The organism is Chishuiella sp. (genome assembly GCF_032109125.1).
Taxonomy (GTDB): Bacteria; Bacteroidota; Bacteroidia; order Flavobacteriales; family Weeksellaceae; genus Empedobacter.
The window spans coordinates 1-57,671 of record NZ_DAMCLZ010000016.1; the positions used below are offsets into that span (position 1 = coordinate 1).

At 28.5% G+C, this 57,671-nt stretch carries 46 protein-coding genes (1 of these 46 running past the window's edge); 18 read left to right on the top strand and 28 right to left on the bottom strand.

Annotated features, from left to right (window positions below):
* Nucleotides 1-147: 147 nt before the first annotated feature.
* Together RT575_RS13680 and RT575_RS13685 are read right to left on the bottom strand one after the other, a co-directional pair.
* Nucleotides 148-2,412 carry an aconitate hydratase gene (locus RT575_RS13680; protein WP_313581574.1) on the bottom strand — a complete coding sequence of 755 codons (2,265 nt, stop codon included), beginning with the start codon at nucleotides 2,410-2,412 and terminating at the stop codon, nucleotides 148-150.
* A gap of 201 nt (nucleotides 2,413-2,613) precedes the next feature.
* Entirely contained in the window at nucleotides 2,614-5,376 is a 2,763-nt protein-coding gene (locus RT575_RS13685; protein WP_313581576.1) for a bifunctional aconitate hydratase 2/2-methylisocitrate dehydratase, read from the bottom strand.
* 537 nt (nucleotides 5,377-5,913) lie between these two features.
* On the opposite strand from RT575_RS13685, the gene argH reads away from it, so the two are divergent.
* Nucleotides 5,914-7,215 (top strand): argininosuccinate lyase, encoded by a 1,302-nt coding sequence (argH, locus tag RT575_RS13690; RefSeq protein WP_313581578.1) that lies wholly within the window; start codon nucleotides 5,914-5,916, stop codon nucleotides 7,213-7,215.
* Nucleotides 7,216-7,284: 69 nt separating this feature from the next.
* Here argH and RT575_RS13695 read toward each other — a convergent pair whose 3' ends face one another.
* Both RT575_RS13695 and RT575_RS13700 read right to left on the bottom strand, forming a co-directional pair.
* Nucleotides 7,285-9,147 carry a lysophospholipid acyltransferase family protein gene (locus tag RT575_RS13695; protein WP_313581580.1) on the bottom strand — a complete coding sequence of 621 codons (1,863 nt, stop codon included), beginning with the start codon at nucleotides 9,145-9,147 and terminating at the stop codon, nucleotides 7,285-7,287.
* Nucleotides 9,148-10,389 carry an aspartate kinase gene (locus tag RT575_RS13700; RefSeq protein ID WP_313581582.1) on the bottom strand — a complete coding sequence of 414 codons (1,242 nt, stop codon included), beginning with the start codon at nucleotides 10,387-10,389 and terminating at the stop codon, nucleotides 9,148-9,150.
* Between the two features lie 186 nt (nucleotides 10,390-10,575).
* On the opposite strand from RT575_RS13700, the gene fbp reads away from it, so the two are divergent.
* A complete protein-coding gene (gene fbp, locus RT575_RS13705; RefSeq protein WP_313581584.1) occupies nucleotides 10,576-11,586 on the top strand; it encodes a class 1 fructose-bisphosphatase in 1,011 nt (336 codons plus the stop codon).
* Between the two features lie 51 nt (nucleotides 11,587-11,637).
* On the opposite strand, the gene nth is transcribed toward fbp, so the two are convergent.
* On the bottom strand, nucleotides 11,638-12,258 hold the full coding sequence (gene nth / locus RT575_RS13710; protein ID WP_313383988.1) for an endonuclease III: 621 nt from the start codon (nucleotides 12,256-12,258) through the stop codon (nucleotides 11,638-11,640).
* Nucleotides 12,259-12,439: 181 nt separating this feature from the next.
* Here nth and bcp point away from each other — a divergent pair, with 181 nt between their 5' ends.
* Nucleotides 12,440-12,889 carry a thioredoxin-dependent thiol peroxidase gene (gene bcp / locus RT575_RS13715; RefSeq protein ID WP_313581585.1) on the top strand — a complete coding sequence of 150 codons (450 nt, stop codon included), beginning with the start codon at nucleotides 12,440-12,442 and terminating at the stop codon, nucleotides 12,887-12,889.
* Between the two features lie 9 nt (nucleotides 12,890-12,898).
* Nucleotides 12,899-13,960, top strand: a complete 1,062-nt coding sequence (gene recA, locus RT575_RS13720) for a recombinase RecA (RefSeq protein WP_313581587.1) — start codon at nucleotides 12,899-12,901, stop codon at nucleotides 13,958-13,960.
* Between the two features lie 187 nt (nucleotides 13,961-14,147).
* Here recA and thrC read toward each other — a convergent pair whose 3' ends face one another.
* Genes thrC through thrA form a run of 3 tightly spaced genes read right to left on the bottom strand, consistent with a single transcriptional unit; the run spans nucleotide 14,148 to nucleotide 18,911 of the window.
* Nucleotides 14,148-15,458 (bottom strand): threonine synthase, encoded by a 1,311-nt coding sequence (gene thrC, locus RT575_RS13725; protein ID WP_313581589.1) that lies wholly within the window; start codon nucleotides 15,456-15,458, stop codon nucleotides 14,148-14,150.
* A gap of 3 nt (nucleotides 15,459-15,461) precedes the next feature.
* Entirely contained in the window at nucleotides 15,462-16,448 is a 987-nt protein-coding gene (locus tag RT575_RS13730; RefSeq protein ID WP_313581591.1) for a homoserine kinase, read from the bottom strand.
* A gap of 9 nt (nucleotides 16,449-16,457) precedes the next feature.
* A complete protein-coding gene (gene thrA, locus RT575_RS13735) occupies nucleotides 16,458-18,911 on the bottom strand; it encodes a bifunctional aspartate kinase/homoserine dehydrogenase I (RefSeq protein ID WP_313581593.1) in 2,454 nt (817 codons plus the stop codon).
* A 451-nt stretch (nucleotides 18,912-19,362) separates the two neighbouring features.
* Here thrA and RT575_RS13740 point away from each other — a divergent pair, with 451 nt between their 5' ends.
* Together RT575_RS13740 and RT575_RS13745 are read left to right on the top strand one after the other, a co-directional pair.
* Nucleotides 19,363-19,689, top strand: coding sequence for a nucleotide pyrophosphohydrolase (locus RT575_RS13740; RefSeq protein WP_019974825.1), 327 nt, complete (start codon nucleotides 19,363-19,365; stop codon nucleotides 19,687-19,689).
* 5 nt (nucleotides 19,690-19,694) lie between these two features.
* Nucleotides 19,695-20,924 carry a 3-phosphoshikimate 1-carboxyvinyltransferase gene (locus RT575_RS13745; protein ID WP_313581595.1) on the top strand — a complete coding sequence of 410 codons (1,230 nt, stop codon included), beginning with the start codon at nucleotides 19,695-19,697 and terminating at the stop codon, nucleotides 20,922-20,924.
* A 27-nt stretch (nucleotides 20,925-20,951) separates the two neighbouring features.
* Here RT575_RS13745 and RT575_RS13750 read toward each other — a convergent pair whose 3' ends face one another.
* Nucleotides 20,952-22,346 carry a hypothetical protein gene (locus RT575_RS13750; protein WP_313581596.1) on the bottom strand — a complete coding sequence of 465 codons (1,395 nt, stop codon included), beginning with the start codon at nucleotides 22,344-22,346 and terminating at the stop codon, nucleotides 20,952-20,954.
* Nucleotides 22,347-22,429: 83 nt separating this feature from the next.
* Here RT575_RS13750 and RT575_RS13755 point away from each other — a divergent pair, with 83 nt between their 5' ends.
* A complete protein-coding gene (locus tag RT575_RS13755; RefSeq protein WP_313581598.1) occupies nucleotides 22,430-22,624 on the top strand; it encodes a DUF6896 domain-containing protein in 195 nt (64 codons plus the stop codon).
* A gap of 339 nt (nucleotides 22,625-22,963) precedes the next feature.
* Complete coding sequence (locus RT575_RS13760; protein ID WP_313581600.1) at nucleotides 22,964-23,467, top strand: hypothetical protein; 504 nt, start codon at nucleotides 22,964-22,966, stop codon at nucleotides 23,465-23,467.
* Between the two features lie 106 nt (nucleotides 23,468-23,573).
* Here RT575_RS13760 and RT575_RS13765 read toward each other — a convergent pair whose 3' ends face one another.
* From RT575_RS13765 to RT575_RS13790, 6 genes are all read right to left on the bottom strand, one after another.
* Entirely contained in the window at nucleotides 23,574-28,412 is a 4,839-nt protein-coding gene (locus RT575_RS13765; protein WP_313581602.1) for a DNA repair ATPase, read from the bottom strand.
* A 190-nt stretch (nucleotides 28,413-28,602) separates the two neighbouring features.
* Entirely contained in the window at nucleotides 28,603-30,687 is a 2,085-nt protein-coding gene (locus RT575_RS13770) for a flotillin family protein (protein WP_313581604.1), read from the bottom strand.
* Nucleotides 30,688-30,706: 19 nt separating this feature from the next.
* The gene (locus RT575_RS13775) at nucleotides 30,707-31,399 is read right to left on the bottom strand and encodes a hypothetical protein (protein ID WP_313581606.1); all 693 of its coding nucleotides are present in this window, start codon (nucleotides 31,397-31,399) and stop codon (nucleotides 30,707-30,709) included.
* Between the two features lie 22 nt (nucleotides 31,400-31,421).
* Nucleotides 31,422-31,616: a DUF4177 domain-containing protein gene (locus tag RT575_RS13780; RefSeq protein WP_313581608.1), complete on the bottom strand. Its 195-nt coding sequence runs from the start codon at nucleotides 31,614-31,616 to the stop codon at nucleotides 31,422-31,424.
* Complete coding sequence (locus tag RT575_RS13785) at nucleotides 31,600-32,304, bottom strand: PspA/IM30 family protein (protein ID WP_313581610.1); 705 nt, start codon at nucleotides 32,302-32,304, stop codon at nucleotides 31,600-31,602. Before RT575_RS13785 ends, RT575_RS13780 begins: the two co-directional genes overlap by 17 nt.
* A gap of 11 nt (nucleotides 32,305-32,315) precedes the next feature.
* Nucleotides 32,316-32,708: a molecular chaperone Tir gene (locus RT575_RS13790; protein ID WP_313581612.1), complete on the bottom strand. Its 393-nt coding sequence runs from the start codon at nucleotides 32,706-32,708 to the stop codon at nucleotides 32,316-32,318.
* Between the two features lie 92 nt (nucleotides 32,709-32,800).
* Here RT575_RS13790 and RT575_RS13795 point away from each other — a divergent pair, with 92 nt between their 5' ends.
* From RT575_RS13795 to RT575_RS13810, 4 genes are all read left to right on the top strand, one after another.
* A complete protein-coding gene (locus RT575_RS13795; protein WP_313383321.1) occupies nucleotides 32,801-33,460 on the top strand; it encodes a helix-turn-helix transcriptional regulator in 660 nt (219 codons plus the stop codon).
* A 190-nt stretch (nucleotides 33,461-33,650) separates the two neighbouring features.
* A complete protein-coding gene (locus RT575_RS13800) occupies nucleotides 33,651-35,135 on the top strand; it encodes a peptide MFS transporter (RefSeq protein ID WP_313581614.1) in 1,485 nt (494 codons plus the stop codon).
* A 36-nt stretch (nucleotides 35,136-35,171) separates the two neighbouring features.
* Entirely contained in the window at nucleotides 35,172-37,256 is a 2,085-nt protein-coding gene (locus tag RT575_RS13805; RefSeq protein ID WP_313581616.1) for a peptide MFS transporter, read from the top strand.
* A gap of 14 nt (nucleotides 37,257-37,270) precedes the next feature.
* Nucleotides 37,271-37,714 (top strand): thioredoxin family protein, encoded by a 444-nt coding sequence (locus RT575_RS13810; RefSeq protein ID WP_313383318.1) that lies wholly within the window; start codon nucleotides 37,271-37,273, stop codon nucleotides 37,712-37,714.
* 58 nt (nucleotides 37,715-37,772) lie between these two features.
* Here the strand turns inward: RT575_RS13810 and RT575_RS13815 are convergent, their stop codons facing one another.
* A complete protein-coding gene (locus RT575_RS13815; RefSeq protein WP_313581618.1) occupies nucleotides 37,773-39,746 on the bottom strand; it encodes a ComEC/Rec2 family competence protein in 1,974 nt (657 codons plus the stop codon).
* Between the two features lie 52 nt (nucleotides 39,747-39,798).
* Here RT575_RS13815 and RT575_RS13820 point away from each other — a divergent pair, with 52 nt between their 5' ends.
* Complete coding sequence (locus RT575_RS13820) at nucleotides 39,799-40,170, top strand: DUF488 family protein (protein WP_313581620.1); 372 nt, start codon at nucleotides 39,799-39,801, stop codon at nucleotides 40,168-40,170.
* A gap of 2 nt (nucleotides 40,171-40,172) precedes the next feature.
* Here RT575_RS13820 and RT575_RS13825 read toward each other — a convergent pair whose 3' ends face one another.
* From RT575_RS13825 to lpxB, 4 genes are all read right to left on the bottom strand, one after another.
* The gene (locus RT575_RS13825; RefSeq protein ID WP_313581622.1) at nucleotides 40,173-41,534 is read right to left on the bottom strand and encodes a hypothetical protein; all 1,362 of its coding nucleotides are present in this window, start codon (nucleotides 41,532-41,534) and stop codon (nucleotides 40,173-40,175) included.
* Entirely contained in the window at nucleotides 41,521-42,078 is a 558-nt protein-coding gene (locus RT575_RS13830) for a sigma-70 family RNA polymerase sigma factor (RefSeq protein WP_313581624.1), read from the bottom strand. Before RT575_RS13830 ends, RT575_RS13825 begins: the two co-directional genes overlap by 14 nt.
* A gap of 12 nt (nucleotides 42,079-42,090) precedes the next feature.
* Nucleotides 42,091-42,537, bottom strand: a complete 447-nt coding sequence (locus RT575_RS13835) for a hypothetical protein (RefSeq protein ID WP_313383310.1) — start codon at nucleotides 42,535-42,537, stop codon at nucleotides 42,091-42,093.
* Nucleotides 42,538-42,662: 125 nt separating this feature from the next.
* Complete coding sequence (gene lpxB, locus RT575_RS13840) at nucleotides 42,663-43,775, bottom strand: lipid-A-disaccharide synthase (RefSeq protein ID WP_313581627.1); 1,113 nt, start codon at nucleotides 43,773-43,775, stop codon at nucleotides 42,663-42,665.
* Nucleotides 43,776-43,877: 102 nt separating this feature from the next.
* Between lpxB and RT575_RS13845 the strand changes: the two genes are divergently transcribed.
* A complete protein-coding gene (locus RT575_RS13845) occupies nucleotides 43,878-44,387 on the top strand; it encodes a DUF2480 family protein (RefSeq protein WP_313383307.1) in 510 nt (169 codons plus the stop codon).
* A gap of 70 nt (nucleotides 44,388-44,457) precedes the next feature.
* Here the strand turns inward: RT575_RS13845 and RT575_RS13850 are convergent, their stop codons facing one another.
* The 5 genes from RT575_RS13850 to RT575_RS13870 form a co-directional block, all read right to left on the bottom strand.
* On the bottom strand, nucleotides 44,458-44,940 hold the full coding sequence (locus RT575_RS13850) for an inorganic diphosphatase (RefSeq protein WP_313375220.1): 483 nt from the start codon (nucleotides 44,938-44,940) through the stop codon (nucleotides 44,458-44,460).
* A gap of 39 nt (nucleotides 44,941-44,979) precedes the next feature.
* The gene (locus tag RT575_RS13855; protein WP_313581630.1) at nucleotides 44,980-47,520 is read right to left on the bottom strand and encodes a DUF5686 family protein; all 2,541 of its coding nucleotides are present in this window, start codon (nucleotides 47,518-47,520) and stop codon (nucleotides 44,980-44,982) included.
* Nucleotides 47,521-47,607: 87 nt separating this feature from the next.
* The gene (locus RT575_RS13860; protein WP_313383304.1) at nucleotides 47,608-48,585 is read right to left on the bottom strand and encodes a pyruvate dehydrogenase complex E1 component subunit beta; all 978 of its coding nucleotides are present in this window, start codon (nucleotides 48,583-48,585) and stop codon (nucleotides 47,608-47,610) included.
* 143 nt (nucleotides 48,586-48,728) lie between these two features.
* Nucleotides 48,729-49,337, bottom strand: coding sequence for a hypothetical protein (locus RT575_RS13865; protein ID WP_313581632.1), 609 nt, complete (start codon nucleotides 49,335-49,337; stop codon nucleotides 48,729-48,731).
* Nucleotides 49,338-49,413: 76 nt separating this feature from the next.
* Nucleotides 49,414-50,565 carry a cystathionine gamma-synthase gene (locus RT575_RS13870; protein WP_313581633.1) on the bottom strand — a complete coding sequence of 384 codons (1,152 nt, stop codon included), beginning with the start codon at nucleotides 50,563-50,565 and terminating at the stop codon, nucleotides 49,414-49,416.
* 238 nt (nucleotides 50,566-50,803) lie between these two features.
* Here RT575_RS13870 and RT575_RS13875 point away from each other — a divergent pair, with 238 nt between their 5' ends.
* The 3 genes from RT575_RS13875 to dtd all read left to right on the top strand — a co-directional run bounded on the left by RT575_RS13875 (nucleotide 50,804) and on the right by dtd (nucleotide 55,604).
* Nucleotides 50,804-53,569, top strand: a complete 2,766-nt coding sequence (locus RT575_RS13875; protein WP_313581635.1) for a SusC/RagA family TonB-linked outer membrane protein — start codon at nucleotides 50,804-50,806, stop codon at nucleotides 53,567-53,569.
* 10 nt (nucleotides 53,570-53,579) lie between these two features.
* Complete coding sequence (locus tag RT575_RS13880; RefSeq protein ID WP_313581637.1) at nucleotides 53,580-54,998, top strand: RagB/SusD family nutrient uptake outer membrane protein; 1,419 nt, start codon at nucleotides 53,580-53,582, stop codon at nucleotides 54,996-54,998.
* Between the two features lie 156 nt (nucleotides 54,999-55,154).
* Nucleotides 55,155-55,604: a D-aminoacyl-tRNA deacylase gene (dtd, locus tag RT575_RS13885; protein ID WP_313383296.1), complete on the top strand. Its 450-nt coding sequence runs from the start codon at nucleotides 55,155-55,157 to the stop codon at nucleotides 55,602-55,604.
* On the opposite strand, the gene RT575_RS13890 is transcribed toward dtd, so the two are convergent.
* Nucleotides 55,605-56,186, bottom strand: a complete 582-nt coding sequence (locus tag RT575_RS13890) for a hypothetical protein (protein ID WP_313581640.1) — start codon at nucleotides 56,184-56,186, stop codon at nucleotides 55,605-55,607.
* A 29-nt stretch (nucleotides 56,187-56,215) separates the two neighbouring features.
* A complete protein-coding gene (locus tag RT575_RS13895) occupies nucleotides 56,216-56,674 on the bottom strand; it encodes a hypothetical protein (protein WP_313581642.1) in 459 nt (152 codons plus the stop codon).
* 47 nt (nucleotides 56,675-56,721) lie between these two features.
* Between RT575_RS13895 and RT575_RS13900 the strand changes: the two genes are divergently transcribed.
* Nucleotides 56,722-57,468: an alpha/beta fold hydrolase gene (locus RT575_RS13900; protein ID WP_313581644.1), complete on the top strand. Its 747-nt coding sequence runs from the start codon at nucleotides 56,722-56,724 to the stop codon at nucleotides 57,466-57,468.
* On the opposite strand, the gene RT575_RS13905 is transcribed toward RT575_RS13900, so the two are convergent.
* Nucleotides 57,465-57,671: the final stretch of a nucleoside deaminase gene (locus RT575_RS13905; RefSeq protein WP_313581646.1), read on the bottom strand. Its footprint extends 234 nt past the window's final position; only the last 207 of its 441 coding nucleotides appear in the window; its start codon lies beyond the right edge, outside the window; its stop codon occupies nucleotides 57,465-57,467. The two genes, RT575_RS13900 and RT575_RS13905, sit on opposite strands and share 4 nt — an antisense overlap.

Consider the following 57,671-nt stretch of genomic DNA (forward strand, 5'->3'; position numbering starts at 1 on the left):
GGACATCAGGTTTTCATCCTGGAAAGAGGGGTTCGATTCCCCTAGGGACTACAAAAAAAGCATCTAATAAATTTATTAGATGCTTTTTTTATGAGATTAAGTTTAATAAAAAACTAGTAAATATTTACTAGTTTTTTATTATATCTATTAAGCTTCTTGTGCTTTAATTAAATTTAATGCAGATCCAGCTTTAAACCATTCTATTTGTTGAGCATTATACGTATGATTAGCAAAAATCAAATCTTTAGATCCATCAGAATGTACTAATTCAATAGACAAAGGTTTTTCTGGAGCAAAGTTTATTAAATCAATAAAATTAAACGTATCATCTTCTTGTACTTTATCATAATCTGCTTTATCAGCAAATGTTAGAGCTAACATACCTTGTTTCTTTAAATTAGTTTCATGAATACGTGCAAAAGAACGAACTAAAACAGCTACAACACCTAAATGACGTGGTTGCATTGCTGCATGTTCTCGAGATGAACCTTCTCCATAATTTTCATCACCTACAATAATAGAAGGAACTCCTGCCGCTTTATATGCTCTAGCAGTATCTGGAACTGGTCCATATTCTCCAGTTAACTGATTTTTTACTTTATTTACTTCTTGATTAAATGCATTAACAGCACCAATTAAAGTATTATTAGATATATTATCTAAATGTCCTCTAAAACGCAACCATGGCCCTGCCATAGATATATGATCTGTTGTACATTTACCAAATGCTTTTATTAAGAGTTTAATTCCTGTTATATTTTTTCCATTCCAAGGTTTAAAGCTTTCTAATAATTGCAAACGTTCTGAATTAGGATTAACTATAACTTCTACATTAGAGCCATCCTCTATTGGTGCTTGGTAACCATTATCTTCATAAGCATAACCTTTAGTAGGTAATTCTTCTCCTTTTGGAGCATCTAATAAAACCTCTTCTCCATTTTTATTAATTAACTTATCCGTTAATGGATTAAAATCTAAGCGTCCTGCAATAGCAATTGCTGCAACCATTTCTGGTGATGTTACGAAAGCATATGTATTTGGATTACCATCTGCACGCTTCTTAAAATTTCTATTAAAGGAATGCACAATTGTATTCTTCTCTTCTTTATCTGCTCCTTCTCTATCCCATTGCCCAATACATGGACCACAAGCATTCGTAAAGATAACTGCATTTAAATCTTCAAAAGTTTTTAATAAACCATCTCGGTCTGCTGTATATCTAACAACTTCTGAACCTGGATTTATTCCAAATGATGCTTTTGTTACAAGTCCTTTATCAATAGCTTGCTGAGCAATTGATGCTGCTCTAGATAAATCTTCATATGAAGAATTTGTACAAGAACCTATTAAGCCCCATTCTACATCCATTGGCCAACCATTAACTGCTGCAGTTTCTTTCATCTTTGATACTGGCGTCATTAAATCTGGTGTAAAAGGACCATTTAAACGTGGTTCTAATTCTGATAAATTAATTTCAATTAATTCATCATAATAGTTTTCTGGATTTGCATAAACTTCATTATCCGAACGTAAATACTCTTTATACTTATTCGCTTCATCAGCAACATCATTACGGTTTGTTGCTCTAAGATATCGCTCAGAAGCATCATCATAAGCAAAAATAGAAGTTGTAGCACCTATTTCAGCTCCCATATTACAAATTGTACCTTTACCTGTTGCGGATAAAGATTCTGCTCCTTCTCCAAAGTATTCTACAATAGCACCAGTACCTCCTTTTACAGTTAATAAGCCTGCAACTTCTAAAATAACATCCTTAGGAGCAGACCAACCTGATAATTTACCAGTTAACTTTACTCCTATCAATTTAGGCATTTTTAATTCCCAAGCCATTCCTGCCATTACATCAACTGCATCAGCTCCACCGACACCTATAGCAACCATTCCCAAACCTCCTGCATTTGGAGTATGAGAATCAGTACCAATCATCATTCCTCCTGGAAATGCATAATTCTCTAAAACAACTTGATGAATAATACCAGCTCCTGGTCTCCAAAAACCAATTCCATATTTATTTGAAACAGATTCTAAAAAATTAAAAACTTCAGATGATTTACTAATTGCTTCTTGTAAGTCAGTCTTAGCACCAACCTTAGCTTGAATTAAGTGATCACAATGAACAGTAGAAGGAACTGCTGTTTTTTGTTTACCAGCTTGCATAAATTGTAGTAATGCCATTTGCGCTGTTGCATCTTGCATTGCTACTCTATCTGGAGCAAAATCTACATAAGATTCACCTCTTTTATATGCTTCTGTTGGTTTACCTTCAAATAAATGCGCATATAAAATTTTTTCTGAATAAGTCAATGGTCTTTTTACAATAGATTTTGCTGCGTCTACACGCTCTTTCATTCTATTATAAACACCTTTTATCATATCTATATCAAATGCCATAATATTGTATTTTTAATTATAATTTTACTATTAAATCAATAAACAATTTACGGATTTTTTATGTTAGGTTTTTCTTAAACTATGTCAAAAGTCATAATTTAAAACGATTCTATGTAACTTATTTCTAATACTATAAATAAAAAAACCGAGATAATCATTTTGATTATCTCGGTTAAAATATATTAAAATTTAAACCTATTCTTATTTAGTTGAAATAGGAGTAAATTTTGTTAAATTAATACCTTCTACAGCTGCTTTGTACTCTTCAATACTTGGTATTCTTCCTAAAATAGCAGAAAGAACAACAACTGGAGTTGACGCTAATAAAGATTCACCTTTTTTACGATCAGAATCTTCTACAACACGACCTTGGAAAAGACGAGTTGAAGTAGCCATAACTGTATCTCCTTTTGCAGCCTTTTCTTGGTTCCCCATACAAAGGTTACAACCAGGACGCTCTAAGTACATGATGTTTTCATATTCTGTACGAGCAGTACTTTTTGGTAATAAATCACTAAATTCAAATCCTGAATATTTTTGTAATAAATCCCAATCACCTTCAGCTTTTAACTCATCAATGATGTTATAAGTTGGAGCAGCAACAACTAATGGTGCATTAAATTTAACCTCTCCTTGTTGTTTCTCTACGTTTTTCAACATTTGAGAAACAATTTTAAGGTCATCTTTATGTACCATACAAGATCCTACGAATCCTAAATCTACTTTTTTATCACCTCCGTAGAAAGATAATTCTCTAATAGTATCGTGTGTATATCTTTTAGAAACATCATCATTGTTTACATCTGGATCAGCAATCATTGGTTGATCAATAATATCAAGATCAATAACAACTTCAGCATAATATTTAGCATTTGCATCTGGAGCTAAAGCAGGTTTTTCTCCTGATTGAATTTCTTCAATTCTTTTATTAGCTTTGTTGATTAATCCTTGAAGAACTTGATTTTTATTCTCCATTCCTTTATCAATCATGATTTGGATACGATCTTTTGCAATTTCTAAAGATTTGATTAACGTATCATCTTGCGAAATACAAATAGATGCTTTAGCTTTCATTTCAGCAGTCCAATCTGTAAATGTAAATGCTTGATCTGCAAGAAGAGTTCCGATATGAACCTCAATAATTCTACCTTGGAATACATTCTCTCCTCCAAATTGTTTTAACATTTGAGATTGTGTAGCATGAACAACATCACGGAAATCCATGTATTCTTTCATTGCTCCTTTGAAAGTAACTTTTACTGATTCTGGGATTGGCATAGATGCTTCTCCTGTAGCTAATGCTAAAGCAACTGTTCCTGAATCAGCACCAAAAGCAACACCTTTAGACATTCTTGTATGTGAATCACCACCTATAATGATAGCCCATTCGTCAACAGTAATATCATTAAGAACTTTGTGGATAACGTCAGTCATTGCATGATATTCATTTTTAGGATCACGAGCTGTAATAAGTCCGAAATCATTCATGAATTTCATTAATTTAGGGATATTAGCTTGTGCTTTTTTATCCCAAACAGATGCAGTGTGACAACCTGATTGGTATGCACCGTCAACGATTGGAGATATTACAGTTGCAGCCATTGCTTCTAACTCTTGAGAAGTCATAAGTCCTGTAGTATCTTGAGAACCTACAATATTAACTTCTACACGTACGTCAGAACCTGCATGTAATACTTTTCCTGGAGTAGTTCCAACAGCATTTCTATTGAAGATTTTTTCAACAGCTGTTAAACCTTGTCCTTCTATTGAAATTTCTTTAGATGGAGCAAAAACTGTAGGAGCTTCAATTCCTAAAGTTTTAGCAGCAAATGTTTGGATTTTTTTACCAAATACAATTGCATAAGAACCACCAGCTTTTATGAATTCCATTTTTTGAGGAGTAAGAGATTTAGAAATATCTATTAACTCTTGATCACCATTATATAATTTTTTCTTTTGCGTATTAATTGTAAGAACAGTTCCTGTTTCAACAGAATAAACTTCTTCTAAAACTGGTTCACCTTTTTCGTTACGAACAACTTCTCCGTTTTCATCTACTTTTTTCTTCCAGTTTTGTAAGTCAATACCAATACCTCCTGTTACATCAACAGTTGTAAGGAAAATTGGAGAAATACCGTTTGTACCAGCTACAATTGGAGCTATGTTTACAAAAGGCACATAAGGACTTGCTTGTTTACCTGTCCATAAAGCCACGTTATTAACACCTGACATTCTAGAAGATCCAACACCCATTGTTCCTTTTTCAGCGATTAACATTACGCTTTTTCCAGGATGTTGAGCTTGTAAATCTCTAATTTGTTGTTGAGCTTCCGGAGTAATCATACATTTACCATGTAATTCACGGTCTGAACGAGAGTGAGCTTGATTACCTGGAGATAATAAATCTGTAGAGATATCACCTTCACCAGCAATAAATGTTACAACATTAATTTCTTCTGGTACAGCAGGTAATTCTGTAAAGAATTCTGCTTTTGCATAACTTTCAAGAATTTCTTTAGCGATAGCATTACCTTCATTAAAAGCTAATTTTAAACGCTCTGTATCTGCATCATACAAGAACACTTGAGTTTTAAGAACTTCTGCAGCTTGATTAGCTATATCAGTATCATTACCTAAAGCTAAATCTAAAAGAACCTCAATAGATGGTCCTCCTTTCATATGTGATAATAATTCAAAAGCAAATTTAGGTGTAATTTCTGCAACTACAGATTCTCCTAAAATAATTTCTTTTAAAAATTTTGCTTTAACACCAGCAGCACTAGTTGTTCCTGGTAAAGTATTGTAAATAAACAAATTTAAAGAATCCTCTCTATGCTCATTACTTAAATCTTTTATTTGTTCAATAATTTCACTTAGTAATTCAGCACCATCTATAGGCTTTGGATGAAGCCCTTCACTCTTTCTCTCTTCAATTTCGTTGATGTAATCCTTATAAAGGCTCATAATTCTTATATTTTTTTAAATTTATTATAGAGGTTGTCATAAAAAATAACGAATCACTCTTTTTACAACCTATTTAAATTATAATAACATCATCTACAATAATGTAGATCAATCGATATAATCGGTTGTTCTTTAATTATTATAAGTTTGTCTACAAAAATACGTTTATAATAGTGATTTTTCATTAAACACTTATATATTTTAATTATTGTTTAATAATTTAGAACAATTATAAAGAAAGCCTATATTTCACTTTAACAATGATTTAGGCTTAAAAAATATAACTTAAAAATGAAAGTACTTTCCAAATATCAACTTGATAATTTTTTATTATTTTTTTTATTAAATTGAATTATTTTGAAAATTTTATAAACATATTTCAATCAATTAAAATAAATAATAAAAACCTTCTAATGATTTATAAAAATCAATAAAAAATACTCAATAATGAATAAATATTAACAATTAGTTATAATTATACTAATTTAATGTAATAATATACATTTTTTATTAACTTTGCGCCTTAATATAAAAAATATGAAACTCTGGGATAAAGGTTTTACCATTAATGATAAAATAGAAAAATTTACTGTTGGTAAAGACAGAGAATTAGATGCTCATCTTGCTAAATATGATGCAATAGCATCTAAAGCACAAGCCAATATGTTAGCCAAAACAGGCTTAATCACAAATAAAGAGAATGATGCTTTACAAATTGCATTAAATGAAATATTAAAATTAATTGAAGAAAATAATTTTAATGTTGATGATAATTTTGAAGACATCCATTCAAAAATTGAAGCATATCTAATTGAAAAAACTGGCGATGCTGGTAAGAAAATACATGTTGCAAGATCAAGAAATGATCAAGTTCTTGTTGCTATTCAATTATTTGAAAAAGAATATCTAAAGGAAATCACTGAAAAAATAATCACTTTAATAGAAATTTTTTTAACAAAAGCAGAAGAATTAAAAAATCATTTATTACCAGGTTATACCCATTTTCAGGCAGCCATGCCTAGTAGTTTTGGTCTTTGGTTTTCTGCATATGCAGAAAGTTTATTAAATGATTTATACTTTTTTGAAGCTGCATATAAAATTTCTGATCAAAATCCATTAGGTTCTGGAGCTGGATTTGGAACAAGCTTCCCTATAGATCGTTTACAGACAACACAAGAATTAGGTTTTTCAGAAATATTAGTTTCTTCTGTTGGCGCACAAATTTTACGTGGAAAAACAGAAAAATCTGTAGCTACTGCCTTAGCAATGATTGCTGGTACACTTTCTAAAATGTCTTATGATTTAGTTATTTATAATTCGCAGGATTTAGGGTTTGTAAAATTACCTAATGAAATGACTACAGGATCTTCTATTATGCCTCACAAAAAGAATCCTGATGTTTTTGAATTAACTAGAGCACATTGCAACCGCATACAAGCTTTACCAAATGATATTATGTTAACGATAAATAATTTACCTAGTGGTTACCATAGAGATTTTCAGATTCTTAAAGAAATTCTATTTGAACCAATGATGCAATTTGATAATATTATTGATATATTAACATTTGCTATTCCACAACTTCAAATTAAGAATGATTATATAGAACAAGAAAAATATAACCCTATTTATACGGTAGAAAATATTAATGATGCAATCAAAAACGGAACACCATTTAGAGATGCATACAGAGAAGTTGGTTTATCAGTAGAAAATGGGACTTATATTCCACACAAAGAATTTGAAACTTCACATATTGGAAGTATTCATAATTTAAGATTAGATTTAATTGAAAGTAAAGTTGAAAAATTTAGACTTGAATCTTCTGTTTTAAAATAATAATCGATTAATAATAACAAAAAATGCGTTCAAAAATTGAACGCATTTTTATTATTTTATATAGATAAACTAGATAATATTACCATCAAATTTACCTGATTGTATTTTTCTATCTAATTCAGCTTGTATATCTTCTATAACTGGTCTTACTGTTGATTCTGGTATATCAGAAACTCGTATATACATTAAGCCATCTATAGCATCATTAAATTTAGGATCAACATTAAATGCAATAACTTTTGCATTTTGTTTGATGTACTTTTTGATCAAAACTGGTAAACGAAGCATATTTGGCTCTAGTTCATCAATTAATTTATCAAATTTATTTAAATCAGCTTCAGATTCATCAAAAATAAATTCTTTATCTTCTTCTCTTAGACTTACTTTAAATTCATTTTTAGCTCGAACATATTGTGCTACAGTAGAATCAAAATAATGAGATTTCATAAATTCAATCATTAAAGATTTAGAAAAATCAGAAAATTGATTACTTATACTAACTCCTCCAATAATAAATTTTTGATGAGGATTTCTCAAAGTTACATGAACAATTCCTCTCCATAAAAGAAATAATGGCATTGGTTTTTGTTGATATTCTGTAACAACAAATGCTCTTCCCATTTCAATACATTTCTTAAAAAAAGGATGAATTTCTGGATCAAAATTAAATAATTCGTTTACATAAAATCCATTAATACCATATTTTTCATAGACCTCAGAACCAATAGCCATTCTATAAGCTCCTACAATTTTATTTGCATCTTTATCCCATAAAAATAAATGATGATAATGACCATCAAATCGATCCAAATCTATTTCATCATTTGTTCCCTCACCTATTAATCGAAAAGTTACTTCTCTTAATCGGCCAATTTCTCTTAATATATTAGGAATTTTTTCAGCTCTAGCAAAAAAACATTCATAATTATTATTTGTAAATAATAAAGCATCTTCCTCTTTATGTAATCTTTCTATATCCCCTAAAATTAAATCTAATGATGTTTCAGGAACAATTTGTTTCACCTTTTTTGAAGATGATAAACTTTGAAGATTCGGTATTTTTAATTCTAAATTCGATGGATTTTTAAAAACTTCTGCTATTCCTCTTTTTTTATTGTAATAAGAAGATAACATATATGTTTTCTTTCTCAAGAAATCTGAATAATCTTGTATAGATTCGTGCTCATCTTGTTGTTTTTGTAAAATAGGTTTACCTATTCTTATCTGAATTGCACGTGTTCTTTTTCTCATCATTTCTGCTGGCAACATTGCTGTCTGAAAATCTGGATGAATTTTAGCTACACGGTAAAAAGTATTACTATTTTTTGCTCTAAAAAACATAGGTACAACAGGAACTTTAGCTTTTTTAATAAGCTTCATTGCTGCTTCTTGCCAATTCCTATCTATTATTTTTTTCTCATCGTCTCGATAAGAAACTTCACCAGCAGGAAAAATACCCAAACACCCTCCTGATCGCAATAATTTCAAAGTATCTCTCATACCTGAAATACTACTGTAAGCATCTTTGCGAGTTTCGAAAGGATTTACAGGTATTATCATAGGATCTAATGGTTTAATTTTTTGTAATAAAAAATTACCCATTACTTTAAAGTCAGGACGAATTTTTGACATAAAATGCATCATTATAATCCCATCTAAAGCTCCAAGTGGATGATTAGATATAATTATAAATGGTCCTTCTTTCGGAATTCTCTTTAAATCTTCTTCATGAATTTCATAGTCTACGCCTAAATCATCAATCAAATAATCTAAAAATCCTTCACAGCTTAAATGTTTACCTCTATTATATAAATCATTTAATTGATCTATACTGAAAGCTTTTTTTAGAGCCCAAGCAATAGGTTTACCAAAAATGCCAATTTTTGAAAGTCCTGATGCTGAATATATATCTTGTGTGCTAACTAAACTCATTTATCCTTTTACAACAATTTGTAATGTTTCTTTTACTGTTTGACGCAACAATTCTTTATCTTTTGGAATGACATTATCTGATTGATCCTCGAAATGACGAATTGTATATAATAAAACGTTATTTTCTTTTTGAATGCCAAAATCTACACTTATATCTTGAGCAAATTTTTCAAGATTATTATATTTATCTTCTAAACATAAAGATAAAGATATAGCAGAACTCTGCATAAGATTTACATTTATCTGATAATCATATAATTTATTAAATATACCACTTAATTTATCTTCTGTAATAAAAGAAAAATCTTTACTTGATAAACGAATCAAATGTTGATCTCTTTTTAAAATAAAACATGGTACTTTTGGTTCTAATGGTTGTCCTTTTGAAACTTCTGTTCCAGCTTCTTTTGGATTCAAGAATGATTTTACAAAAAATGGAATTTCTTTTCTTTGTAATGGTTGTAATGTTTTTGGATGAATAACTGATGCTCCATAATAAGCTAACTCAATAGCTTCTTCATAAGAAATATGGTTCAATAATTCTGCATTATCAAAATAACGTGGATCAGCATTTAAAACCCCTGGAACATCTTTCCAGATTGTCATACTATCTGCATTTAAACAATAAGCAAAAATTGCAGCTGAATAATCTGAACCTTCTCTACCCAATGTTGTCGTGAAAAAATTAGGATCTGAACCTAAGAAACCTTGAGTTATATATAACCCTTTTGTAGGCAATTCTTTTATATTTTCTTCGGTTAATTTCCAATCAACTTTTCCTTCTCTGTATGTATTATCTGTTTTGATATAATCACGAACATCCAACCAATCATTTTTTAAATTAATTGAATTTAAATACATACTTATAATTTTCGTAGAAATTAATTCTCCACAACATACAATCTGATCATATACATAACTGTAATGAGGAGACTTATTTCTTCTTAAAAAAGATAGAATATCATCAAAAAACTGAGAAATTTCATTAGAAACATCTACAGGATTTTCGAATAATTCTTCTGCTAATGCTATATGATGCTCTTTAACATCATAAATTGTTTTTTCGAAATCTTCGTTTTCAAAATAGCGCTTGACTACGTCTTCTAATGCATTAGTTGTCTTGCCAATAGCAGAAACTATGATACATGTATTTTCGTAACCAACAGTTTGCAACAAGTTTGCAACATTTCTTACGCCAGCTGCATCTTTTACTGATGCTCCACCGAATTTGAAAACTTTCATTTTTATAAAAACTTTTTTTAAATATTAACTCGCAAATATAAGTAAAAAAGTACACAAATAAATTTTGATAATTATAATTGAATGAATAAAAAAATGATGATTCTCATATATTTAGTAAAAATTCAAACGTTTGAGATAATAGAGAATATATTTTTTATTACGATATTTGACTCGCAAAACATAATTATGAAAACAGATTCCCATCAAACTCTTGGAGAGTTTATCATAGAAAATCAAGCTGATTTTATCTACTCTACAGGAGAACTTACGCGTTTATTGAGTTCCATTAAGTTAGCAACAAAAGTAGTTAACTACAAAGTTAACAAAGCTGGTTTAGTTAACATTATAGGTGAATTCGGAAATGAAAATGTTCAAGGTGAAAAACAACAAAAATTAGATGTTTTTGCTAATGAAACATTTATAAAAACTTTATCTCAAAGAGAAGTTGTATGTGGTATAGCTTCAGAGGAAAATGAAGATTTTATTTCTATTGAAGCTAGTAAAAATTCAAAAAATAGTAAATACGTTGTACTTATCGATCCACTTGATGGATCATCTAATATAGATGTAAATGTATCTGTAGGAACAATTTTTTCGATTTATCATCGTGTTACCGAACCAGGAACACCAGTTACAAAAGAAGATTTTTTACAACCAGGTAATAAACAAGTCGCTGCTGGTTATGTAATCTATGGAACTTCTACTATGTTAGTTTATACAACAGGAAATGGAGTAAATGGGTTCACATTAGATCAAGACATAGGAACATTTTATCTTTCTCATCCTAATTTAACAATTCCAAAAGATGGAAAAATATATTCTGTTAACGAAGGTAACTATGTTAAATTTCCTCAAGGTGTGAAAGATTATATTAAATATTGCCAAGCTGATGAAGGAGATAGACCCTACACTTCACGCTACATAGGATCTTTATGTTCTGATTTTCATAGAAATATGCTAAAGGGAGGTATCTATATTTATCCTTCTGGTACAAATAATCCAAACGGGAAATTACGTTTATTATATGAATGTAATCCTATGGCATTTATTGCTGAACAAGCTGGTGGTAAAGCTACTGATGGTTTTAATCGTATTATGGATATAGAACCTACAGAATTACACCAAAGAATTCCTTTCTTTTGTGGATCCTACAATATGGTTGAAAAAGCTGAAGAATTTTTAACTGAAAGAAAATAAATTTTATATCAATAAAAAAATCATCGAAAACATTTTCGATGATTTTTTTTATTATTTAAACATTTCTCTTGTAATAAAATCTTTTTCTAAACTCCAAGCTCTAGCTGGAGAATATTCTCTACCATAGAAAATAATCTGAATATGTAGTTTATTCCACAATTCTTTTGGAAATATTTTTTTTGCATCTTTTTCTGTTTCTTCAACATTTTTTCCTTTTGTTAACTTCCACAACTTCATCAAACGATGGATATGTGTATCTACAGGGAAAGCTGGATGACCAAACCATTGCGACATAACTACAGAAGCCGTTTTGTGTCCTACTCCTGGTAAAGCTTCTAGCTCTTCAAAACCTTCTGGAACTTCACCATCATATTTTTCAACTAAAATCTCTGCTAGTCGCTTTATATTTTTAGCTTTTGTATTTGATAGTCCAATTTGTCTTATATAATATTTTATTTCATCTACCTCCAACAAAGACATTGCTTTCGCATTAGCAGCTTTTGCAAATAACTCAGGAGTTACTTCATTCACTTTTTTATCAGTTGTTTGGGCTGATAATAATACTGCGATTAATAATGTAAAAGCATCTTGATGATCAAGAGGAATTGGTGGCACTGGATATAATTTTTCTAATTCTTCTATCACAAACTGAATGCGTTCTTTCTTTAACATCATAATATTTGATAAAACTTTGATGTAAAAATATTAAAATTATATTTATTATTTTACAACGTCATTTTTTGTCGTAATAATAAATTAGTTTTGTAAAAGATAAAGAGATATTTACACAATATAATTCTTGATTAAATATTAAATCATTATTTTTACGAGTAGTTCTAAAAGATAATTTAAAATGTTGAAAATAGGAGATAAAGTTCCAGATTTTAAAGGAATCGATCAAAATGAAAATATAGTTTCTTACAAAGATTTTAAAGGTAAAAAATTAGTTGTTTTCTTTTATCCAAAAGCAAGTACTCCAGGTTGTACAGCAGAAGCTTGTGATTTAAGAGACAACGAGAATGCTTTAAAAGCAAAAGGTTATCATTTAATTGGTATCAGTGCTGATCCTGTTGCAAAGCAAAAAAAATTTGCTGATAAAAACGAATTACCATTTCCTTTATTAGCAGATGAAGATCATACAATACTTAATGCCTTTGGTGTTTGGGGACCTAAAAAATTTATGGGACGAGAATTTGACGGAATCCACAGAACAACATTTATTATTGATGAAAATGGAACAATTACAGATGTAATCGAAAAAGTAAAAACAAAAGAACACGCAAAACAAATTTTAGAAAAATAAAAAAATATAATGAGCGATTTAGATAATAAAAAGAAAGCATTACAGCTAATATTAGATAAAATGGACAAAGCATACGGTAAAGGAACCGTAATGCGCATGGGAGATTCTGCCGTTGATGATAAAATTGAAGTTATCCCTTCTGGATCTTTAGGTTTAGATTTAGCTTTAGGTGTAGGTGGTTACCCAAGAGGACGTGTAATAGAAATATACGGACCTGAATCTTCTGGTAAAACAACCTTAACTCTTCACGCTATTGCAGAAGCTCAAAAAGCTGGAGGAATTGCTGCTTTTGTTGATGCAGAACACGCTTTTGACCGTTTTTATGCAGCTAAATTAGGTGTTGATGTAGAAAATTTAATTATTTCTCAACCGGACAATGGTGAACAAGCTTTAGAGATTGCAGATAATTTAATCCGTTCTGGTGCAATAGATATTATCGTTATCGACTCTGTTGCTGCATTAACTCCAAAAGCTGAAATCGAAGGAGAAATGGGAGATTCTAGAATGGGATTACAGGCTCGTTTAATGTCTCAAGCATTAAGAAAATTAACTGGTACAATCAATAAAACAAAATGTACAGCAATTTTCATCAACCAATTACGTGAAAAAATTGGAGTTATGTTTGGTAATCCAGAAACAACAACTGGTGGTAATGCCTTAAAATTCTATGCTTCTGTTCGTTTAGATATTCGTCGTGCTACACAAATAAAAAGTGGTGATGAAGTAATAGGAAATCATGCCAAAGTAAAAGTTGTTAAGAACAAAGTTGCTCCTCCATTCCGCCAAGCAGAATTTGATATTATGTACGGTGAAGGTATTTCTAAAGTTGGTGAAGTACTAGACATGGGTGTTGAGAAAGGAATTGTTAACAAATCTGGTTCTTGGTATTCTTACAATGATAGCAAATTAGGTCAAGGTCGTGATGCTGTAAAAGAAGTATTAAAAGATAATCCTGAATTAGCAGAAGAAATTGAAGCTAAAATTGTTGCAGCAATAAAAGGTGAACCTATTGATGGAAAACCTTCTGTTGATAATCCTGCTGATGAAGCTGAATTATTTACTGAAGATTAATCCTCAATTAAAATAGAATAAAAAATGCCTCTCTTATGAAAGGCATTTTTTTTATTGATATTTAAGCAACTCAATATATTTATAATTTATTTGGGCAAACCCTCCGGGACTGGCTTTCCGTTGCAATCTTTTATAATTGTTCATTGCATATAATTATAAAAGGATTTACACTTCAATCCATTTTGCACTAAATATTATCTAGCAACCATAATTTCAACTCCTCAAAATTATTTTCCATAGCTACTTTCTGTGAATTATTTTCATCTAATTGTTTTACAGCATCAGGATTACTTATTTTAGAGCGAATTTCTTTCGAGAAAACTTCTGGAAATTTACATGGATGAGCAGTTGATAAAAAGACAACTAATTCTTTATCATCCTTTTTCTTTAATTCATATTCTTTTGCAGCCTTCCAAGCAATCGCTGTATGTGGACAAGCGATATAATTATATTTTTCATCAATTTGTTTTATAGCTTCTACGGTTTCCTTATCAGAATAAGAAAATGATTCAATTTTCGATTTCAGATTATCTACATCATTTTCAAAAAACTCCATAACTCTCACCCAATTACTAGGACTACCAACATCCATTGCATTCGATAAAGTTTGCACTGATGGTTTAGGCTGATATTCATTCGTTCCAAAAAAATGAGGAACTGTATCATTTGCATTGGTTGCAGCTATAAAATATTTCACTTTCAATCCCATTTTATATGCTAAAATTCCTGCTGTAATGTTACCAAAATTTCCACTTGGAACTACAAAAGAAACCTTATCAAATCCTTCTCTTTTTGCATGAGCAAAAGCTTCAAAATAATAAAAAGATTGAGGAATTAATCTAGCAATATTAATAGAATTTGCAGAAGTTAAATTTAGTTGACTTTGTAAATCTTCATCTACAAAAGCTTGTTTCACTAAAGCTTGGCAATCATCAAAAGTTCCATCTATTTCTATTGCTCGTATATTTTTACCATTAGTTGTTAATTGTAATTCTTGTATAGGAGAAACTTTACCTTTTGGATATAAAATAGTAACACGAGTTCCTTCAACTCCTAGAAATCCTAATGCAACAGCTCCTCCTGTATCACCAGAAGTTGCAACAAGCACATCTAATAATTGATCTTCTTTTTTAGAAAAATGAGCCATTACTCTACTCATAAAACGAGCACCAAAATCTTTAAAAGCAAATGATGGACCGTGAAATAATTCTAATACAGCTAAATCTTTTTCTAAAAAATTTAATGGAGCAGGAAAACTAATCACCTCATCCACAATTTTATCTAAATCATCTTTACTAAAATCATCTTTCAACAATTCGTAACAAACATCTTTAGCAATTTCTTGAAAAGAAGAATTTTGGAATGAATTTAACCAATCTTCGCTCATTACAGGAAGTTCAATTGGCATATATAAACCTTTATCTTTTGGTAATGATTGAAAAACTGCTTCCTTAAAACCTACTACATTATCTGTATTATTTGTGCTATATAATTTCATTTTTTATTTCTTTACGTAAGGTCCTTGTTTGTTTATTTTTGATACAAAAGATAAATGCTCTATTTGTTTATCTTTTAAAAAATCTTCTATTGATGATGCTATATCTTTAGCTATATTTTGCTCATAAGACAAAGCCATAACAGTTGGACCAGAACCTGAAATACCAAATGTTAAAGCTCCTTTATCTAATGAGATTTCTTTCATCTGATCAAAAAATGGAATCAATAAAGATCGACTTGGTTCTATAATATGATCTTGCATAGATCGACCAATTTCTGTGTAATCTTTCTCGTAAATAGCAGCAATTAAACTTGCTATATTTCCCCATTGTTTTACAGCTTTATCCAGAGAAACTTTATCTTTTATAAGTTTACGTGCGTCTTTCGTTGGAACTTCTACTTTTGGATAAATTAAAGTAGCATATAAATCTTCTGGAACAGGTAAAGAACGAATAATTAATGGTTCGCTTGAAGGAATCAATGTAATACCTCCGAACAAAGAAGGACCTACATTATCTGCATGAGCAGAACCACAAGCAAGTCTTTCTCCTTCCATACAATAAGGAAGCAACTCATGTTTAGTTAATGGATTTCCTAATAATTCATTTAATGCAAAAATACCTGCTACAGTACTTGCAGCACTAGAACCTAATCCACTTCCTATTGGCATTTTTTTATGCAGCTCAATAGATAAACCAAATGATTTGTCTAAACCTAAATCACATAATAATTGCCATACAGAATGAGAAACTGTATTTTTTTGAACATCTAAAGGTAATTTACCTTCATCTCCTGTAATTTTTAGAATTTCTATACCTAAAGATTCTGTTCTTTTCATGATAACCTCATCTCCTGGATAATCTACAGCAAAACCAAGAATATCATAACCACAAATCATATTAGCTACCGTTGCAGGAGCAAAAACATGAACTTGATCTAAAAATTTATTTGAATCTAATTTTTCTTCTATTTTATCTAAAACTTGAAACATTATTATATTTTATCGTATTGAACTTAAATTAACTAAATCAGCAAATACACCTCCTGCTGTAACTTCAGCTCCTGCACCAGGTCCTTTAACAACTAAAGGTCTTTCTTTGTATCTTTCTGTTGTGAAAGAAATGATGTTATCACTTCCTGACAATGAATAAAAAGGATGTTGAGCATCAACTAACTCTAAAGAAATTGTAATTTTCCCATCCTCTAAAACACCGATATAACGAATTACTTTTTGCTCACTTTCAGCTTTCAACTTTATTGATTCGAAATATTCGTTTTCATCAACTAAAGATTGATAAAAATCTTCAACAGAAGGAGCTTCTAAACAAGATTTCGGTAAAATAGAATCAATTGTTACATCTTCAGCCTCTATTTGATATCCTGCATCACGAGCAAGTATTAGCATTTTTCTCATGAAATCTACTCCACTTAAATCATCTCTTGGATCTGGCTCTGTATATCCTAATTCTTGCGCATTTTTAACAACTTCAGCAAACGTAACTTCACCTTTAAAATGATTAAAAATATAAGAGATTGTTCCAGATAAAATTGCTTCAATTTTCAATAATCTATCACCACTCATTTGTAAATCTTTTAATACACTTACAATTGGTAAACCTGCACCTACATTTGTTTCGTAAAGGAAATCTATTCCATATTTACGAGCTGTTTGCTTCAATTCTGCATATTCTTTATACGAAGATGAGTTGGCTATTTTATTACATGTAACAACAGAAATACTACTTTCAAAAATTTGTTTATAGTATTTTGGTAAAGTTGAACTTGCTGTATTATCTACAAATACACAATTAGGTAAATTAAAATGGTCCATTATAGAAATAAACTCATCCAAATTAGCTTCTAACTCAGAATTATTTAACTCATCTTTCCAGTTTAATAAATCAACCCCATGTTCGTTAAATACCATTTTCTTAGAATTACTAAGACCAACCAATTTTATTTCAATATCGTTATTTTGAGATAAATATTCTTTTTGCTTCTCTAATTGATTTAAGAAAGTTGCTCCAATATTCCCTACACCAACATTGAATACATGAATTGTTTTATTTAAATGATTAAAAAATGCATCATGCACTGCATTTAACGATTTTGATAAATCGTCTTCTTTTATCACAACAGAAATATTATATTCAGAAGAACCTTGCGCAATTGCTCTTACATTAATTCCGTTTCGTCCCAATGCATAAAATAATTTTCCAGAAACACCAACAGTTTGTTTCATGTTTTCTCCTACAATTGCAATAATCCCTAAATTATTTTCCACTTCTACAGGTTCTAATAATTTTGCTTGAATTTCTAATTCAAATTCTTCATCAATCAATTCTTTTGCTTTATCAACCTCATCATGTTTTACAGCTAAAGTGATACTGTGCTCTGATGATGATTGAGTAATAAGAATAATATTAATATTTTGTTTGGCTAATAATGAAAATAATCTTCCACTAAAACCTAATTTACCTACTAATCCACTTCCTTTTACATTAACCAATGAAACATCTTTTATAGAAGAAATTCCCTTGATAGGATAAGATGTTTTTTCTGATTCGAATTGTATTCTTGTTCCTTTAAAATCTGATTGAAAAGTATTCTTAATGACAATAGGAATTTTACGCTTGAAAGCAGGTGACATTGTTGGAGGATAAATTACTTTAGCTCCAAAATACGACAATTCCATTGCTTCTGTATACGATAGATTATGTAGAGAAAATGCTTTTTTCACTAAACGTGGATCGGCAGTCATCATACCATTTACATCTGTCCAAATTTCTATAACTTCTGCATCTAATGCCGCTGCTAATAAAGCTGCTGTATAATCTGAACCTCCACGACCTAAAGTTGTAACTCTGCCTTCTTTATTTCCGGCAATAAAACCAGCAAAAACTAATAGTTTATTCGGTTTGCTTTCTACTAATTCTTTAATATTTTTAAATGATACTTTTTCATCTACATTAGCTTGTCCAAAATAACTATCAGTTATAATATAGCTTGAAGAGTTAACAGCTTCTGCCTCGCCAACGTATTGATTTAATATTTTTGTAAGTAATAAAGTACTGCAACGTTCTCCGTAACTTATGATTAAATCTTTTGTTTGAAAACTTAGTTCTCTTAGAACAGTAACTCCTTGCAACAAATCCTCTAACTCGTTCATCAATAATTTTAATTGAGTTATGATAGGATTTTGAGCTGTAATTTCTACCAATGATTTAATAATTTCAAAATGCTTATTTTGAAATTTCACTAAATCATTTTCATCAAAATTACCATGAGCAGAATCTTCAGCCATTTTAATTAATAAATTGGTCATTCCTCCAATAGCAGAGGTTACTATTACAATTGATGTATTATTTGCTTTTTCCTTTTGAACAATTCCAATTACTGACTGAAGACTTTGTACTGAAGCTACAGAAGTTCCTCCAAATTTTAAGATTTTCATAAATTAATTTTTAAACATAAAAAAAGCATCTTCTTTTTAAGAGAAGATGCTTTTCATAATACGATTTTGTTTAAAATACATAAAAGATCCCCCTAAGTGTTTTCACTAAAGGTAATCGTAATAATAATTGTATTTAAACTATTTCTTTTCATTATTTGACACTAAATTACAATGATTTTCTAATAAAACAAATATTTTTTTGATTTATTTATATTATTTTATTCTCAACAATATATTATCATTAAACAACAACTTGCGTTAGGGACAGCAGCGGCATCCTTTTTACTTAAAATTGAACACCGTCAAAATTTTTAGTAAAAAGATAGAGCAAATGGCCCGACCGAAGGGAACGCCCCAAATAATATCTAAGTAAAGTTTAAGAGGAAATACAACATCAATTAAATTCATTTATTTGTACTTTTACAATTAATTATATTATAATACTTGAAAAATGAGCCTTAAACAAGCACAATTAGATGTTGACAATTGGATAAAAGAACATGGTGTTCGTTACTTTAATGAATTGACAAATATGGCACAATTGACTGAAGAAGTTGGTGAAGTTGCTCGTATTATTGCTCGTCGTTATGGTGAACAATCAGAAAAAGAATCAGATAAAAATAAAGATTTAGGGGAGGAATTAGCTGATGTGATTTTTGTAGCACTTTGTCTTGCTAACCAAACTGGAGTTGATTTGGAGTCTGCTTTCTATAAAAAGTTAGATTACAAAACAAAACGCGACCACAATCGTCATCAAAATAATGATAAATTAAAATAAAATACATGATTGAAATTTCAGCTTTACAATCACCTATAAATAATAAATTAGCTATTACAGGATCTAAAAGTGAAAGTAATCGTTTGTTGCTTTTAAACAAATTGTTTGATAATGCATTGACATTGGAAAATATTTCGAATTCTGAAGATTCTCAGTTAATGCAAAAAGCACTTGCTAATACAACAGAGTTGATAGATATACATCATGCTGGTACTGCAATGCGATTTCTTACAGCCTATTTTTCTATACAGGAAAATAGAACGGTTACATTGACTGGTTCTGCACGTATGAAACAGCGACCTATTAAAGTTTTAGTGGATGCGTTGAATGAATTGGGAGCAAAAATTTCTTATCAAGAAAATGAAGGTTATCCTCCATTAACTATTAAGGGGGCGAAATTAAGTAAAAATACGATTACAATTCCATCAAATATCAGTTCTCAATATATTACAGCTTTATGCTTGATTGGAACTAAAATGGAAAATGGTTTGACAATAAATTTAGATGGGAAAATAATTTCTGTTCCTTATATACAAATGACTATTGAATTATTGAATAAAGTTGGGATAGAAGCTATTTTTGAAGGAAATAAAATTTCTGTTCCTTTTGCAGCAACAATTAACCATCAAGAATTACAAGTTGAGTCTGATTGGAGTTCGGCTTCTTATTATTATAGTTTGATTGCTTTGTCTGAAAATTCTGCGATTGAAATTTCTACGTATTTTGAAAATTCTTTACAAGGAGATTCAGCTTTACAACGTATTTATGCTGATAATTTTGGGGTAAGTTCTGTATTTAATAATGGAATATTAACTTTAAAGAATAACAAAGAATTTGTTTTAAAAGATACGATACAATTAAATCTTATTAACACTCCTGATATTGCACAAACTATTGCTGCAACATGTGTTGGACTAAAAGTAAAATGTGTTTTAACAGGCTTGGAAACATTAAAGATTAAAGAAACTGATCGTTTAGTTGCTCTAAAGAATGAATTAGAGAAATTTGGTGCAATCATTACAATTACAGATGATTCTTTGTCTATTGATGGATATAACGAGTACAAGGAAATTCCTACATTAGAAACCTACAACGATCATCGTATGGCAATGTGTATGGCACCATTGGCACAAATTTATCCTATTAGAATAAATAATGAAATGGTTGTTGAAAAATCGTACCCAACTTTTTGGGAAGATTGGAAAACATTAGGTTTTACAATTAAATCTATATAAATCATAAAAAAATCCCATTATTCTTAACTAATGGGATTTTTTATGTTCAATATATTCGTTGAGTTGAGAACTATATATAATATTTTGAGAATTGATATTTTTTGGATTATCCCTTAAATAAATAATCGAAGGATTAATACTATTCAAAATAGCTTGGTATATAAAATCTGGTTGTCTGTTTTCATGTATATATTGAAATGTTTTTGACGTAAAAGGTATTTTATAGATTGTTTCTTCAACTTTTTTATCATCATCAAAATAATAAAGAGGCTTTATTTTTTTATGGTCAATAAATTCTTCAATATTATTTTTATAGGCGATAAAATTTATCGGATTTTTTACAATTATTAATACATTAAAAATTAAGCTAAACAAACAGAATGTAACTAATAATTTATCAGATAAAAGCTTATTCTCTCTAATTAAAATAACTAAAGCGAACCAAAATAAATAAGATGAACTAAATAATAATCTTATTCCAAGAGGTTCTATTCCTTGAAACATTGCTGCAAAAAAAGTAAATAGTGCATTTACAATTGCAATAAATAGTAAGAATGTTACAAATACATTTTGTTTGTTTTTTATTACTTTCCAACAATATCTCCATAAAATTAAATCGACGAAAATAAATAGAAGAGATATAATCAATTTTATAGTAGATGAATATTCGAATGTTTTTAAATAGAAAAATGGATTCGATAAGTTAATAATACCAATAAAATCAACATACGTATCAAACCAAAATGTATCCAATTCATCATTTACTCGGTTATTTTCTCCTGCTAAAGAACCTATAATTACGTAATTGTATAGTAAATAAAGAAAAAAAGAAATACCAATTAATACGGTTGATGTAAATAATGTTTTTCTATAAGTATTAAATTTTTTCCAATAATAAATTATAAAAGGTAATATACTTATAAATATAAAGACATTAGCATAACGAATAGTACATAAAATAAACCCTAAAATAGTACTATATATCAGAAATTTATTAGGTTTTAAAGCTCCATTGAAATATTGATGCAAAACATAAATGTACAAATACAAAAAAGGTAATGTAATATACTCAGAACCTTGATGAATAAAAACCCAAATAGAAGATTTTATCATCATTACAAATACAGTTTCTATGAAATAGAACTTCTTTTTGTAGGAAAAAAATATAATAAAAATAAAACAAGTACTTTTTAAAAGAAGAGAACTATAAAAATATTCTGATGTTAGTGTTTCAAAAATTCTTAAGAAAAATGGAAAACCAATAGGAAATAGGTTATTATTAATTTCTGGTAAATCTTTTGCTATTTTTATATAAAGTGGAAAATCTCCTCCAATTCCTCCATGAGGAAGAAGAAATGGGACGCTATTTATAATAATAAAATAAAGAATAACAAGGAATCCTATAGTCCTATATTTTGTCATAAAATTTCTATTTTAAACTGTAAACACTTCGATATTGTTTGATTAATAACGATAAAATTGAGAAATTAATATAGATATATTTGATGATTGTAAATTTAATTGATGATTTTGAAAATGAACATATTTTTGATTTAACTTTAATAAAGAAAATATATGATGATATTAAAATTAAATATCATTTTCATGGAGGAGGATGTGAAATTATTCAAAATAATATAATTTGTGATTACGACATTGTAAATTATGGAAAGGATTTTAAATTTGAATTTTCAATATGAAAACTATATACATTTATTAAAATTTATTTCAATATTTATATTGAAGAGGAAAATTTAAAACAAGAAATAGAAGCATTTGTAAAAATAGGAACGCTTCAAAAATTCATTGAAGATGGTAGAATTTATTATATTTAATTAATGAAAAACTAAATCTCACTATAATCTTATATAGTGGGGTTTATTATAAAGTTTCTGCAACTATTACTAGTGGAAATTTTTTACCAAGTAATGTGATATGGCTTAAAACAAGAAGCCTGATTTTTTAATAAATTTATAAAACCTTATCCTAAATAATATTCTTGAAAAATCTTACTAAATTTATAAACATTTGATAATCTTATGAAAATATTATTCTTTATATCTTTTATCATTCTTTTTTCTTGTTCTTCAAAAATAGATAATAAAAATCAACAGAATACATCTATAAAAGAAATAGTCGTTATTTATAATAAAGGTATTTATTCTTATTACTTAATAGAAGGTAAATTAATTGTTGAAAATTATGATAATATTTCTAACAATTATTTTAAAATAAGTGAAAAAAACATCATGAAACTTACTGATTTATATTATGATAATAATATAAATGAAAAATCCAAAAATATTGAAATTGTTGTAAATAAAAATACATATTTAAATATGCCTACGACAGAAATAGATTATTATATTTATTTTGAAAATGGCACTGTTCAACATTTTTATTTACAAAAAGATAATGAACAAAATCCTTTAGATTATTTTAAATATAGGAAATATAAAAACTTCATTATAGAGATTGATCAAGTGATTATTTCTCTTGATAAAAAATATAATTTTAATAAATCTGATATAATTAGAATATAATAATAAATTCACTATAGTTGTAGTGGAGTTTATTATAAAGTTTAAACAACTTTATTATTTTAATTTTAATAAAAAAAGACTCACCAAAATGGTGAGCCTAATTCTTTTAATTCTTCCTAATAGCTTTTATAATTCCTTCCAAATTTTCGTTGAATTCAATTAACTGAGCCATTACTTTATCATCTTTATTAAGACCTCCATGTTTATTGTTTTTTACAAAAGATTCTCTAATAAATAGTAATCGTTGTTTTTCATCGTTGGTCAATAAACCGGCAATTTCTTTTAATTTTAATAGATTTGATTCTGTGTCGGCAGTCAAAGTCTGAGATTCACTTTCGTAATGAGTCAAGATAACTTCATCTATCTCGTTGGTATTCATCATTGGTACAACTCTAGAAATTAATTTCGACATATTTCTATAAGAACCTTGTAATTTAAAAGGAGGTTCGGTTCTATAATCATCTTGCATTGCTGCACTTTGTATATAATTCTGATTAACCTTAATTACAATATCTCTTATTTTTATAGTATGTTTTAAAACAGCTATAAAATCATCTATTTCCTGTTTCAGATAATTCCCTTCCAAATCAGGAATTTGTTCGATATTATGAACAACATTATTTAAAATATTATAAAAATCGTCTCTACTTTTTGATGCTATAGCATCTAAGTAAATATTGTCTCCAGTAGCATTTTCAATTAAACTCAAATTAAATAAATCTGCTGTATCACCAATCACATCTCCTAAATTATAGACATCGGCACGATTGGAAAGCATATCTGGAATCTGAAATTTGGAACCACTTTCTGTATATGGATTTCCGGCCATTACAATACAAAAACGTTTTCCACGTAAATCGTATGTTTTACTTTCTCCGTCAAAAATTCCATCAATTTTTCGTTGACCATCTGCCAAAGAAATAAATTTCTGTAAAAATTCTGCACTAAGATGTTGTATATCGTCCAAGTAAAGCATAACATTATCAGCCATTTCAAAAGATAGGTTTATCTTTTTCAATTCCTCTCTTTCTCCAGAAGTTTTAGCCTCAAAAGGGTCTATCGATGTAATAGAATGTCCTATTGTTGGTCCATTTACTTTTACAAAATGTAAGCCCATTGTTTTTGCCAAATATTCCATCAAGGTAGTTTTACCATAACCAGGAGGAGAAATTAGCAACAACATTCCCATTCTGGCTGTACGCTTTGTGTCGCCTGCTGTACCTAATTGTTTTGCTAAGTTATTTCCTATAAGTGGGAAATAAACATCGTTAATTAATTTATTACGAACAAATGAGGAAAGTACTTTCGGTTCTAATTCATTTATTTTTAGTTCTCTTTCATAATTTTTAACCAATTGTTCTTTTATAGACTGAAAATTTTTAAAATTAGGAACATCGTACAGTGTAAATAAATCTAATCTCTCAATAAATTGGTGAAAAGTTTGATGATAAATACCATCTTTTATAACATGATGATTTCCTTTTAAATTTTCAATCGTAAAATTTGAATCACAAGTAATAAAATGGTACTTATCTTTTTTAAACAATACTAATAAAATAATCTCAGCAACTACTTCTTTGGTTATTGATTTTTCAATATTGTTTTCATCCAAATAAGCAACAACCCAATTTTCTATCAAATAGAATTTTTCTGTCCATGAGAATAATTCATCCTCAATTAAGGCATCAAAATCTTTTGCAAACTGACTTTTATTTACATCAGCAAGGAAACTTTTTTTAAAATCTTCTGCCTTTTTATTCATAGAAAAAGCATTGTACTGAGTAAATGTTTTGAAAATATAATTCGCTATATTTTCACTTTTTATATGTTCTTTATTCCAATCTGTTTGCCAATTGTTATATAATTCTTTAATATAGGAAATTACATTATCAAATTGATTGGAATGAGGGAATTTTTTCAGAATAACAGATGTAGAAACTAGCATACCTTCTATTTTCTTTTGCTCATTTTCGGTAATAGAATGCCAAAATAACTGAGCTGTTGTTCTTGTTTTTACATCAAATTGTAATAAATCCAAATGATTAGAAAGCTCATTCAAACAGTTAAATATTTGTAGAGCATCAAAATTATGAACTCCTTTTATATAGCCCTCAGTATAATTTTGTTCAATGACCTGATTTATCCAAGATTCAGCAATAAATCCATTTGTGTTTCTTGCCATAAATGCTTGATAAGCTAAATATTCAGCACGATATACAGATTGGTTTTCTGAAATTAATTCCTGATTCCAAATTGACTGAAAATGGTAAATTTCTTCATTTTTTACTTTCTGATAAAAACTTGTTCCTGTCAAATGAAAAAACAATTCATTGTTTCTATTCAGTAGGGTTAAACTAAGCTGTTGTTGATTTACAGAAAATTTATTTTTACCTAATGCAATAATATTTTTACCATCTATAAAAAGTTCAGTTTTATCTCGTAGAATACGTAACGTATCTTCTTGCGATTTTTTTAATAAATTTTCAAGATTTTCTGCTTTAGAAACGTCATTTAATTCTTTTAATTCATGGATTAACTGTCGAACTTTATCAATCATCAAATCCGAAGAATAAAAAACATTCACATCTTCTCTCGTTGCAAATGTAGTTGCTTTATTCTCTATATTTTTTAGAACACGTAAACCAATTTGTTCCAATGAATTTGAACGTTTATTAATCTGTTCTACTAATTGTTCTCTTTTTGCATTAAAGGCTTTTATTATTTCATCTCGCTTATCTGCAATTTTTAGAATAAATTCATCAAAATCAGAAAATTTACTTTCTAATTCTTCTAGCTGAACAATAATTTTTGTTGAATATTCATCTGTTTTTTCAACTGTGGTAGATAATTCCAAAAAATTTACAACACTTTGTTCCAACAAAGTCATTTGTGCCGAAAATTCTGCAACAGACTCTTTACTTTTCAGTGCATTTGTTTGTCTAGTTAATTGTGCACGTACTTCATTTAAAGAGGCAAATATCAGCGATATTTTCTCAATAATTCTCGTTGTTTGTGTTGCATCATCAATTTTTAAACTATTCAGAATATCAATCAGTAATTCCAATTCAGAAGCAATCTTAGAACAAGCCTCTTCAATTTCTTTTGCTTCTACAACCTTTTGTATTGTTGCAACAGCTTCTTTTTGTTCATTAACTTTTTCCTCGTAAGGAACCAAGGCTTCGTCAAGTAATAAAAATTCAATCGTTTTTTCAGACAAATTTTTATTTACTTCTGACAATTGCTCTTCTTCATTTTGTACTCTATTCAAATCAATATATCGAATAGATTTCAATTCAATTACTTCTCCCTGAAATTTTCTTGCAAGTGCTAAATGTTCAACCAATAAATCCAGTTGGTCATAAGTAGTCGTATTTACTCTAAAGAAAAATTCTTCAATCCTCTCTTCAACCTTAGCAATAGACTCTTCAGCAAATTTTTTCTGAACTTGTACTTTTGCAAACTCATCAATTGCAGTATTTGCAACTTGTTTTATTTGTTCAAGTGGTTCGGCTAAATTGAAAGTGTCAGAAGAATTAATCCAGAAATAACTATCAATAATATTGTTTGCTTTTTTTACAATATCTTCATAAAGTCCTTCGTAAGAATCTTCTTTGTTTATTAATAAAACAACTTCCTGAGCTTCTGCCATTGCTTTCACAATGTCCTTGTTTCCTATTTTGTATAAAGGGTCGTTTAGTTTTTCTTGATTCTCTATTAAAACCTCGACATAGGGCGTATCCCAAATCTGAACTTGATGATGTCGAGTAGCCTCTTCTTCTGTTCTAAAATAAATTAAACTACCATCTTTAAAAATTGTAAAACCATTACAAACAATAGGTGTTTCAACATTTTGCTGAATAATATTGTAAGACAATAAAATACATGTATTTGTTTCCTCGTGTGTAAAAAAATACATAAAATCTTCTCCATTGGGAGAAGTTAATTGTCTCAAAAATTTTACATCATCTAACTTGTTATCAAAAATATGGTAGGTTCCATTTTGTAAATAATAACCATTAGAGAATATTAATCCTTGATTATCTGGAAGAGAGATTGCTGCATCCAACAATGCAGGAATGTTAACAACCTCTTTGGTGCGTACATTATAAATAAAAGCCCTAAAATCTTCCTGAAAAGGTTTTATTTTTATAGCTATCAAATTTCCCAAATCAGCAAAATAATACTCAGCATCATCCAGCTGTTGGTCAGCATTCACAACCTTTTCAGTGTAAATACCTTTACCTGAATCAGTATTATCTTCAATTTTAAATGTAATATCTCCACCAGTAGCCTCAATAAACACTTTATCTAAAATAGAGATATGCGGAAATTTACCTAATCTTCTATCTTCTAAAGTAGTTTTTTGCCATTCGAAATCGAACTGAGGATTATCTTTTACCTCATGTATACTACGGTCATCCTGATAAATTAATTTTCCATCTTTTATAAGCCATTTAAATGCTTTCAAATCTTGTGCATTTTTGCTTGTCTGGAAAATCATGTACAAATAATTCTCTGTTTTTCTAAACCTAGAAAAAATAGAATCTCTGTAATATTTATATAAATTCTGAAAATCTGATATAAAATTTTCATCATCTATTAACTCTAAATTCTGAAGTATAAATTGATTATCCTCGAACAGATAGATACTAAAAACATCACTTAATTGTGTTGATGTTCTTAATCCAAAATGCACATTGTAACCAAAAATACAAAGGGTATCAAATGCTATAATTCCTCTTGCAACACAAGCATTTTCAGTTGTAATGCGTTGATTGGCTTTTAACTCGAAATTCGTCGAATTAAAAACTTCCTTTCTAGCATTATTTAATTGTGATACCTTATGAGAAAGCACTTCCTTTTGTGAAAGAAGTCGCTTTCTTATAATTTCGTACGCACCAGAATCTAAAGTTTCATTTGTTTTCGTTTCTTTATTTTCTTGCATTTAATCAATGTTAAATAAGAGTTTATAATATCAAATTAAACACTCGTTATAATTATTTATTTGGGCGACCGGGCGGGCTTTCCGTTGCAATATTTTTAGATTAGTTATTAAGCTAATGTCGAAAATATATCCAATCAAAAAAGGATTTTCACTACAATCCCTGTCGCAATTCGTACTCTGTAAATCTAACTTAGTTTATAACTTTATTCGATATACCTAATTGATTTGCAATTCCAAACAAAGAATTAATAAAACCTTTATCTTCTGTATTACCAGATGCAGTAGCAGCTTGTTGTAACTTAATTAAAGCAGCTGTAATTGTAAGATTTTTTATATCATTAGACGAAATACCATATTTTTCGGCTAATCCTTTAATTTTCCCTGATAAGTTAGTGTTCTCATCACCATCTAATAATGCATTTTTTATATCTGTTGCATGTGTAGAATTATTAATTAAATGGTCAAATCCTTTTGCATTAGAAACCTGTTTTACAATGTTTTCGAAGAACATAGTTTCTCCACCAACAATATCAATTTTCGCAGATTTCAGTGCATGTGATAAAACTTCAGCTTGTGCACCAGCAATATCTTTTTGAATATTGATATGAGCCAATTCAATATCTTTTTCCTTTTGTAATTTTAATTTGAATTCCTCATGTTCTTTACCAACACCGTCCAATTGTTTCATTGCAGCAGCTTTTTCTTCAATACCTTTAGCTTCTGCTAATGCTTTTTCTCTTACAATTTCGGCCTGTGCTAAACCTTCTTTTCGTAAAGCCTCTGCTTTTTTCTCAATTACGTTAGCTTCAACAGTCCCTTGTTTTTCTTCAGCTTCAGCTTTAGCAATCATAACCTCAGCTTCAGATAAACCTAATGCCGCTTCTTCTTTTGCTTGTGCTTCTGCAATAATTTTTCTAGCTTCTGCTTCTTTAGAAGATGCTTCTTTTTTCGCTTCAGCATCAATCAACATTTCTTGTGCTTTTCTTTCGGCAACTTGTTTTTCTGCATCAGCCTCAATTACTTTTCGTGCAGCCTCCTGTTCAGACGCTATTTTAGCAGCTTCAGCAGCTTTTACAGTTTCAATTAAACGTTCTTCGGCTTCTTGAGATGCAGCAATAATTCCAGCTTGTTTCTTACGTTCAACTTCTCTAAATACTTCAACATCTTTTACTCCTTGTTGCTCTTCTACAACTCCCTTTTCAAGTAAAACACGTTCTTTTATAACTCCTTGTATATTCTTTTTCTCAACCTCTATAGAACGTTCTTTGTCTATTTGTGCAAGAGTTACAATTCGTTCTCTTTCAGTTTGCTCCAGAGCTCTGTCTTTTTCAACACGTTCAGTTTCTATTGCATTAGTTCTAATTTTATTTTTTTCTGCAATAATAATCTGACGTAATTTATTTTCTTCTTGTATTGCCAATTGTTCTTCAGTTGTTATACGAACAGTTTCGGCTTTTAAGCGCTCTTCTTCTCTAACTTTAGAAATTTCAGCTTCTTCACGAGCCTTAATATTTTCTATTTCTCTACGTTGACGTTCTTCTTTTTCTGCTAATTGTCTATCCAATTCAAGAATAGCTTCTCTTGCTTCAACATTTTGCTTTTTAATTACTTTTTCTTCTTCTCTACGAATAAGGTTAGCATTCATATTTTGTTGAGCAGTTAATTCTGTAATTTTTTTAATCCCTTCAGAATCTAATATATTATCGGCACTTAAAAATTTAAGTTCAGTTTGTTCAAGATAATCAATTGCACAATCATCTAAAATATAACCATTTAAATCTGTTCCAATAATATTTAAAATTTCATCTCTAAATTCTCTACGAGCTTCATATAATTCTATAAAATCGAACTTTTTTCCTACAGTTTTTAATGCTTCAGAAAATTTAGCTTCGAAAATACTTTTTAAAGTTTCTGGTTCACTTGCACGGTCACATCCTAAATTCTGAGCAACATTAATTACATCAGCAACAGATTTATTAACACGAACAAAGAATGCTACTTTTATATCAGCACGAATATTATCTTTACAAATTAGTCCGTCATTTTGCTGACGAGCAATTTCTATTTTTTTTACAGAAATATCCATTATTTCCATTTTATGAAATACAGGAATAACATACATTCCTTTATTAAAAGCAACATGAGAACCTCCTACACCAGTTCTTACGATAGCTTTTCCTTGAGGTATTTTTTTATAGAAAATACTTAAAACTACTAAGAAAGCGACAATTATAAAAATAATCACACCTACTGCTAAAAGAATAAAATTTGTCATTTACTATTTGTTAGGTTTATTAAAAATTATATAATGTTATTTGTTTTTTTACTTTGTAAAAATATTTAGTATCTATACAGTCTGTAATGACAACTGTTTCTCCAAAAGAAACTTTACTACCATCATCACTTATTATATTTAATGTATATATATCTTCTCCTATTATAAATTCAGCTGAACCTATTTTATCATTTTCTATTGTAGATTTCATTGTTCCTACTCGTCCCAAAAAATCAATTTTTTCTTCACCTTTGTATCCAAGTTGAATAAACATTTTTACAAGAGGTTTAGAAATCCAATGCATTAATATAAAAACAATTAAAAAAATTGGAATCAAAATTAAAACAGACCAGTTTCCTAATGTTGCTAATCCAAAAATAGTTGTTGTTATAATGGTAATAACCCAGCTTATAAATTTAAAAACTGTAACAAGAACCATTAATGGAACTTTACCAACATTAATAAATTCTAAACATTTGGAAAAAAATGAAGGTTCATGGTGAATGTCAGTATCAAAATCTTTATCAGCATCAATGTCTGAAGATGCATCAGCATCAGGGACATCACCAAGATGAATATCTGCATCGGTATCAAAATCAACACCATCACCTAAAAGAAGTTGAAAAATCCAATAGAATAAAGAAAATCCCATTAAAATTGTCATTATTCCATTTGGTAATGGATGAAAAAGTAAATTAAATATTTCTTGCATACTATTCTAATTGTATAAAAATTTAGATTTCACGTTTGAAAGTGTAATGAAAATAAGAAATGGTTCCCATTTGACTAAAGTCCTGAACAGAAATTAATTCCCAACCTTCATTTCCCATTTCATTTAGTGTTTTGTCAATTTCTTTTAGGTCGAATTTTATACTAAACGTACCGCTAGGTATAAACTTCATTGTTTTATATTCAAATTTTTTCTTCATTCGCCAATTTATTTTTTAACGTGTCTAATTCCGATTGTAAATAATCTTCTTTAATAAATTGGTTAATCTTATCATCAGCAGATTTATCATTTTTTGCTAAATCACCATAAGCTTGTGCTAATGCTTCGTCTTCTTCAACTTTTGTTTTCATACGTTCTAACATACTTATTGTACTGTTAGCGTCTATTTTTGCCATTTGTTTATTTACCAATTTTGTTGCATTAGCTACTTTTGCTCTTGCTTTCAATGTGGCAAGTTCATTCTCCCATTTATTAATATTGAATTTTAGAACTTCTATACTTTTCTGTAACTCTTCAGTCGATTTTTCATGAACAGTTAATTGAACAGATAGTTCTTCAACTTCATCTAACAATTGTTTTTTATAACCTAATGCTTCTTTGGCTAAATTTTCAGCCTGATTTACATCAATAGAATTTTCATTTGCTTTTTTTAGTAATAGAATTGCTTTTTCTTCATATTCTTTAGCATCTTTATTTTTTGTATCAATTAAGTTATTTGTTCTTATTGCGGTTGCTTTTACTTTTGCGTAAGCTTCAAGGGATTGATTAAGGTCTTCTCTCATTTCTCTTATCCCTTGTTCTGTCATTTTAACAGGTTCTTCCATTTTTTCAACAACCGAATGTATTTCCGCTTGCCCTATTCTAAAGATTCTTTTAAAAATATTCATAATGTCTTTTTTTATTGTTTAGAAAATTCAATTAACTGAGTAGAATATTCACTCATCAACAAACTCAAAGAATTTAACGTAGCTTCAAATTCATTCAAATCAAGATTAGAGATTTGAAGAGCATAACGATAAATTACTTTTTTACCATCCTCTGTTAAAGCAAAACCTCCATGAATAATATCTCTATTTTTCATCAAAAGAGCTTTAAGTGTTTCAACATTATTGTTTTTTAGTGTAAAAAGATATTGTTCAAAGATTAAAATAGGAGGAGCTACACCAACAATTAAATTTTGTACTCCATCTTCTAAATTTTCAATCATAAACACACCTTCATTTTCATTTTTATAAGTTATTGTATAATCAATACTTTGTATGAAACTTTCGATTTTAGAAAAATAATTCATTTTGTGTTTTATAGTTGTTTTTGTAATTTGCTCTATAAAATTAAACAATTTGCTAAATATATTAGCAAATTAAAATGTTAAAATTTTGAATAATGACAAAAATAGGTGAAAACATAAAGAAATTAAGACAAGTTAAGAATTTAACTCAGCAATCTTTCGCTGACCTATTTGAAGTTACAAGAGGGAATATATCTTCTTATGAAGAAAAGCGTGCAGAACCCAAAATTGAAACTATTTTGAAAATTGCTAATTATTTTAGCATACCTGTACAACACTTAATTCAGAAAAATTTGACTGTGAATGAAATTTTGCATTTCGACAATTATTTTGAGGAATCAGAATCGATCCGAAATGTTAAAAATTTGAGCTCAATTCCATTTTTATCTAGAGAAACAATTCAAGCCAAAAAGAATCTATTAATTAATATAGAAAATTATCCTACAATTTTTTTTCCGACCTATAATCCAAATCAGTTTATAGCTTTAGAATATAATTCTAATATCTCAACTCCAATAGATTTTGAATACAATGAAAATGCTATTTTATTTTTTGAACATTTAGAAATTGAAAAATTACATTTGATTACAAATAAATTTGGTTTATACATTACAGACGATGATATATATATAGGTAAATATATTATGGAAGAGAATAAACTTGTATTACAATTAAATGAATGGAAAAAAGCATTTTTTGAAGTTGATGAAATAAAAAGCTTCTATTTATTACATTCGATTTATCATCAAGTATAAAAGAAATTGAACAGTATAATATTTTAATTAAATTTATTAAATTATGCCAAAAATAAATAGGTTCTAGGCTAAAAATTGATAAAAAACGTTGATTATCTAAAAAAAAACCTTTCATTGTCAGAGGTTTTTTTTATTTTCGTTGATTGCTAATAAAATCTTAAAGATAACATAGCATTTAGTTAAGTAAATTATGAGTCAAAAATTAACGTTAGAACAGATTCAAAATTTTGAAGGAAAATATCCTACACAACTTTGGTATTTGTTCATGGTAGAAATGTGGGAGCGTTTTTGCTTTTACGGAATGAGAGGAGTTCTTGCCATTTTTATGGTGGATATGTTGGGTTTAACAGACTCAGAGTCTAATTTGAAATATGGAGCAATCCAAGCTTTTGTATACGCCTTTACTTTTGTTGGTGGTATTTTTGCTGACAAAATCTTAGGATTCAAAAAATCTTTAGTTTTTGGTGGGTTAGTAATGATTACAGGAAATTTATTAATTGCAACTGATCCACACCATTTCTTTTATTATGGAATTACACTAAGTATTATTGGAACAGGTTTCTTTAAACCAAATATTTCTTCGATGGTTGGTGAATTATATAAACCTGGTGATCCTCGACGTGATGCTGGTTTTGGTTTATTTTATTCAGGAATAAACATTGGAGCATTTCTAGGAGGTATTGTTTGTGTTTATTTAGGGAAGCAAGTAAGTTGGAATTTAGCCTTTTTAGCTGCTGGCATCGTAATGATTATTGGAGTTGTTTTATTCTTGTTTATCAAAAATAAATTAGGTCCTATCGGAGATTCTCCAATTGCTAAATTGGAACCAAAGAAGAGATTAACAAGAGAAATCGCTGTATATATTGGGGCATTAGTATGTATTCCATTAATTTTTATCATGATTCATAATACTGCTTACACAGATATGTTCATGTTTACAGTTGGTCCTTTGGCTATTATTTATTACTTATTCCAACTTTATAAAATTCCAGAATCAAAAGATAAAAGCAAATTTATTGCTGCATTTATCATGATTTTCTTTTCAATTTTATTCTTTGCTATTTTTGAGCAAGCAGGAGGATCATTAGCATTATTTGCTAATAAAAATTTACACTCAACTTTATTTAGTATTCCATTAGATCCAAATATTGTAAACAATAGTGCCAATTCTTTATATGTCATTATATTTTCTCCTTTATTAGGATTAGTTTGGTTATGGATGGCAAAAAAGAAGATAGAACCGAATACTGTTATTAAATTTGGTTTATCATTTTTAGTATTAGCCTTAGCTTATTATATCTTCTATACATTACGATTTTTTGCAGATGAAAATGGATTATCATCTTTAGAAATATTTGCATTAGCTTATTTCGTTGTAACAATTTCAGAACTTTGTCTTTCTCCAATTGGATTATCAATGGTGACAAAATTATCTCCAAAACATTTAAGTGGAATGATGATGGGTCTTTGGTTCTTAGCTTCTGCTTATGGGCAATATTTAGCTGGAATTTTAGGTGCTGGAATGTCTACTCCAAACGAAAATGCATCATTAATGGATAAAATGTTGGCATATACAGATGGTTACCAACAGTTAGCTATCTATTCTGTAATTGCAGGAGTTATAATTATAGCTGTTTCTCCATTAATTAGAAAATTAATGCAAGATGTAAAATAACATCTTAAGATAAAAACACAATAACAAACAAAAATAATGAGTTCAAAATCAGAAAATTTCTTTGATTCAAAAGTATTAGGACATCCATCTGGATTATTTGTACTTTTCTTTACTGAAATGTGGGAGCGTTTCTCTTTTTATGGGATGCGTGTATTATTAATTCAGTTTTTAACAGCTGCTGTCATTGGTCTTAATCCTGGTTGGGATTGGTCTATAGAAAAAGCAACTGCATTATACGGAACATACGCAATGCTATTGTACATTACTCCTATATTTGGAGGTATTATAGCTGATAAATATATTGGATATAGATGGGCTGTTGTGGTTGGAGCTATTATTATGACTTTTGGTCATGCATTTATGGCTTTTGACACTCCATTTTTCTTATACTTAGGACTAGCTTGTTTAGTTATTGGAACAGGTTTCTTTAAGCCTAATATGACATCTATTTTATCTGAAATGTATAAAGATTTTCCAGAGAAAAAAGATGGCGCTTATACTATTTTTTACATGGGGGTTAATGCTGGTGCATTTTTCGGAATGATGTTATGTGGATTTTTAGCAGAAAAAGTAGGATGGCACTGGGGATTTGGTTTAGCTGGAATTTTCATGTTATTAGGAACATTACAATTTTGGTTAGCAAAACCTTTATTTGGTACTGTTGGTGAAATCCCTTCAAAAACTGGAAATCAAATAACTGCTGACGACGATACTCCTAAATATGAGCCTGGAGAAAAACCTAATCCATTTACATTACTAGACCAAGTCTTAATTGTAATTATGACTCTATTAGGTTTAGGATACGCATTTAATGACCCACTAAATGCAATTGGAGGAATCAACTTATTCAATTTTGAAATAGGAGGACTTTCAGGTCAAAACATTGTTATTCTTATTGCACTATTCTTATTCTTATTTGTTGTCATTCGACGTTTAGCTAACTACACAAAAATTGTTCGTGATCGTATGATTGCAGTAATTATTTTTGCATTTTTCGTTATTTTCTTTTGGATGTCTTTTGAACAAGGAGCAACATCATTAGTTATTTTTGCAAGAGATAATACTGAACGTAATTTAGTTGGTGGAGCAGCATTAGCATTCAATGTTTTCAATACTTTATTAACAGTTGTACCATTATTGTTTATATCTTATGTTCTATTCTTATTAGCTAAACAAACAATTAAAAAAGCTTTTTGGTCTAATATAACCTTGGCTGTAACATTTTTAGGAATTTGGGCTGCTGCAATATGGATGTTAAATTTTAACTGGTCTTCTCATTCATATGATGTTTCTTATGATGCTATTCAAACAGAAAAATTAGATGATACTGGAAAACCTGTTTTAAATGAAGAAGGAAAACCAACATTTATTACGACTCCTGTCACAGCTTCTTATGTTGCTAAGCCAACAGATAAAATTATTACTGAAACAATTAATATTGCTTCACAAAATACATTAGCTAAAGGAGAACAAATCAATATACACCAAGAAGGAGATAAATTCTTAATGGTTGATAATACTGATTTAGCAAAATTAGATGAAGAATATAAAAAACAAAATATCCCTTCAGAAATAGTTCCAGCTAAAATAGCAGAAATAAAAGATAGTCAAGTAGAAATCACAGTTTCTTGGTTCTCTACACTAAATTCTTTTTTTATTATTGCATTAGCATCATTAGTTTCTCGTGTTTGGGATTCTAAATACAATCCTTCAGCTTCTGTTAAATATGGTTTAGGATTAATCATTATGGCAATAGGATTTGGATTCCTTGCTTTTGGTTCTTATGGTGTAGCAGAAGGTGTTCGTGTTTCTATTATCTGGTTAGTATTAGCTTACTTATTCCATACATTAGGAGAATTATGCTTATCTCCAGTTGGTCTTTCTTATGTATCTAAATTAGTTCCAGCTCGTATGATTGCATTTATGTTCGGAATGTGGTATCTTGCAATAGCAATAGGAAATAAATTAGCTGCCATTTTAGGTGGGCAAATAGAAGTTATCACAAAAGAATACTCTTTATCAACTTTCTTCTTAATTTTTACAATTGTACCAATTGTAGCTGGATTAATCGTTATTGCGTTAAATCCTTTAATGAAGAAATTAATGCACGGAGTAAAATAAAATTTATAAGCATTATGAAATTAAGCATAGCAATTTTAGCTTTCATTTTTTCATCTTTCCTTTTTGGACAAGACGTAAAATGGTTAACATTAGAAGAAGCAAATAAGGAAGTAAAAGCTCACCCAGAAAAGCCTATTTTAATTAACTTTTATGCAACTTGGTGTGGTTTCTGCAAACGATTAGATAAAGAAACTTTTACAGATGCCAAAGTTTCTGAATATATAAATAAGAATTATATTCCAGTAAAATTTGATGCTGAAACAAAAGATATGGTTAATTTTTTAGGAATTAATTATACATACATTGCACCAGCAAAAGCAAATTATTTTGCTTATGCTTTTACAAACGGACAACTTGGTTATCCTGCAACAGTACTTACTAATGCTAAAGGAGAAATTAATAAAGTTGTTTCTGGTTATAAAAATGCTAATGACTTTATAAATGACATTAAGATTTAATCTGAAAATATCATAATATCGAAAGGGTAATTACAAATGTAATTACCCTTTTTATTTTTTAATATTGGATAGAGAAATATCCTTTTTCAGATGTTTTCCATAATATTTTATTAGGTAAATTTTGTTCTAATTGGGAAATTGTAGATGGATAATTACTTGCATCAACAATGATAAATTTCAATTGATTATCAGTATTATTTATTGAATAAATTTTTGATTGATGAATTAATTGATAATAAGCTTGATGATGAATATCTTCTTCATCCAACATAAAATCAAAGTTTTTTGTTTCAATATAATTTTTATGTTTAATAAAACTAGGATGTTTAAATTCATCCTGGTAAGTATATAACTGAATATCTTTTATTCTATTTTTTACTTTATAAGGTTTAATTGTATAATTATATGTTTTTTCATCGAGCGGGAAAGCACTAAAAACAGCTAACTTTCTTCCATTTCTTATACTAAGAATACTATTTTTATATTGATTGAAAACAATTAACTCATTCGAATGATTTAATTGATAAGCTTGAGAAGAACAATCAATTTCTATAAAACATGTACAAATAGTAATAATCAATAATGCAACTTTTGATTTTTTTATAAAAAGAGGATTTAAGAAATATAAAATAATGACTAACATTACAGCTGTAAAAATACTCATATAAATATCTTCTGCAACAAACTTAAAACTGGCTAACCAATAAATATAACTATTTGACCAATGAATAAATTGATTAAAAACCCATGTATATAATGGAATATTTATATTAAATATTAAAAAAATAATACTCAGAATCCCACCACAAATCATTAAAAATGATGCTGGAATCAAAATTAAATTACCAAATAAAAATAAACCAGAAAATTGATTAAAATAATATACTGCTATTGGTAATGTTCCTATTTGAGCAGATAAACTTGTATCAATTGTTCCTTTTATATCTTTCAGCCATTTATTTTTTACTTTCCACATTTTATCAAAAATCGGATTCAACCAAACAATAAAAAATACAGCTGAAAAACTTAGCTGAAATCCTACGTCAAATAGATAATTAGGTTGAAAAACAAGTATGATAAAAGCTGATAAAGATAATGTATGATAAATATTCTTTGGTCTGTTCAATAATTCACTGATATAATAAATCGAAATCATAAGTGCAGAGCGAAAAACAGGAGGTTCTAATTCTACATAAAAAGAAAATAACCATATACAGCATAAGCTCAGTATTATTCTAATTTTCCTTCCGTTTTTCAATCTTAGTAAAGGTTGTAAAACAAAATTCAAAATCATATAAATCATCATAACATGCAATCCTGATATTGATAAAATATGCACAACACCAGTTGCAATATAACTTTGATTTAGCTCTGGTGTTAATTCTGTTCTATCTCCAAGTAACATAGACGATATTAAAGCTCTACTTTCTAAAGAATATCCATCTCTTTTTAATTTTTCTCTTACTTGCAATTTTGATTTTGAAGCCCAATTTCGGAATCCATTACCTTCTTTATGAAGTGAAATAATATTATTAGTGAATAATTGGTAATGAATATTTTTTCTTGTCAAAAATTGTTTGAAATTAAATTGATTCGGATTTAAAGGCTCCTGAATTTCATTAATTTTCCCATAAACAATTATCTCATCATAAGGATGAAAAATATTCTGTTTATCTCGTACATTTAATGAAATTAATTCTTTACTTTTTAAATCTTTCGCAACATAATTAACTGACTTTTCAGTAATATTTCGTTGATAAATAATCTTTAAAAAATACACTTCAGCATCATTATTCAATAACTTACAATCTATTTTTTGATATGTTTGATGAATATAAAATCCTAAAAAAATAGTTATAATCAAAAAAGGAATTATTGCATATTTCTTTAATGGATTAAAAACAATAACAAATAAAAAAATAATTATTGAAAAGAAAACAATTCGTAAATTAGAAAAAGAAACAACTTTATCAGATACATATATACCAACTGATAAACAAATACTTAATATAAAAAACAAATACTTTTTCATTCATAAAATATAAAGTATTCTCTTGAAGTGAATAGGTTTTAAATAATTATAAATGAATACAAATCAAATTATTAGTTTAAAAAGGATTTATGACACTACAAATCCAGAGGATGGTTATCGAGTTTTAGTTGATCGCCTATGGCCAAGAGGTGTTTCAAAAGAAAATGCTCATATTGATGAATGGAACAAAGATCTAGCTCCTTCAACAGAATTAAGAAAGTGGTTTAATCACGATCCAAATAAATGGGAGGAGTTTTCTCAAAAATATTCTAATGAACTAAATCATAACAATTGTATAAAAGAATTTTTAACTCGTTTAAAAAAACAAGAAAAAATAACATTGGTATTTGCTGAAAAAGATATTGAACATTGTCATCCTATTATTTTAAAAAATCACTTAGATAAATTAAATCAGAAATTCTAGAACTAAAATTTAAATGAAAAGCCCATATTAATTCCTAACAGAGAAGGATTTTTATTATCTACATTTTGTAGTGGATTAATCATATAACGATAGTTAGGCTCTAAATCAATACTTGCTTTTTCTGACAGTAAGTACTGTAGTTTAAGTCCTAAATTAGCACTATAACTTGAGTTATTTAAATTTGCTGCTGTTCCTATTTTATATTGTACTCTATTATTATCATTTACAGATATTGAATTTTTAGTTACAACATAATAACTTCCTCCTACTGTTCCTAATAAATTTATTTTTTTAAACATTCCCAATTTATATTCTAATTCTAAAGGAATTTCTAAAAAACTAATTTTTTGCTCTAATTGAGTTGAATTTAGTGAAGATGTTAATTCATTCAACTCATAATTTGTAGAAAGAACACGAACATTATTGTTATATTTAATATTATTATGGTAATTAAAATTCTGACTTGAGGAAGAACTACTTAATAAATAATCAACAGAATTTCTTCCATAATTCACATTATCTGTAGATTGTTCTAAATCTATTTTAGAAATTCCAGAACGTATATTTATTCTTTCATTTAATCGTATAGACACTTTAGCTCCATAAGCTATTGTTGTATTATTTTTAACTGATAAATCATTAAACTCATCTGATAAAATCGACTTATTGCCTAACATTTTCATAGGATTAACATAAGAAGAAACAGCTAATATAGGTGAAGATTTTATCGTTATTTTTTCATTTTGTTTTTTCTCTTCTTCTTTCAAAACAAGCTCTAATGATTTTTCTTGTTTTATTAAATCATTTTGATTGTCATTTTCAGATAATATTTTATTTTCTATAGAATTATTTTCTTGATAATCATAATCTTTATTTCTTTGATTAGTAAATCCTAAATTAGGATTTACTAATGAATTATTTTCATTAGTAAATTCATCCGAATGAGAATAAATTTGATTAATTGAACTATTTTCAGATTTAATTTTAATAATTTTCTTATTATAATCAAGGGTTTTTTCTGTAGAAACAATAGCAACATCAGAATGATTAATTAATAAGGAGTTTTCATTATCCAAATCAGATTTATCAATTGATTTTTTTATTCTTTTTGAAGCATCTTTTTTTACAATTTTATTCGATTGATGAATTAATTCTTTTTGATTAGTATCTAACTGGTTTGAATAATAAAGAGAGATTCCAATTACTAAACAAGCAGCAGAAGATCCAACAAAATATAATAACGGAATTATTCTATTTTTTTTCTTTTTCTTATTTAATTCTTTCTCAATATTTTTCCAAGCATCAAGTGGAGGAATATGAGGTTGAGAAAGTTTATCTTTAATATGTTGATCAAATTTGTTCATTTTCGAAAACTGATTTTAAAAGTTTAGATTTCAATATTTTTCGTGCCTTAGATAAGTTTGATTTTGAAGTTCCTACAGAGATATTCAATAATTCTGCTATTTCTTGATGGGAATATTCTTCAAAAACAAAGAGATTAAAAACCTGCCTATATTGTGGAGAAAGAGATTGTATCACTTCTAATAGCTGATCATAACTATAATTCTGTTCAATCTCTACATCATCATCAGATTCATCAATAGATAAATGATTTTCATAATCTTCAAAACTAATTCGATTTCTCTTCTTCATTTTACCTAAAGAAAGATTAATCATAATTCTTATCATCCAACCTTCAAACGAACCTTTAAATTTAAATTGATCTATTTTATTAAAAATAAGTACAAATCCTTCCTGAAAATTATCTTGTGCTTCTTCATAACTATCGGCATAACGAAGACAAGTCGAGAACAAAATAGAAGAGTATTGAAGATAAATTTCTTCTTGTGCTTTTCTATTTTGCGCTCGACACTCTTTTATTAAATTTTCAAGAGAATTATTATTCAAATTCAGATCAATTTATTTACTTTTTATATCTAATACAATTGAATCATTGTATAAATCTTTGTTATTTGAATCTTTACCTGTCCAAAATTTTAATGTATACTTTCTTGCAACTTTTGGTGTAAATTTCAACGTTTTAGTTTCAATAGAAGTTGTAGGTAAACAACTTTGTGAACTTGTTTGCGAAGCTAATACGCCTACTAATTGAACAGAATCATTTACTTGTTTTATTAAACTAAACTGTGCAAATTCCTGACAAGAATTTGTCTTATTATAACTTACTTTAATATTTGTTGTTTTATTAATTGGCTGAATAGAATCTTGATTTACAGAAACACTATTTGTTGTTAAAAAACCATAATTTGTAAATGAACCTTCATCATCATTGTTTAAGCAACTAAAAGTTGTTAAACCTAAAAATCCTGCTAAAGCAAAAATGCTAATTTTTTTGAATAATTTCATGGTGTTTGTTTAATTATTATATAGATAAGAGTATGATTTTTAAAAAGGTTGCTCTATCTATATTTTTTTAACAAAAAAAATCCTTCTAAAATTTTTAGAAGGATTCAAATAATTTTTTTCAATTTCTATATTGATAAATCTTTTACAATTAAATCTGCAGTACGCTCAGAAGCTCCTACTCCTCCAAGTTTATCATAAAGATGATCATAATCTTCCAAAACTTGTTCTCGTTTCGGTGTATTCAATATTAAATTTAATTCGTGTTTTATATTCTCATACGTCAAATCGTATTGTATTAATTCTTTGACAACTTCTTTATCCATAATTAAATTAACTAAAGAAATAAATCTGATATTTTTTACAACACGTTTTCCTATTTCATAAGAAATTGCATTTCCCTTATAACAAACAACTTCTGGAACTTTTAGTAAAGCTGTTTCTAATGTAGCTGTACCAGATGTCACTAAAGCAGCGTGTGAAATTCGTAATAAATCGTAGGTTTTATTTTCTACAATTTTTAAATGATTGCCTATTACTTTCTTATAATTTTCTATTGGTTGTGAAGGAGCCCCTGCTACAACAAATTGATATTCTGGAAAATCTTTTTCTACAGAAAGCATTAATGGAAGTTTCACTTTTATCTCTTGTGTTCTACTTCCTGGTAAAATAGCAATTATTGGACGATCATCTAAACCATTATCTTTTCTAAATTTTCCTTCATCAATTGAGGGAAGGTTATTTAGAGAATCTAATAAAGGATTTCCTACAAAATCTACTTTATAATCATAGCGTTGATAAAACTCTTCTTCAAATGGAAGAATAACAAACATTTTATCTACAACCTTTTTTATTTTATGTACACGTCCTGTTTTCCAAGCCCATATTTGTGGAGAAATATAATAATAAACTTTGATACCTAGTTTTTTTACAAATTCTGCAATTCGTAAATTAAAACCTGGATAATCAACTAAAATAACAGCATCTGGTCGATAGGACTCAATATCTTTTTTTGCCACAGAAATATTACCTAAAATTGTTCTTAGGTTCATTACAACTTCTGCAAACCCCATAAAGGCTAAATCACGATAGTGTTTTACTAAAGTTCCTCCTTGTGCTTGCATCAAATCTCCTCCCCAGAAACGGAATTCAGCTTGTGCATCTTTCTTTTTTAATTCTTTCATCAAGTTCGAGGCATGTAAATCTCCCGAAGCTTCACCTGCAATGATATAGTATTTCAATGGAAATAATTTTTCTTCTTACAAAGATAGGAGAAATCTATCAGCAGAACAGTTATCACATAATTTTATTATGTAATTTTACTAATCCAAAAGATAAAGAAAATGTCAGACGAAATAATAAATAAAGTTGCCAATAGTGGCTTAATTACAATTGATTTACAAGATTATTATCCAGATGGAGAACGCGTTGTTTTTGATCTTAAGGATTGGTTATACGAAGAAATAATCCTTCGTGAAAAAGATTTTCGTGAAAATTTAAAAAACCATGATTGGTCGCAATATGAAAATAAGTATATTGCTATTACTTGTACAGCTGATGCTATTGTACCTTCTTGGGCATATTTATTAGTTACTACATATTTATCTCCTGTTGCTAAAAGAATTGTACATGGAAGCCTGAAAGATTTGGATCAAATTCTTTACACAGAAATAGTAGATCATTTACCATATGAAGAATATGAAAATGGAAAAATAATTGTAAAAGGTTGTTCACACAAACCTGTTCCTGATTCAGCTTATATTCAATTAATAGAACGATTACAACCTATTGTAAGTTCATTAATGTTTGGTGAAGCTTGTAGTACAGTTCCGTTATATAAAAAGAAAAAATAAACCTTTTTATAATAAAAAAATACCTTACGAAATTCGTAAGGTATTTTTTTATGTAAGATTCTTTTTATTCTTAGTGAGTAGGAACAAAACGATCTCTAGATTCTTGTAATAATTTTTCAGCTTGAGCTTTATCACCATATCCTTCTACGATACAAGTTTTGTTTTCTAAATCTTTATATGTTTTAAAGAAATGTTCAACAGCTTTTAATGTATGAGGATTCATATCGTTGATATCATTTAATTGATTCCATGTTGGATCAGCAACAGGAACACAAATTAATTTTTCATCACGACCTTTATCATCAGACATATTTAAAACTCCAATCGTTTTAACTTCAATTACACAACCAGGTACAGTCGGTTCAGTTAAGAAAACTAATACATCAATAGGATCTCCGTCTAATGCCAATGTATTTTCTACGAAACCGTAATCTGCAGGGTAAAACATTGGAGAGAATAATACTCTATCAAAACGAATTCTTCCTGTTTCGTGATCCATTTCGTACTTGTTGCGAGATCCTCTTGGGATTTCTATAATTGCATCAAAAGTCATTTTTAACTACGTATTTAATTTAATATTCTTTTTTTATTTTTAAAATTTCCAATTCAATCCAACAGTTACTCCAAATTTTCGAGCTCCTGGGATATCATTATAATTACCTCTCCAGTTAAAATCTACACGAATTGGTCTTATATTACCATATCCTATATTTTCTATTCCAAATCCATATTCGTAATAGATTTGTTTGTTTGGAGTAAAATAATTTATTGTAGAATGATTCATTGCGATACTTTTATCAGATAAATCTCCGTAAGCACCTCTCAAGAAACCAACCTCTCTCAATTTTAATTTTTTAACTAATGGAATTTTATTTAAAATCCATCCATTAAAATGATGTTCCCAATTCATTGTTGCATATTGATCAGTTACAAACTCATAGTAATCTACTTGAGAAAATGTTCCATAAACTTGACCATAACTTTCATTACCTGGAATTGCACTCAACAAAGATAATGGAACTGCTTGAAATGTTTTACCTGCTTCTACAGTTATTAATGTTCTACCAAAAGAACCTATTAAAATTGGTTGAGTATATAAAAATTGTAATTTATCATATTCAAAATCAGAATTAATAACACCTTTTAAACCTCTTGTATATCTCAGCATAATTGTAGGTGCAAGCGTTGTTAACTCAAATCTATCCAATCCATATTGTGTATACTTAGCTTTTGGTCTTGCGATAATCGAAACACTTAAACTAGAGTTTGTCAAATTTTCTTTTACTTGTCCATCTTTTTCATAAGCTATAGAAAAATGTTCGCTATCAGCTGGTTTTATATATTGATAGTTACCATCAACTCTAAACACCACATTTTTCCATGGCTCTATAGATGTATATACATTAGTTAAATTATTATTACTTAAATATGTATTATTCCCCTGATTAATTATAGAAGATGAAGCAAAACTACGTGTCATTATACCATCGGAAGATGTTAAAGTCGCTGCAAGTTGTTCTACATCTCTCTTTGTTCCTATACCAACTTGAAAGCGATTATATTTATTGAACATGTAACGGAAATCTCCTCCATATTTGAATTTATCATCTTTAAATCCATAAGCAACAAATCCTTGAGCTCTCCACATATCATTTTGAGAAAAATATGTCCTAGCTCCTGCTCTTAATCTCACACCTTCTATTTGATTGTAACCAAAAGATGAATACAAATTACCAATATCAATAGAATTCCATATATTATAATAACCTGATCCTAAAACTTCAATACCTTTTACAATTCGATTAAATTTTGGTACTTTGTTTAACTCTTCTAATGTTGTATAAATTCCTTCTTGATTTTTTGTAAGTGCTTCAGGACGATTTTCTGTCCAAAATTCATCAGATTGATTATTTATTGATGTTTTAGACGGATCAATCCTTTCGTAATAATATTTTTCTGGATGATCTGTATCAAAATCGTAATTATAATAATTAACTGTTTTATGAGCAAAAATCCCCTTAGAGTTTTCTTTCTTACTTATTAAAGTCATATCAAGCATTGCATATTCCTTTCGAGGGTAAAAAACAGAATCATTGGGAATATCGAATTCTAAATCCATAAAGACATTACGAACAAAATTTACATTGATATCTTTTGTCGTTTCCATAACAACTTCTTTAACAGCATAATTAGCCTTTGATATATATAAATCTCCTTTAAAAGTCAATTCACCATTTCTACGTGGATAATACTTAATTCTATAAGATTCAACTCCATCTATGTCAACTGTATCTTTCAATTCATAATCATAAACAGAGAAACCATCACTAGCTATTGGGCTAACAAATTTTATATCCAATATATTAACACGATTGTCATAAATATCTATATCTCTAAATATATTTTTAACAACAGAAGCAACAACTTCATTATTTTCGAAACCCGATGTTTTATTTGCGATTAATTCTCTTCTTTCTTTTGTACTTGGTTTGTTTATTCCTGCTACTTTATAAAGAGATTCATTTAAAAAGGCAGGAAGAAAAGTTTTTCCGTTAATAGAAGATGTATCAACTTTATCAAAAATAAACTCCATTCCTTTGAATAATTTACGTTTCATAAAAGTTGAATCAATATTGCTTATATCAAATTGTAATTTCTCATATTCATCGTATTGATAATGTGGCACAAGTTTTAATCCATTCTTCTTTTTACGTTTCCAGACTTCACGTAAAATTGCATAAGCTGGATTCTCTTTCTTTTTTAAGCGAACTTTCTTTTTTGAAGAAACTACAGCTGTCTGAAGATCAACAGTTTCTGTTGGATTATTATTTTTATCATCTTCACTAGGAAATAATTGAGCAACAAAACTATAATCTATTTTCTTTTCTATAACATAATTTGAGAATTCATAACCATTTTTGGAAATCGTTAATTTATCTGTGTTAACAGCTGATTCAATATAAAAAGTACCATCTGAATTAGAGGTTGCATTTATTTTTAATTCAGGTAAACGTATATCAGCATAAGCTATAGGCTCCAAAGTTTCAGCATCAATTACTTTTCCTTGGATTTTAACTTGAGCATTTATTAACACACATAAAATAAATAACAATATAGTTATGTAGTACCTCATAGAATTAAGTTTAGTCTAAAAAAATAAAGTCTAACAATATAAAATGCTAGACTTTACAAATATAAAAAAGATAATAATAATTTTACATTATTTATACATTACTGCTTTTACAGCTTCTATAACATCTTTTGCATCAGGAATCCATTCAGCATATAAGTTTGGTGCATAAGGAGCAGATGTATCTTTAGTTGTGATACGTTTTACTGGAGCATCTAAATAATCAAATGCTTTTTGTTGTACCATGTAAGTAATTTCAGAAGCAACAGAAGCAAAAGGCCAAGCTTCTTCTAATACTACTAAACGATTTGTTTTCTTAACAGATTTGAAAATTGTATCGTAATCTAATGGACGAACAGTTCTTAAATCAATTACTTCTACACTAATTCCTTCTTTTGCTAATTCATCAGCAGCAATATAAGCTTGTTTGATGATTTTTCCGAAAGAAACTAAAGTAACATCAGTACCTTCTCTTTTAATTTCAGCTTTACCAATTTCGATTGTGTATTCTTCATCTGGCATTTCCATTTTATCTCCATACATCTGTTCTGATTCCATGAAAATAACTGGGTCATTATCTCTAATTGCTGATTTTAATAATCCTTTTGCATCATAAGGATTTGATGGTACAATAACTTTAAGACCTGGTACATTTGCATACCAATTTTCAAAAGCTTGTGAGTGTGTAGCACCTAATTGACCTGCAGAAGCAGTAGGCCCTCTAAACACGATAGGACAGTTAAATTGTCCACCTGACATTTGGTAAATCTTAGCTGCGTTATTGATAATTTGATCAATAGAAACTAATGAGAAATTAAATGTCATATATTCTACGATTGGACGACATCCTGTCATTGTAGATCCAATTGCTATACCAGAAAAACCAGCTTCTGCAATTGGTGAATCAATGATTCTTTTTGCACCAAATTCATCTAACATTCCTTTAGATGCTTTGTAAGCTCCATTGTATTCTGCTACTTCTTCTCCAATCAAATAAATAGATTCATCACGACGCATTTCTTCACTCATTGCCTCCGCGATTACTTCTCTAAATGTTTTTATAGCCATTATATGCGATTTCGTTACGTAATTATATTTTTTCCTAAAGCAAATGTAATAAAAAACTTAAGAATAATTATTATTGATTTTTAGGAATAAATAAAAAGTCAATTTTTAATTTCTATAAATTTTTTAATTAATATATGTTTTGTTTATTTTTTCTGATAATAGATGATATAATTAAGTGAATAATTACCAAAAAGCTGTTGCTTTTGAAAGGTTGAATTATCTTGATTAAAGTGCAGATAAACTTCAGATTTTTTAGTTGTTTCTATCAAATCAAAATAGCCATTTTCTTCTGAACAAAATTGATTTTCATAACTAGATTTAAATCCAATAAAATAATGTTTAGCTTGTCTTGTATCTATTTTTAGATGAACGGGAAAAATATATTTCCCGTTATAATTTTTATCTACGACAAACCATTTTTCTTTTAATAAATTCTCTTTATCTGTAACAGATTTTGTAATAATTGGTGAAAAATAATAGAATTCATTACACAAATTTTTAGAAAGTTCTTTTGACTCAAACAAAATCTCTATAGCATAAATTTCTATTTCTCCTTCTTTAGGTAATTGAAAGGTTGACAATAATGTAAGACCTCTATTGGTATGATCTTTCAATTGTTCAACTTTTTGAAATTTTGGTCGAAATTTTTTATATTTTGAATAATTTGTAACCTCAACTAAATTCAAATTAATTGTATCATTTTTTTGAGCAAATAAAAAATTCGATAAAAGAAATAGAATAATAATTTTCATCAGATAAAAGTAAAAAAAGCTATATAAATATAATATCTATATAGCTTTTCAATTATTTTTTTAACTTCATAAAAGATTAAACCAAGTTTAAAACTTGTTCTAAATCTTCTAATAAATCATCAATATCTTCAATACCTACAGATAAACGAATTAAATCATCAGTAATTCCAATTTCTGCACGTTTTTCTGCTGGAATAGATGCATGTGTCATTGTAGCTGGATGATTTGCTAAAGATTCTACTCCACCTAAAGATTCTGCTAAAGTAAATACTGATAAGTTTTCTAATATTTTAAAAGCATCTTCTTTTTTACCAGATGTTAATGTGAAAGTAACCATTCCTCCAAAATCTTTCATTTGTTTTTTAGCAATTTCATGCTGAGGATGATTTTCTAAACCTGGGTAATATACATGTGCAATTTTAGGATGATTTTCTAAAAATTTTGCAACTTTCATTCCATTCGAGCAATGACGATCCATACGAACAGCCAATGTTTTGATTCCACGCAATACTAAATAAGAATCTTGTGGTCCTAAAATTCCTCCTGTAGCAAATAAATTAAAATGAACATCTTTTGCTAATTCTTCAGAATTAACAACAATTGCTCCAGCAACTAAATCAGAATGTCCTCCTAAATATTTTGTAGCAGAATGCATTACAATATCAGCTCCTAATTCGATTGGACGTTGTAAATAAGGTGATGCAAAAGTATTATCTACTGCGACTAATAAATCAGATTTTTTAGCTTTTACAGCATCATTTACAGCTTTTATATCAACAACTTTCATCAATGGATTAGTAGGTGTTTCTATCCAAACCATTTTTGTGTTGTCATTAATTAATTCAACTACAGCATCAATATTCGTCATATCAACAAAATGAAATTTTAATCCATATTTTGCATATACACGCGTAAATAATCTATAAGAACCTCCATATAAATCATCCATTGCAATAATTTCATCTCCTGGATTAAATAATTTCAATACACCATCAATTGCTGCTAATCCTGATCCGAATGCAAAACCTGCAACACCTCCTTCTATAGAAGCTAATGCATTTTCTAAAGCAGATCTTGTTGGGTTTTCTCCTCGAGAATATTCATATCCATTATGCTTCCCTGGTGACTTTTGTGCAAATGTTGATGTTTGATAAATTGGAGTCATTACTGCTCCTGTTGATTGATCATGATGTTGACCTCCATGTATTGTTTTTGTATTGAATTTCATGATTATTTCTTTAAACTATAGCAAATATATGGAGTTTTATTTATTCTACATTTTAAACAAATGTTAGAAATTGATTTTCAAATAAGTTTATAAAAATTAATTATTAAAAATAAATTATACTTTTTTAATTATTTGTTAAGTATTTATTAAAAAATGACTACTTTCGCACACTAATTATAACTAATCTAAATAAAAATAAGAATCAAATTCTATCTCCTCATTTATTAAAATATTAAAAATGAAAAAGAAACTTATAATAATTGGATTACTTTTCTCCTACATTTCTATAAAGGCACAGGAAAAAACTACAATCAAAAATGATACAATTAACTTAGCAGAATCTGTAATTACATCATCCTATGGTACAACAGCAAAAAAAGAAGATGTTGTTGGTTCTATGAGTATTATAACAGAAAATGAGATTATAACTGCACAGCCTTTTGAAAGTATTGACAAAATGATTTCAGGTTTGGTTCCAGGTGTACAAATTGTAAATAATTCTGAACTTGGAAAACCTGTAGATATAAATATTCGTGGGTTAGGTTCTATGGTTAGTATTACTTCTACTCCAGGAATATCAAATCAACCATTAATTATTATTGATGGAGTTTACGTTAGAGAAGATAGAGCTTTTAACGCTAACTTCTTTAATGGAGGTACTAATGCTGAAATGAATATTAATCCTTTAGCACGTCTTTCAACAGATAATGTAAAAAGTATTACTGTTCTTAAAGATGCTGCTGCTGTTGCCTTATATGGTGCTGACGCTGCAAATGGGGTTATTTTAATCACAACAAAAAAAGGTCAAAAAGGTAAACCTAAGTTTAGTTATTCCTCTCAGTATGGTGTTTCTACAAGTATTAACAAAATAAAATACTTAAATGGAGAACAATACGCTCAACTTCGTAATGATTATAATATTAATAATGGATCTTCAACAGGTTATTCATGGAATGGAGTTGATGTAGATTGGTTTGATGTAATGAATAGAAATAGTGATTATTTCAAAACCAATTTTGGAATGAGTGGAGGATCTAATCATATTACTTATCGATTAGGTGTTGACTATTCTAAAAACAATGAGTCTAAAATTTATAATTATTTAGAAAAAAAAGGAATCGATTTGAATTTAGGTTATACTGCATATAAATTTAAAGCTAATTTATATGCAGCATATAACAATTTTTACAAAAATAGCCCTAATACTTATTTTAATTTTATCTTAGCTCCTACTTTCGATATTTATGACGAAAATGGAAATTTTAGAAATACTGGTACTAATGGTATTGCAAATCCTTTAGCAGCTGCAACACAAAATAAAATTTACACAAAAAACAACTCTTTAATAAGTAGTTTAAATTTAGAGTATCAGGTTCACAAAGATATTAAAATTAGTTCTCTATTCGGGATTGATTATTCCTATAAATCTAATAACAGTTGGCAATCACCTCTTAACGAAAGTGCTAGTAGTGTTGCTGGGCGAAGTAGAATAAGTAAGTCTGAGGGAACTAAATGGAATTGGAGTGCACATGCTTTATATAATAAAGATTTTAGAAACCATCATGTAGATGCTTTATTAGGTCTTGAACTTAGATCTACTAAAGATTTAAAATCAAATCATATCGGAACTGGATATGGGAAATCTACAATAGCAATGAAACCTTGGGAAGGAACAAGTTATACTTTAAGAACTTTAACATTAGAAGAAGCAGGAAGAAGTACATTTGCTCAATTAAACTATAACTATAAAAGTAAATATTTTTTTACAGGTAGTATTCGTAGAGATGAAAGTTCTTCATTTGGTAAAGATAGAGCAGTTGCAACTAATGGTGGAGCCGGATTTGCTTGGCTTATTTCCAATGAAAATTTTTTAAAAAATAATTCTATAATACAACTTTTAAAACTTCGTGCTTCTTGGGGGATAACAGGTAATTCAAGAATAGGTTCATACAGGTCAGCTGGTTTATATAATGTTTATCAAAATGGTTTTACTTATGGCTATGACTATTCTTATCCTGATACAAGCTCTCCTCCAAATAAAAAATTAAGCTGGGTAAAAAATGAAAAATTTAATATTGGATTAGATCTTAATCTATCTGGTCGTGTTGATTTTACATTAGAACTATATAGAAATAACATCTCAGATATGATTATTAGTAGAGATGTTCCGCTAGAAACGGGTTATTCTTCTGCTGAAATTAATGGTGCATCAATGTATAATCAAGGTGTTGAAGCTTCTATTAAAGTTTATTGGTTTAAAAATAAAAATTTTAAATGGAATACTCTATTCAATATAAGTACAGTTAAAAACCGAGTTACAAGTTTGATAGGATTTGGTGATGATTACTCTACAGCTGCATTAGCTAGAGCACAAAAAGTAGGTGTATCTACATCTGCTATTTGGGGATATGAATGGATGGGAGTAAATCCAGAAAATGGTTTAGATCGTTATAAAGTTAATGGTGAAATTTTAGACTCCGATAAATTCACTCCTACAGATAACACTTATTCAATTATAGGTAATTCTCAACCAGATGCAATTGGAGGTTTTATGAACTCTATTCAACTAGGAAATTTTAGTTTTTCAGCTTTATTCAATTATCAAATTGGAGGCGATGTTCTTATCACTCCCGAATTAATTGATCAATATAGAATTTTAACGAATCGTAATATGAGTGTTAATGCATTAAATTATTGGACTGGAAGTAATGATACAAATGCTCAGAATCATATAGCTACATCGAAAAACAGAATTGTAGCAAATAGTAGTAAATATCTTTATGACAACACATATATTAAGCTACAAAATGTAAATCTAGCTTACCAATTACCAATAAAAAAGGGAACATCATTTATTGATGGGGCTAGTATTTTTGCCGACATATCTAATGTTTGGTATTGGTACAAGGAAAAATCTCCTAAAGGACAAAATGGAATTAGAGAGTTTAATTATATCTACCCAGAAATGAGAACATATAGTATGGGATTCAGAGTCAATTTTTAAAAAAGTAAACATGAAAAAATTTATTATTACAATAATATTCATCTTAGGATTAACTTCTTGTAGTGATTTTCTAGAAAAAGAACCTGTCGAACAAATTTCTATTAACGATCAGTTCTCAACAAAAGAAGGTGTATTAAAAGCTTTAAATGGTGCATATTATAATACTAGATCTTCAATTTTCACTATAAGTACATACACTTATGGAGATTTATTATCAGGAAATTTAACCTTCTCTCCTAATAGCTCCGGAACTTCTCAAGGTACTATAAATGTTCCTTCAGCAGTAGAATTATTATACAATTTTATAGATGATTCAAATTCTTCAGATCTAGCACAAAGTTATACTAATAATTATCAAATAATTAATAATATAAATCTAATCATAGAAAATATTGACAAAGCAAGTGATATAAATGATCAAGAAAAAAATTCTGTTTTAGCAGAAGCTTATGGACTCAGAGCATTTATTCATTATCAATTATTACGATTTTATGCTCAAAATTATACCTATACATCTGATGCTAATCATCCTGGAATAGTATACAATACAAGAACACTAGTCGTTGGTGTTGATTATCCTGCGAGAAATACAGTAAATGAGTGTTACACTTTATTAGAAAATGATTTAAATAAAGCTTTATCATTATACCAAGATTCTAATGCCATTCCTGTCGGGAGTACAAAAAATTTTATGAACAAAAATGCTGCAAAAACATTAGCAGCAATCATTGCTTTAGATAAAGAAGATTATACAAAAGCGATTTCATTAGCTACAGATGTTATAGATAACTCTGGAATTAAATTATCAGAAACGAATGATTATACTCAGAACTTTGCTGTTAACGAAAGTATTTTTGAAATAGCTAATACAAATGAAAACGAATCATATATAAAAAACTTTTATAGTCCTAAAACTGGATATTCAAGTTATGTTATTCCAGACAATGTTTTTCAACTTTTTGATAGTAATGATCAAAGATTAAATTTAATTAAAACTACTTCTATTCAAACAAAAGAAGGTAGTACTATATTTATGAAAGATTATCATTTTACTAAAAAATATGATACAAATATAACAGGGTTAGTTTATAGATTATCTGAATTATATTTTATTCGTGCAGAAGCAGCTTTTAAATCAGGAAATACTACTAATGCTTTAGCTGATATTAATTCTATACGAAATAGAGCTGGATTAAATAATCTTACAACAATTTCATTAGATGATATTTTAACTGAAAAAAGAAAAGAATTTATATTCGAAAATAAATTCTTTTTTGATTTAATGAGAAATCATAAAGGTATAACTAGAGAAAGTGGATGTATTTCTACAACTTGTAGTTTAGCTTATCCTAATAATAAATTTGTAGCGCCTATTCCATTGAACGCTATAAAAATTAATAGCTATATTAAACAAAACCCGGGTTATTAATAATAAAAAATATCCCGAAAAATAATTCTAAAAAAAAAGTATTTTTTTTCGGGATATAACATTCTCAAATAAGAATAAAATTGTGTAAAATAATAAGATGATAATTAAAGATATTTGAAAAAAAATAATTAGTTTCAACAAAATCAAATAAAAAATATGCGTATTATTTTACAACGAGTAAAAAAAGCATCTGTAACTGTAGATCATAAGATCACAGGAAAAATCAATAATGGTCTTCTTCTCCTTGTTGGTTTTGAACCAGAAGATACTATTGAAGATTATGAATGGATTGCTAAAAAAGTCATACAATTAAGAATTTTCAATGATGAAAATAATGTAATGAATCTTGATGTGCAACAAACAAACGGAGATATTCTTGTTGTATCTCAATTCACACTACATGCTGCTATAAAAAAAGGAAATCGACCTTCTTATATCAAGGCATCTAAGCCTGATTTAGCTATAGAACAATATAATGAATTCTTAACTGTAATAGAAAAAGCTTTCAAGTCTGTACAAAAAGGAATTTTCGGTGCAGATATGAAAGTTGAATTAATAAATGATGGCCCAGTAACACTATTTATTGATTCTAAAAATAAAGAGTAATTATTTCCATAATAATTTCAATTCAACCTTATATTTCCCAGCATATGGTTTTGGATTTGTAGGTTTTTCTGAAATTGAAAATTGATAAACTCCACGAGAAGGTAAAACAAAAATAGTTTCTTTACCAAAAGGACCTCCATGAATAGAATCAATAGGTCCTTTTACCTCATTAATTCGAATATTAGCTAAAGTATCTTGAGCAGAAATTTTTATCCAAACTTTCTTAGCTGAATCAGAATTAAATGTAAAAGTATTTGTTTGAGCAGCATTTTTAGTAATTTCTTTAGATGCTTTACCATAACTAACGGTTAAAACATCTGTCGTATTATCTGCACTCAAAGCAACTATTTTATCTATATTTTCTAGAGGTTTTACAGTATTAGTTTTAGAAACTTTTACAACCTTTTTATTTTTAAGTTTTTTCTCACTTAAATCAATGCTTTCTATTGGCTTATCTTTTTTCACTAAATTAGCATACGCTGGATCAACACCTATTTTACTAGGATAGATAGTTGGTGTCGATTTATTTTCGCAGCTAAATAAAGTTATTAATATAATAAAGGCAATAAAAATTCTTTTCATAATTGGGAAAAAATATAGTGTAAATGTAATTATTTTAATTGTACATTCAATGTATAATTTCCTTGAAAAGGATAACCTTTCATTAAACTTTCACCAATAACAATTTCATAAACGCCATTTTCAGATAAACCATAATCTATATTTCTTCCAAATGGTCCATCTGTATTCTTACTAGGAGAAATTATATTATTTATTCGAATATTAGCTGTATCTGTTGCGGGTACAATTTGTATAGAAACATCATTACATGAATTGTTTCTAAAATAATATCTTTGTTCTTGTTTAGCTTCTTTAAATAAATTGAAACTTCCTTTTCCATTTTTAAGCTTAAGTTCTGTACCGTTTTCAATAGTTTGAGGATAATTTATACGATTATGAACTATAGGTTTATTTTCTGGTTTTTCATCTGTTTCATTATTTTTTATTAAAAAAATAAAAATTGAAATAAAAGCTATTATAAGAACAATAATAGTGTTATATCTCTTCATTGTTCTAAATTTGTATATAACATAAAACAAATTTAGAACCAAACTGTATGTTAAATCACGAAATTACTGGAAAAGGGAAAACATTAGTTTTCTTACATGGATTTTTAGAAAGTATAAAAATTTGGGATTCACTTGTTGATAAATTAAGAAACTATTATCAAGTCATCACAATTGATTTACCTGGACATGGAAAATCTGATACAACTCGTGATATAAATACAATGGAAGAAATAGCTGATGACGTTATTGAAGTACTAAATGATTTGAAAATTGATAAGGCTACTTTTATTGGTCACTCTATGGGAGGATATGTAACTTGTGCAATTGCAGAGTTGTATCCAAATAGAGTTGAAAATATTGTTTTAATAAACTCATCTACTTTACCTGATGACGAGACTAAGAAAAATCAGAGATTAAAAGCATGTAAAACTGCTCAAGAAAATTTAAAAGGTTTAGTAACTGTAAGTATCCCTAGTTTATTTGCTGCACATCATCGTGAAAAATTTAGAGATAGTATTGAATTTATTAAAGATATTGCTCTAAAAACACCTATTAATGGAGTTTGTGCTGCGCTAAAAGGAATGAGAGAAAGACCTGATCGTTCATCTATATTATATGATTTTAAAGGAGAAATATATATTATTATTGGAGAAAATGATGAAACCGTAAATCCTGAATTATTATTAACATTAATTCCAAACTCTCCTAATATTCACCTATTCACTAATAAAAGTGGACACATGGCTTATATAGAAAATTTTGATGATGTTTTAGCTATTTTAAGTTCTATTTAGCGCTTATTCAAAAAAAACTCTTTCATTAATAAACTACATTCATCTTCTAAAATACCTGATATAATTTCAGTTTTTGGGTGTAGATTTCCAAGTTTATTTTTGAAACCTCTTTTATCATCAGATGCACCATAAACAACTTTAGATATTTGACTCCAATACAAAGCTCCTCCACACATTATACATGGTTCTAAAGTAACATAAAG

Bases quoted from the DNA above. Each gene is read 5' to 3' on its own strand.
- RT575_RS13860 (WP_313383304.1), bottom strand. From the start codon at position 48,585: ATGGCTATAAAAACATTTAGAGAAGTAATCGCGGAGGCAATGAGTGAA.
- RT575_RS13780 (WP_313581608.1), bottom strand. From the start codon at position 31,616: ATGAAGAAAAAATTTGAATATAAAACAATGAAGTTTATACCTAGCGGT.
- RT575_RS13700 (WP_313581582.1), bottom strand. From the start codon at position 10,389: ATGAAAGTTTTCAAATTCGGTGGAGCATCAGTAAAAGATGCAGCTGGC.
- RT575_RS13760 (WP_313581600.1), top strand. From the start codon at position 22,964: ATGAAAATATTATTCTTTATATCTTTTATCATTCTTTTTTCTTGTTCT.
- RT575_RS13800 (WP_313581614.1), top strand. From the start codon at position 33,651: ATGAGTCAAAAATTAACGTTAGAACAGATTCAAAATTTTGAAGGAAAA.
- RT575_RS13810 (WP_313383318.1), top strand. From the start codon at position 37,271: ATGAAATTAAGCATAGCAATTTTAGCTTTCATTTTTTCATCTTTCCTT.
- RT575_RS13755 (WP_313581598.1), top strand. From the start codon at position 22,430: ATGATTGTAAATTTAATTGATGATTTTGAAAATGAACATATTTTTGAT.
- RT575_RS13900 (WP_313581644.1), top strand. From the start codon at position 56,722: ATGTTAAATCACGAAATTACTGGAAAAGGGAAAACATTAGTTTTCTTA.
- RT575_RS13765 (WP_313581602.1), bottom strand. From the start codon at position 28,412: ATGCAAGAAAATAAAGAAACGAAAACAAATGAAACTTTAGATTCTGGT.
- RT575_RS13695 (WP_313581580.1), bottom strand. From the start codon at position 9,147: ATGAGTTTAGTTAGCACACAAGATATATATTCAGCATCAGGACTTTCA.
- bcp (WP_313581585.1), top strand. From the start codon at position 12,440: ATGTTGAAAATAGGAGATAAAGTTCCAGATTTTAAAGGAATCGATCAA.
- RT575_RS13875 (WP_313581635.1), top strand. From the start codon at position 50,804: ATGAAAAAGAAACTTATAATAATTGGATTACTTTTCTCCTACATTTCT.
- recA (WP_313581587.1), top strand. From the start codon at position 12,899: ATGAGCGATTTAGATAATAAAAAGAAAGCATTACAGCTAATATTAGAT.
- RT575_RS13795 (WP_313383321.1), top strand. From the start codon at position 32,801: ATGACAAAAATAGGTGAAAACATAAAGAAATTAAGACAAGTTAAGAAT.
- RT575_RS13770 (WP_313581604.1), bottom strand. From the start codon at position 30,687: ATGACAAATTTTATTCTTTTAGCAGTAGGTGTGATTATTTTTATAATT.
- RT575_RS13745 (WP_313581595.1), top strand. From the start codon at position 19,695: ATGATTGAAATTTCAGCTTTACAATCACCTATAAATAATAAATTAGCT.
- RT575_RS13805 (WP_313581616.1), top strand. From the start codon at position 35,172: ATGAGTTCAAAATCAGAAAATTTCTTTGATTCAAAAGTATTAGGACAT.
- RT575_RS13895 (WP_313581642.1), bottom strand. From the start codon at position 56,674: ATGAAGAGATATAACACTATTATTGTTCTTATAATAGCTTTTATTTCA.
- RT575_RS13825 (WP_313581622.1), bottom strand. From the start codon at position 41,534: ATGAACAAATTTGATCAACATATTAAAGATAAACTTTCTCAACCTCAT.
- RT575_RS13855 (WP_313581630.1), bottom strand. From the start codon at position 47,520: ATGAGGTACTACATAACTATATTGTTATTTATTTTATGTGTGTTAATA.
- RT575_RS13785 (WP_313581610.1), bottom strand. From the start codon at position 32,304: ATGAATATTTTTAAAAGAATCTTTAGAATAGGGCAAGCGGAAATACAT.
- RT575_RS13750 (WP_313581596.1), bottom strand. From the start codon at position 22,346: ATGACAAAATATAGGACTATAGGATTCCTTGTTATTCTTTATTTTATT.
- RT575_RS13815 (WP_313581618.1), bottom strand. From the start codon at position 39,746: ATGAAAAAGTATTTGTTTTTTATATTAAGTATTTGTTTATCAGTTGGT.
- RT575_RS13740 (WP_019974825.1), top strand. From the start codon at position 19,363: ATGAGCCTTAAACAAGCACAATTAGATGTTGACAATTGGATAAAAGAA.
- RT575_RS13865 (WP_313581632.1), bottom strand. From the start codon at position 49,337: ATGAAAATTATTATTCTATTTCTTTTATCGAATTTTTTATTTGCTCAA.
- RT575_RS13775 (WP_313581606.1), bottom strand. From the start codon at position 31,399: ATGCAAGAAATATTTAATTTACTTTTTCATCCATTACCAAATGGAATA.
- fbp (WP_313581584.1), top strand. From the start codon at position 10,576: ATGAAAACAGATTCCCATCAAACTCTTGGAGAGTTTATCATAGAAAAT.
- RT575_RS13850 (WP_313375220.1), bottom strand. From the start codon at position 44,940: ATGACTTTTGATGCAATTATAGAAATCCCAAGAGGATCTCGCAACAAG.
- RT575_RS13880 (WP_313581637.1), top strand. From the start codon at position 53,580: ATGAAAAAATTTATTATTACAATAATATTCATCTTAGGATTAACTTCT.
- RT575_RS13685 (WP_313581576.1), bottom strand. From the start codon at position 5,376: ATGAGCCTTTATAAGGATTACATCAACGAAATTGAAGAGAGAAAGAGT.
- RT575_RS13835 (WP_313383310.1), bottom strand. From the start codon at position 42,537: ATGAAATTATTCAAAAAAATTAGCATTTTTGCTTTAGCAGGATTTTTA.
- thrC (WP_313581589.1), bottom strand. From the start codon at position 15,458: ATGAAATTATATAGCACAAATAATACAGATAATGTAGTAGGTTTTAAG.
- RT575_RS13890 (WP_313581640.1), bottom strand. From the start codon at position 56,186: ATGAAAAGAATTTTTATTGCCTTTATTATATTAATAACTTTATTTAGC.
- RT575_RS13820 (WP_313581620.1), top strand. From the start codon at position 39,799: ATGAATACAAATCAAATTATTAGTTTAAAAAGGATTTATGACACTACA.
- dtd (WP_313383296.1), top strand. From the start codon at position 55,155: ATGCGTATTATTTTACAACGAGTAAAAAAAGCATCTGTAACTGTAGAT.
- RT575_RS13870 (WP_313581633.1), bottom strand. From the start codon at position 50,565: ATGAAATTCAATACAAAAACAATACATGGAGGTCAACATCATGATCAA.
- RT575_RS13790 (WP_313581612.1), bottom strand. From the start codon at position 32,708: ATGAATTATTTTTCTAAAATCGAAAGTTTCATACAAAGTATTGATTAT.
- RT575_RS13680 (WP_313581574.1), bottom strand. From the start codon at position 2,412: ATGGCATTTGATATAGATATGATAAAAGGTGTTTATAATAGAATGAAA.
- thrA (WP_313581593.1), bottom strand. From the start codon at position 18,911: ATGAAAATCTTAAAATTTGGAGGAACTTCTGTAGCTTCAGTACAAAGT.
- RT575_RS13845 (WP_313383307.1), top strand. From the start codon at position 43,878: ATGTCAGACGAAATAATAAATAAAGTTGCCAATAGTGGCTTAATTACA.
- nth (WP_313383988.1), bottom strand. From the start codon at position 12,258: ATGTTAAAGAAAGAACGCATTCAGTTTGTGATAGAAGAATTAGAAAAA.
- RT575_RS13730 (WP_313581591.1), bottom strand. From the start codon at position 16,448: ATGTTTCAAGTTTTAGATAAAATAGAAGAAAAATTAGATTCAAATAAA.
- argH (WP_313581578.1), top strand. From the start codon at position 5,914: ATGAAACTCTGGGATAAAGGTTTTACCATTAATGATAAAATAGAAAAA.